The 57,671-nt window shown below is 56.1% G+C and carries 47 protein-coding genes (2 of these 47 cut by a window edge); 27 read left to right on the top strand and 20 right to left on the bottom strand.

Features of this window, described 5'->3' with window-relative positions:
* The 3 genes from msrQ to ACJTMZ_RS16100 all read right to left on the bottom strand — a co-directional run.
* Positions 1–521 carry the 5' portion of a protein-methionine-sulfoxide reductase heme-binding subunit MsrQ gene (gene msrQ / locus ACJTMZ_RS16110; protein WP_003860393.1) on the bottom strand. 79 nt of this gene lie to the left of the window's left edge, so only the first 521 of its 600 coding nucleotides appear in the window; the start codon lies at positions 519–521; its stop codon lies beyond the left edge, outside the window.
* Entirely contained in the window at positions 522–1,523 is a 1,002-nt protein-coding gene (gene msrP, locus ACJTMZ_RS16105; protein ID WP_015572016.1) for a protein-methionine-sulfoxide reductase catalytic subunit MsrP, read from the bottom strand. It abuts the gene before it with no gap.
* 77 nt (positions 1,524–1,600) lie between these two features.
* A complete protein-coding gene (locus tag ACJTMZ_RS16100) occupies positions 1,601–2,575 on the bottom strand; it encodes an acryloyl-CoA reductase (RefSeq protein ID WP_252010983.1) in 975 nt (324 codons plus the stop codon).
* A gap of 184 nt (positions 2,576–2,759) precedes the next feature.
* Between ACJTMZ_RS16100 and csrD the strand changes: the two genes are divergently transcribed.
* The 8 genes from csrD (at position 2,760) to tldD (ending at position 15,033) form a co-directional block, all read left to right on the top strand.
* Positions 2,760–4,700: an RNase E specificity factor CsrD gene (csrD, locus tag ACJTMZ_RS16095; protein ID WP_032669091.1), complete on the top strand. Its 1,941-nt coding sequence runs from the start codon at positions 2,760–2,762 to the stop codon at positions 4,698–4,700.
* A gap of 282 nt (positions 4,701–4,982) precedes the next feature.
* On the top strand, positions 4,983–6,026 hold the full coding sequence (gene mreB / locus ACJTMZ_RS16090) for a rod shape-determining protein MreB (RefSeq protein WP_000913396.1): 1,044 nt from the start codon (positions 4,983–4,985) through the stop codon (positions 6,024–6,026).
* A gap of 62 nt (positions 6,027–6,088) precedes the next feature.
* A complete protein-coding gene (mreC, locus tag ACJTMZ_RS16085; RefSeq protein ID WP_003860400.1) occupies positions 6,089–7,105 on the top strand; it encodes a rod shape-determining protein MreC in 1,017 nt (338 codons plus the stop codon).
* Positions 7,105–7,593 carry a rod shape-determining protein MreD gene (gene mreD, locus ACJTMZ_RS16080; RefSeq protein WP_003860402.1) on the top strand — a complete coding sequence of 163 codons (489 nt, stop codon included), beginning with the start codon at positions 7,105–7,107 and terminating at the stop codon, positions 7,591–7,593. Before mreC ends, mreD begins: the two co-directional genes overlap by 1 nt.
* A gap of 9 nt (positions 7,594–7,602) precedes the next feature.
* Complete coding sequence (locus ACJTMZ_RS16075; protein ID WP_003860403.1) at positions 7,603–8,196, top strand: nucleoside triphosphate pyrophosphatase; 594 nt, start codon at positions 7,603–7,605, stop codon at positions 8,194–8,196.
* Positions 8,186–9,655: a ribonuclease G gene (gene rng / locus ACJTMZ_RS16070; RefSeq protein WP_003860405.1), complete on the top strand. Its 1,470-nt coding sequence runs from the start codon at positions 8,186–8,188 to the stop codon at positions 9,653–9,655. The genes ACJTMZ_RS16075 and rng overlap by 11 nt, the downstream gene beginning before the upstream one ends.
* Positions 9,656–9,697: 42 nt before the next feature.
* A complete protein-coding gene (gene yhdP / locus ACJTMZ_RS16065) occupies positions 9,698–13,504 on the top strand; it encodes an AsmA2 domain-containing protein YhdP (protein ID WP_252010982.1) in 3,807 nt (1,268 codons plus the stop codon).
* 83 nt (positions 13,505–13,587) lie between these two features.
* The gene (tldD, locus tag ACJTMZ_RS16060) at positions 13,588–15,033 is read left to right on the top strand and encodes a metalloprotease TldD (protein ID WP_017382710.1); all 1,446 of its coding nucleotides are present in this window, start codon (positions 13,588–13,590) and stop codon (positions 15,031–15,033) included.
* 45 nt (positions 15,034–15,078) lie between these two features.
* On the opposite strand, the gene ACJTMZ_RS16055 is transcribed toward tldD, so the two are convergent.
* Together ACJTMZ_RS16055 and aaeR are read right to left on the bottom strand one after the other, a co-directional pair.
* Positions 15,079–15,693: a YagU family protein gene (locus ACJTMZ_RS16055; protein WP_047741474.1), complete on the bottom strand. Its 615-nt coding sequence runs from the start codon at positions 15,691–15,693 to the stop codon at positions 15,079–15,081.
* Between the two features lie 219 nt (positions 15,694–15,912).
* Positions 15,913–16,839, bottom strand: coding sequence for an HTH-type transcriptional activator AaeR (gene aaeR, locus ACJTMZ_RS16050; protein WP_017382712.1), 927 nt, complete (start codon positions 16,837–16,839; stop codon positions 15,913–15,915).
* A 179-nt stretch (positions 16,840–17,018) separates the two neighbouring features.
* Between aaeR and aaeX the strand changes: the two genes are divergently transcribed.
* The 5 genes from aaeX (at position 17,019) to ACJTMZ_RS16025 (ending at position 21,994) form a co-directional block, all read left to right on the top strand.
* Positions 17,019–17,222 (top strand): p-hydroxybenzoic acid efflux pump operon protein AaeX, encoded by a 204-nt coding sequence (aaeX, locus tag ACJTMZ_RS16045; protein ID WP_033487763.1) that lies wholly within the window; start codon positions 17,019–17,021, stop codon positions 17,220–17,222.
* Positions 17,223–17,229: 7 nt separating this feature from the next.
* Positions 17,230–18,162, top strand: coding sequence for a p-hydroxybenzoic acid efflux pump subunit AaeA (gene aaeA / locus ACJTMZ_RS16040; protein ID WP_017382713.1), 933 nt, complete (start codon positions 17,230–17,232; stop codon positions 18,160–18,162).
* A gap of 5 nt (positions 18,163–18,167) precedes the next feature.
* Positions 18,168–20,135 carry a p-hydroxybenzoic acid efflux pump subunit AaeB gene (gene aaeB, locus ACJTMZ_RS16035; protein WP_003860418.1) on the top strand — a complete coding sequence of 656 codons (1,968 nt, stop codon included), beginning with the start codon at positions 18,168–18,170 and terminating at the stop codon, positions 20,133–20,135.
* Between the two features lie 86 nt (positions 20,136–20,221).
* Entirely contained in the window at positions 20,222–21,676 is a 1,455-nt protein-coding gene (locus ACJTMZ_RS16030) for an NAD-dependent succinate-semialdehyde dehydrogenase (protein WP_408626944.1), read from the top strand.
* Positions 21,677–21,721: 45 nt separating this feature from the next.
* Complete coding sequence (locus ACJTMZ_RS16025) at positions 21,722–21,994, top strand: barstar family protein (protein WP_003860424.1); 273 nt, start codon at positions 21,722–21,724, stop codon at positions 21,992–21,994.
* A gap of 59 nt (positions 21,995–22,053) precedes the next feature.
* Here ACJTMZ_RS16025 and yhcN read toward each other — a convergent pair whose 3' ends face one another.
* Both yhcN and argR read right to left on the bottom strand, forming a co-directional pair.
* Positions 22,054–22,317 (bottom strand): peroxide/acid stress response protein YhcN, encoded by a 264-nt coding sequence (gene yhcN, locus ACJTMZ_RS16020; protein WP_006812160.1) that lies wholly within the window; start codon positions 22,315–22,317, stop codon positions 22,054–22,056.
* Between the two features lie 378 nt (positions 22,318–22,695).
* Positions 22,696–23,166 carry a transcriptional regulator ArgR gene (argR, locus tag ACJTMZ_RS16015; RefSeq protein ID WP_003860428.1) on the bottom strand — a complete coding sequence of 157 codons (471 nt, stop codon included), beginning with the start codon at positions 23,164–23,166 and terminating at the stop codon, positions 22,696–22,698.
* A 397-nt stretch (positions 23,167–23,563) separates the two neighbouring features.
* On the opposite strand from argR, the gene mdh reads away from it, so the two are divergent.
* Positions 23,564–24,502: a malate dehydrogenase gene (mdh, locus tag ACJTMZ_RS16010; protein WP_003860429.1), complete on the top strand. Its 939-nt coding sequence runs from the start codon at positions 23,564–23,566 to the stop codon at positions 24,500–24,502.
* A gap of 50 nt (positions 24,503–24,552) precedes the next feature.
* Here the strand turns inward: mdh and degS are convergent, their stop codons facing one another.
* The 3 genes from degS to zapG all read right to left on the bottom strand — a co-directional run bounded on the left by degS (position 24,553) and on the right by zapG (position 27,649).
* Positions 24,553–25,620: an outer membrane-stress sensor serine endopeptidase DegS gene (degS, locus tag ACJTMZ_RS16005; protein ID WP_003860430.1), complete on the bottom strand. Its 1,068-nt coding sequence runs from the start codon at positions 25,618–25,620 to the stop codon at positions 24,553–24,555.
* Positions 25,621–25,712: 92 nt separating this feature from the next.
* Positions 25,713–27,080 (bottom strand): serine endoprotease DegQ, encoded by a 1,368-nt coding sequence (gene degQ, locus ACJTMZ_RS16000; protein WP_015572006.1) that lies wholly within the window; start codon positions 27,078–27,080, stop codon positions 25,713–25,715.
* A gap of 170 nt (positions 27,081–27,250) precedes the next feature.
* Complete coding sequence (zapG, locus tag ACJTMZ_RS15995) at positions 27,251–27,649, bottom strand: Z-ring associated protein ZapG (RefSeq protein WP_003860432.1); 399 nt, start codon at positions 27,647–27,649, stop codon at positions 27,251–27,253.
* 189 nt (positions 27,650–27,838) lie between these two features.
* On the opposite strand from zapG, the gene zapE reads away from it, so the two are divergent.
* The 10 genes from zapE to nanQ all read left to right on the top strand — a co-directional run bounded on the left by zapE (position 27,839) and on the right by nanQ (position 36,423).
* Positions 27,839–28,963, top strand: a complete 1,125-nt coding sequence (zapE, locus tag ACJTMZ_RS15990; protein WP_015572004.1) for a cell division protein ZapE — start codon at positions 27,839–27,841, stop codon at positions 28,961–28,963.
* 292 nt (positions 28,964–29,255) lie between these two features.
* Complete coding sequence (rplM, locus tag ACJTMZ_RS15985; RefSeq protein ID WP_003860434.1) at positions 29,256–29,684, top strand: 50S ribosomal protein L13; 429 nt, start codon at positions 29,256–29,258, stop codon at positions 29,682–29,684.
* Between the two features lie 15 nt (positions 29,685–29,699).
* Positions 29,700–30,092, top strand: a complete 393-nt coding sequence (gene rpsI / locus ACJTMZ_RS15980) for a 30S ribosomal protein S9 (RefSeq protein WP_003860436.1) — start codon at positions 29,700–29,702, stop codon at positions 30,090–30,092.
* A 307-nt stretch (positions 30,093–30,399) separates the two neighbouring features.
* Entirely contained in the window at positions 30,400–31,038 is a 639-nt protein-coding gene (gene sspA, locus ACJTMZ_RS15975; RefSeq protein WP_003860438.1) for a stringent starvation protein SspA, read from the top strand.
* A 5-nt stretch (positions 31,039–31,043) separates the two neighbouring features.
* Positions 31,044–31,541: a ClpXP protease specificity-enhancing factor gene (sspB, locus tag ACJTMZ_RS15970; RefSeq protein ID WP_026080566.1), complete on the top strand. Its 498-nt coding sequence runs from the start codon at positions 31,044–31,046 to the stop codon at positions 31,539–31,541.
* A 102-nt stretch (positions 31,542–31,643) separates the two neighbouring features.
* Positions 31,644–32,426, top strand: coding sequence for a transcriptional regulator NanR (gene nanR / locus ACJTMZ_RS15965; protein WP_017382717.1), 783 nt, complete (start codon positions 31,644–31,646; stop codon positions 32,424–32,426).
* Between the two features lie 122 nt (positions 32,427–32,548).
* The gene (gene nanA, locus ACJTMZ_RS15960; protein WP_017693901.1) at positions 32,549–33,442 is read left to right on the top strand and encodes an N-acetylneuraminate lyase; all 894 of its coding nucleotides are present in this window, start codon (positions 32,549–32,551) and stop codon (positions 33,440–33,442) included.
* Positions 33,443–33,504: 62 nt separating this feature from the next.
* Positions 33,505–34,995, top strand: coding sequence for an MFS transporter (locus tag ACJTMZ_RS15955; RefSeq protein ID WP_015572000.1), 1,491 nt, complete (start codon positions 33,505–33,507; stop codon positions 34,993–34,995).
* Positions 34,996–35,083: 88 nt separating this feature from the next.
* On the top strand, positions 35,084–35,956 hold the full coding sequence (gene nanK / locus ACJTMZ_RS15950; protein ID WP_047062767.1) for an N-acetylmannosamine kinase: 873 nt from the start codon (positions 35,084–35,086) through the stop codon (positions 35,954–35,956).
* Positions 35,956–36,423 (top strand): N-acetylneuraminate anomerase, encoded by a 468-nt coding sequence (nanQ, locus tag ACJTMZ_RS15945; protein ID WP_023295505.1) that lies wholly within the window; start codon positions 35,956–35,958, stop codon positions 36,421–36,423. The genes nanK and nanQ overlap by 1 nt, the downstream gene beginning before the upstream one ends.
* Before the next feature lie 89 nt (positions 36,424–36,512).
* Here nanQ and ACJTMZ_RS15940 read toward each other — a convergent pair whose 3' ends face one another.
* The 4 genes from ACJTMZ_RS15940 to gltB form a co-directional block, all read right to left on the bottom strand.
* Positions 36,513–37,805 (bottom strand): cytosine deaminase, encoded by a 1,293-nt coding sequence (locus tag ACJTMZ_RS15940; RefSeq protein WP_015571997.1) that lies wholly within the window; start codon positions 37,803–37,805, stop codon positions 36,513–36,515.
* A complete protein-coding gene (gene codB / locus ACJTMZ_RS15935; RefSeq protein ID WP_047733894.1) occupies positions 37,795–39,045 on the bottom strand; it encodes a cytosine permease in 1,251 nt (416 codons plus the stop codon). The genes ACJTMZ_RS15940 and codB overlap by 11 nt, the downstream gene beginning before the upstream one ends.
* Positions 39,046–39,232: 187 nt before the next feature.
* The gene (gene gltD / locus ACJTMZ_RS15930) at positions 39,233–40,651 is read right to left on the bottom strand and encodes a glutamate synthase subunit GltD (protein ID WP_017382721.1); all 1,419 of its coding nucleotides are present in this window, start codon (positions 40,649–40,651) and stop codon (positions 39,233–39,235) included.
* Positions 40,652–40,660: 9 nt separating this feature from the next.
* A complete protein-coding gene (gltB, locus tag ACJTMZ_RS15925; RefSeq protein ID WP_141414483.1) occupies positions 40,661–45,121 on the bottom strand; it encodes a glutamate synthase large subunit in 4,461 nt (1,486 codons plus the stop codon).
* Between the two features lie 687 nt (positions 45,122–45,808).
* Between gltB and ACJTMZ_RS15920 the strand changes: the two genes are divergently transcribed.
* A complete protein-coding gene (locus ACJTMZ_RS15920) occupies positions 45,809–46,750 on the top strand; it encodes a TIGR01212 family radical SAM protein (RefSeq protein ID WP_109937898.1) in 942 nt (313 codons plus the stop codon).
* Here ACJTMZ_RS15920 and ACJTMZ_RS15915 read toward each other — a convergent pair.
* The gene (locus ACJTMZ_RS15915; protein WP_023304496.1) at positions 46,730–48,232 is read right to left on the bottom strand and encodes a helicase HerA-like C-terminal domain-containing protein; all 1,503 of its coding nucleotides are present in this window, start codon (positions 48,230–48,232) and stop codon (positions 46,730–46,732) included. The genes ACJTMZ_RS15920 and ACJTMZ_RS15915 overlap by 21 nt on opposite strands.
* Positions 48,233–48,369: 137 nt before the next feature.
* On the opposite strand from ACJTMZ_RS15915, the gene ACJTMZ_RS15910 reads away from it, so the two are divergent.
* Positions 48,370–50,016, top strand: coding sequence for a dihydroxyacetone kinase subunit DhaK (locus ACJTMZ_RS15910; RefSeq protein ID WP_032655246.1), 1,647 nt, complete (start codon positions 48,370–48,372; stop codon positions 50,014–50,016).
* A gap of 92 nt (positions 50,017–50,108) precedes the next feature.
* Here the strand turns inward: ACJTMZ_RS15910 and ACJTMZ_RS15905 are convergent, their stop codons facing one another.
* From ACJTMZ_RS15905 to pepA, 5 genes are all read right to left on the bottom strand, one after another.
* Positions 50,109–51,128: an NAD(P)-dependent alcohol dehydrogenase gene (locus ACJTMZ_RS15905; protein WP_015571992.1), complete on the bottom strand. Its 1,020-nt coding sequence runs from the start codon at positions 51,126–51,128 to the stop codon at positions 50,109–50,111.
* A gap of 83 nt (positions 51,129–51,211) precedes the next feature.
* On the bottom strand, positions 51,212–51,715 hold the full coding sequence (locus ACJTMZ_RS15900; protein ID WP_003861887.1) for a GNAT family N-acetyltransferase: 504 nt from the start codon (positions 51,713–51,715) through the stop codon (positions 51,212–51,214).
* Between the two features lie 123 nt (positions 51,716–51,838).
* Positions 51,839–54,694 carry a valine--tRNA ligase gene (locus tag ACJTMZ_RS15895; protein ID WP_047365699.1) on the bottom strand — a complete coding sequence of 952 codons (2,856 nt, stop codon included), beginning with the start codon at positions 54,692–54,694 and terminating at the stop codon, positions 51,839–51,841.
* On the bottom strand, positions 54,694–55,137 hold the full coding sequence (gene holC, locus ACJTMZ_RS15890) for a DNA polymerase III subunit chi (RefSeq protein WP_003861884.1): 444 nt from the start codon (positions 55,135–55,137) through the stop codon (positions 54,694–54,696). The genes ACJTMZ_RS15895 and holC overlap by 1 nt, the downstream gene beginning before the upstream one ends.
* A gap of 118 nt (positions 55,138–55,255) precedes the next feature.
* Positions 55,256–56,767, bottom strand: a complete 1,512-nt coding sequence (pepA, locus tag ACJTMZ_RS15885) for a leucyl aminopeptidase (RefSeq protein WP_003861882.1) — start codon at positions 56,765–56,767, stop codon at positions 55,256–55,258.
* Between the two features lie 265 nt (positions 56,768–57,032).
* On the opposite strand from pepA, the gene lptF reads away from it, so the two are divergent.
* Positions 57,033–57,671, top strand: the 5' portion of a protein-coding gene (gene lptF, locus ACJTMZ_RS15880) for an LPS export ABC transporter permease LptF (RefSeq protein ID WP_003861881.1). 462 nt of this gene lie beyond the right edge of the window; the window shows 639 of its 1,101 coding nt (coding positions 1–639); it begins with the start codon at positions 57,033–57,035; its stop codon lies beyond the right edge, outside the window.

Below are 57,671 nucleotides of genomic sequence, written 5' to 3'. Positions count from 1 at the left end.
GGGGATAAAATCTTCACCGACCACAGGTAATGAATCGGGGCGAGGATCGCGACAAGATAGACGAAGTTGTGCAGCAGTTGCCAGCGTCGACCCAGTTTTCGCTGCGCATACTGCGTGGATGTCAGCGTCAGCGCCAGTAAAACCAGCCAGCTTACGATACCCAGCGTCAGATAGGGACGCGTCACCAGTTCGCTGCCAAGGAGTGCCAGGTTGTTAATGCCCAGTTCCAGCAGGGCGTAGCTGGTGAGATGCAGCGTCGCCCAGGCAAAGCACCATAGCCCTAAAAGCCGACGGGTGCGTATCAATAATGGCTGTTTAGCGTAGCGCGCCAGCGGTGAGACGAGCAAGGTCGCCAGCAAAAATTTCAGAGCCATCCGACCCGTAAAATGCTGAATATCTTTCGCCGGATCGGCACTGAACTGTCCCTGGCTGGCTGCCCAGAAGAGCCAGATAAAGGGGAGCAATCCTGCTAAATGCAGGAGTACCTTCAGCCAGGTTATCTGCTTTGCCGTTAAACGCACTTAGAAGTTCTCCCGTAAATTCAGCCCACGGTAGAGGGATGCCACCTCATCCGCATAGCCGTTAAACAGCAGCGTTGGCTGGCGTTTAACATCCAGCGCGCCGCCGGAGCCGATAAAACGTTCCGTTGCCTGCGACCAGCGCGGATGGTCAACGTGCGGGTTAACGTTGGCAAAAAAACCATACTCGTCAGGCGCTGCCAGGTTCCAGGTGGTGGGGGGGCGTTCACGGGTGAGCTTAATGCTGACGATCGATTTGATGCCCTTGAAACCGTATTTCCACGGTACGGTCAGGCGAATGGGCGCCCCGTTTTGCGGCGGCAGCGCTTTGCCGTAAACCCCAACGGTAAGCAGCGTAAGCGGATGCATGGCTTCGTCGAGACGTAAACCTTCAACGTAGGGATACTCCAGCCCGCCGCCGATAAACCGATCCTTCTGGCCTGGCATCTCGTCCGGGGCGTAGCGCGTCTGGAAGGAAACATACTTCGCGTTGCTGGTGGGCTCAACCAGCGCCAGCAGTTTATGCAAAGGGAAACCTACCCACGGCACCACCATCGACCAGGCTTCTACACAGCGCATACGGTAAATGCGTTCTTCAAGTGGGAAGCGGGTGGTGAGGTCATGATGATCCAGCGTCAGCGGTTTTGCCACCTCGCCATCTATCTTCAGCGTCCAGGGATCGGTTTTCATGCTCCCGGCGTTGGCGGCAGGATCGGCCTTATCGAGACCAAACTCATAGAAGTTGTTATAGCCGGTGACTTTATCTTCCGGCGTCAGCGCCAGTTTATTCTGCCACTGCGCCGGTTTGGTGAAGTTAAGCGGTGCGCCGGAGGGGGCTTTCGGGCGATCGTTGCCCTTAAACCAGTCGAGCAGATCGGCATGGGCCGCAGGGGTGAGCGTCAGGGCGGTGGCGCTGATGCCAAGCATTTTCAGGATCTGGCGGCGCTGTAGCATAAAGACAGATTCAGACGTTACGTCGGCTTCCGTCAGTTTTCGGGTTTTCATGGCATCCTCCGTCAGGCGTTTTTCTAAGCATGACGGAGGAGGAGGGTTAGCGCGAATATGTCACGAAAATTTGAAGATTAGGCGATTTTAACCAGCGCACGACCGTGGAACTGGTTGTCCATGATTTTATTGGCGAACTCTGGCGCCTGGCTCAGGGTAATCTCAGTGGCGCTCTGGTCAAAGAATGAGGCTGGCAGATCCTGCACCAGACGTTCCCAGGCCTCAGCTCGCCGCTCGGCTGGGGTCATGACCGAATCGACACCCTGAAGACGCACGTTACGCAGAATAAATGGCATCACCGTCGTCGGCAGGGCAAAACCGCCCGCCAGACCACAGGCCGCCACGCAGCCGCCGTAATTCATTTGCGCCAGCACCTTCGCCAGCACTTTGTCGCCGACGGTATCTACTGCGCCAGCCCAGACCTGTTTTTCCAGCGGGCGGGTTTCGGCAAATTCGTCGCGGCTCAGAATGCGGCTTGCGCCCAATTGACGTAGATAATCATGCGTACTTTCGCGGCCTGAGACGGCAGCGACCTGATACCCCAACTTGTGCAGCAGCGTGACGGCCGTGCTGCCCACGCCGCCGCTGGCGCCGGTGACGACAATTTCGCCAGAGTCAGGGCGGATCCCGGCCTCTTCCAGCGCCATCACGCACAGCACGGCGGTGAAACCTGCCGTGCCGATGATCATCGCCTTACGACCGTCTAGGCCTTTCGGCATCGGGACCAGCCAGTCACCTTTTACGCGCGCCTGCGCTGCCAGTCCGCCCCAGTGGTTTTCACCTACGCCCCAGCCGGTGAGCAGCACCTGCTGTCCGGCGTGAAAACGTGGATCTTCACTGGTATGTACGCGGCCTGCAAAGTCGATTCCTGGCACCATCGGGAAATTTCGGATGATTTTACCTTTTCCCGTAATGGCCAGCGCATCCTTATAGTTCAGGCTGGACCAGTCGATATCTACGGTCACGTCGCCCTCCGGCAGGCGGCTCTCCTCGATGGCTTGCACTGAGGCAACGGTTTTGCCGTCCTGCTGTTCTAAGATCAAAGCCTGCATACTGGGTCCTCACTAGGTTTGATGATGGGAAAATATGTTCTGATGACTATACTCGCTCAATGAAACGCAGTGCCGATTTAACGCAATAAATTGCCAGATACGCCAGGTTTGGTAGTATGCCGCATTTGAAATGCAAGTTAGTGCTCACTTGCACCCCCCTTCAACCCACGGAGTAATCTCAAGGATGCGATTAACGACGAAGTTCTCAGCTTTTATCACCTTGCTGACGGGGCTGACCATATTTGTCACGCTAATCGGCTGCTCGCTGAGCTTTTACAATGCCATCCAGGATAAGCTGGTTAACCGGGTTGAATCGGTTGCATCGGTTATCGACACTCGCCTGATTGCAACCTCCTTCCCGGCGCTTTCGCGTGAGCTGGATGAGTTAATGGTGCCTGTGGATATCGTGCAGATCGACATTAAACAGGGGAAGCAGACCGTTTTCAGCCATACCCGCCAGGGCAGCTATCGTCCTGCCGGCACGGTAGATCAGTATCGGGACGTCACGGTTAATTCACTTAAACATCCGGGTATGACAATTCATCTAATGTACCAGGATCCGATGAGCAACTATTTACGCTCGCTTATGACCACCGCGCCCTTAACCATCGCCGTTGCCTTTATCGTACTGCTGATTTTCCTCGCCGTTCGCTGGCAGCGTCGTCAACTTTCCGGCCAGGAGCTGCTGGAAACACGCTCCGTGCGGATACTGAATGGCGAACGGGGTCCACAGGTGCGGGGATCGGTTTATGAATGGCCATCACGCACCAGTAGCGCCCTGGACGTGTTGCTCTCCGAAATCCAGTTTGCCAGCGATCAGCGTAGCCGTATGGACACGTTGATTCGCTCTTACGCCGCGCAGGATAACAAAACGGGCCTCAACAACCGTCTCTTCTTTGATAATCAGCTGGCTACGCTTCTTGATGACCCCGAAAAGGTGGGTACGCATGGCGTGGTAATGATGATTCGCCTGCCCGACTTCGATCTGCTCCGTGATACCTGGGGTCAGCGCGTGGCGGAAGAGAACCTCTTTACGCTGATTAACCTGCTGTCCACCTTTATTATGCGCTACCCCGGCGCGTTACTGGCACGCTACCACCGCAGCGATTTTGCCGTCTTGCTGCCGCATCGCACCTTAAAGGAGTCCGAGAGTATCGCCAGCCAGCTGCTGAAAGCCGTCGATGCGCTGCCCCAGAGCAAAATGCTCGACAGAGACGATATGGTGCATATGGGCATCTGTGCCTGGCGCGGCGGTCAGTCGACGGAGCAGGTGATGGAACATGCGGAAGCGGCCACGCGTAACGCCGTATTGCAGGGGGCGAACGGCTGGGCAGTCTATGATGATACGCTGCCGGAGAAAGGGCGCGGCAACGTGCGCTGGCGAACCCTGATTGAACAGATGCTGAGCCGGGGCGGACCGCGCATCTATCAAAAACCGGCGGTCATGAAGAATGGTCATGTTCATCATCGTGAGCTGATGTGCCGTATTTTTGATGGCACTGAAGAGGTTATCTCCGCGGAATATCTGCCCATGGTGTTGCAATTCGGATTGTCCGAAGAGTATGACCGTCAGCAAATCACCCGTCTCATTCCGTTTTTATCGTACTGGCCTGAAGAAAATCTGGCTTTACAGGTGACCGTCGAATCGCTGATCCGTCCGCGTTTCCAGCGCTGGTTACGTGACACGTTAATGCAATGCGAAAAATCGCAACGCAAACGCATTATTTTTGAACTTGCAGAGGCAGATGTAGGTCAACACATCAGCCGGTTGCGCCCGGTAGTGCGTTTAATCAATGCGCTTGGGGCTCGCGTGGCGGTAACCCAGGCGGGTTTGACGCTGGTGAGCACCCGCTGGATCAAAGAGCTGGATGTTGAATTATTGAAGCTGCATCCGGGTCTGGTAAGGAATATTGAAAAACGCACGGAAAACCAGCTGCTGGTACAAAGCCTGGTGGAAGCGTGCAAAGGAACGCAAACGCAAGTATTTGCCACAGGCGTACGTTCACGTAGTGAATGGCAGATGTTGACAGAGCGCGGCGTGACGGGCGGTCAGGGGGATTTTTTTGCCGCCTCTCAGCCGCTTGACACCAATGTGAAAAAATATTTGCAAAGATACTCTGTTTGACCTGCCGTTTACTTTGTTTTCACGTAGAATATCGCGCCTGTAGCTTTGAGTAAGACGAGCATAAAAGCCAGTGAACGACCTTTAGTGGGTTACAAGTGAAAGTGAGGGACGCTGCTGTTTACTCAGCCCTGAGGGATTCAGGGGATGAATTTGTAACAAAGGAAACGTGCTGCACTAATTTTCACCGTAGCAGACGATTTTTGCGCCTTGTCGCTGCTGCGTGTGGTTGGTAAAGTAAGCGGATTTTGTTTTCCGCCCCAGCTTTCAGGATTATCCCTTAGTATGTTGAAAAAATTTCGTGGCATGTTTTCCAATGACCTGTCCATTGACCTGGGTACCGCGAATACCCTTATTTATGTAAAAGGACAAGGCATCGTATTGAATGAGCCTTCCGTTGTGGCCATTCGTCAGGATCGTGCCGGCTCGCCAAAAAGCGTGGCCGCAGTAGGTCATGATGCGAAGCAGATGCTGGGCCGTACGCCGGGCAACATCGCCGCGATCCGCCCTATGAAAGACGGCGTTATTGCTGACTTCTTCGTGACCGAAAAAATGCTTCAGCACTTCATCAAGCAGGTTCACAGCAACAGCTTCATGCGCCCAAGCCCGCGCGTGCTGGTGTGTGTGCCGGTTGGCGCAACCCAGGTTGAACGCCGTGCGATCCGTGAATCCGCTCAGGGTGCCGGTGCGCGTGAAGTGTTCCTGATTGAAGAACCGATGGCTGCGGCAATTGGTGCGGGTCTGCCGGTTTCTGAGGCTACCGGTTCTATGGTGGTGGATATCGGTGGCGGTACCACTGAAGTGGCCGTTATCTCCCTGAACGGTGTGGTGTACTCCTCTTCCGTGCGTATCGGCGGCGACCGTTTCGACGAAGCCATCATCAATTACGTTCGCCGTAACTACGGCTCTCTGATCGGTGAAGCAACCGCAGAGCGCATCAAGCATGAAATCGGTTCTGCCTATCCGGGTGATGAAGTACGCGAGATCGAAGTTCGCGGTCGTAACCTGGCTGAAGGCGTGCCACGCGGATTCACCCTGAACTCCAACGAAATCCTGGAAGCGTTGCAGGAGCCGCTGACCGGCATCGTGAGCGCGGTGATGGTTGCGCTGGAACAGTGCCCGCCAGAGCTGGCTTCCGATATCTCCGAGCGCGGTATGGTTCTGACCGGTGGTGGTGCGCTGCTGCGTAACCTCGACCGCCTGTTAATGGAAGAGACAGGTATTCCTGTCGTAGTTGCAGAAGATCCACTGACTTGCGTCGCCCGTGGTGGTGGCAAGGCGCTGGAAATGATCGACATGCACGGCGGCGACTTGTTTAGCGAAGAGTAGTCGGGTGTGAGAGGGTAGCAATTCGCTACCCTTTCTCTCTGACGCGAGAATACGCATAGCCTATGAAGCCAATTTTTAGCCGTGGCCCGTCGCTACAGTTTCGCCTGATCCTGGCGGTTCTGGTTGCGCTCGGGGTCATTATTGCCGATAGCCGCCTCGGTACGTTCAGCCAGATCCGAACGTACATGGATACCGCCGTCAGTCCTTTCTACTTTATTTCAAATGGTCCCCGTGAACTGCTCGACTCCGTGTCGCAAACGCTCTCATCGCGTGACCAGCTCGAACTCGAAAACCGTGCGTTACGCCAGGAACTGCTGCTGAAAAATAGCGAGCTGCTGATGCTGGGGCAATATAAGCAGGAAAACGCCCGTCTGCGCGAACTGCTTGGCTCGCCGCTGCGCCAGGATGAACAGAAAATGGTCACCCAGGTGATCTCCACCGTAAACGATCCGTACAGCGATCAGGTGGTGATTGATAAAGGCAGCGTGAACGGCGTATACGAAGGTCAGCCTGTCATCAGCGATAAGGGCGTCGTGGGCCAGGTTGTGGCGGTTGCCAAACTGACCAGCCGCGTGTTGCTGATTTGCGATGCCACCCATGCACTGCCGATTCAGGTGCTGCGTAACGATATTCGCGTGATTGCCGCCGGTAATGGCTGCACGGACGATCTGCAACTGGAACACCTGCCTGCCAACACGGATATCCGCGTGGGCGACGTGCTGGTGACGTCCGGTCTGGGCGGTCGTTTCCCTGAGGGCTACCCGGTTGCGGTTGTCTCTTCCGTGAAGCTCGACACTCAGCGTGCCTACACCGTGATTCAGGCGCGTCCAACGGCCGGCTTGCAGCGTTTGCGCTACCTGTTGCTGCTGTGGGGCGCCGATCGTAACGGCGCTAACCCGATGACACCGGAAGATGTGCATCGCGTGGCCAACGAACGCCTGATGCAGATGATGCCGCAGGTGCTGCCTGCGCCGGATGCGATGGGACCACCTGCACCCGTACCGGCTCCGGCGACGGGGTTAACGCAGCCGCTGCCGGATGCGCCCCCACCGCCGCAAGTCTCGGGTGGAGGGCAGTAGTGGCCAGTTATCGTAGCCAGGGGCGCTGGGTAATCTGGCTCTCATTCCTCGTTGCACTGTTGCTGCAAATTATGCCCTGGCCGGACGACATTCTTGTTTTCCGGCCAAACTGGGTATTGCTCATTTTGCTCTACTGGATCCTTGCCCTGCCGCACCGCGTAAATGTCGGCACAGGTTTTGTGATGGGTGCCATACTGGATCTTATCAGTGGCTCTACGCTTGGCGTCCGCGCCTTATCCATGAGCATTATTGCGTATCTCGTCGCACTCAAATTCCAGCTCTTTCGTAACCTTGCGCTCTGGCAACAGGCGCTGGTAGTGATGTTGTTGTCGCTCGCTGCGGATATCGTTGTTTTCTGGGCAGAGTTTTTAGTGATCAACGTCTCTTTCCGACCGGAAGTGTTCTGGAGTAGTGTAGTAAACGGTGTGCTCTGGCCGTGGCTGTTCCTGCTGATGCGTAAAATTCGCCAGCAGTTTGCCGTGCAATAAAAGGTTTCTATGACGTCTTTGTATCTTGCCTCCGGTTCTCCGCGTCGCCAGGAACTGCTCGCGCAGTTGGGTGTCTCCTTCGAACGCATCGTTACCGGTATCGAAGAAAAACGTGCTGAGGGTGAAAGCGCTCAGCAGTATGTCTCTCGTCTGGCGCGTGAAAAAGCGCAGGCGGGCGTGGCATGCGTGCCGCGTGACTTACCGGTGCTGGGTGCGGATACCATCGTTATTCTCAATGGTGAGGTGCTTGAGAAACCCCGCGACGCAGACCATGCGGCGCGGATGCTGCGTAATATGTCCGGACAAACCCATCAGGTGATGACGGCGGTAGCGCTGGCAGATAGCCAGTACGTTCTGGATTGCCTTGTGGTAACGGAAGTGACGTTCAGAGTCCTCACCGACGAGGAGATCGCCGGCTATATCGCCAGCGGTGAACCTATGGATAAAGCAGGTGCATACGGTATTCAAGGGTTGGGTGGCTGTTTTGTCAGGAAGATAAATGGCAGCTATCACGCCGTAGTCGGCTTACCGCTGGTGGAAACGTATGAGTTGCTGAGCAATTTTAACTCACTGCGTGAGGGAAGGGATAATTATGACGGCTGAATTGTTGGTAAACGTAACGCCATCGGAAACCCGTGTGGCCTACATTGATGGTGGCATTCTCCAGGAAATTCATATTGAGCGTGAAGCGCGACGCGGAATCGTAGGCAATATCTACAAAGGTCGTGTCAGTCGTGTCCTGCCGGGTATGCAGGCGGCTTTTGTAGATATTGGGCTCGATAAGGCGGCGTTTTTACATGCCTCCGATATCATGCCGCACACCGAATGTGTGGCAGGCGAAGAGCAAAAGCAGTTTGCCGTGCGCGACATCTCTGAGCTGGTGCGTCAGGGCCAGGATCTGATGGTACAGGTGGTAAAAGATCCGCTTGGCACCAAAGGCGCGCGTCTGACCACCGACATCACCCTGCCTTCACGCTATCTGGTCTTTATGCCGGGGGCGTCGCACGTCGGCGTGTCACAGCGTATTGAGAGCGAAAGCGAGCGTGAGCGCCTGAAAAAGGTGGTCAGCGCCTACTGCGACGAGCAGGGCGGGTTTATTATCCGTACCGCGGCGGAAGGGATCAGCGAAGAAGATCTGGCCTCGGATGCGGCCTACCTGAAGCGCGTCTGGACCAAAGTGATGGAGCGTAAAAAACGCAACCAGACCCGCTACCGGCTGTACGGTGAGCTGGCGCTCGCTCAGCGCGTATTACGTGATTTCGCCGACGCCCAGCTTGACCGCATCCGCGTGGACTCCCGTCTGACGTATGAAGCCTTACTGGAGTTCACCGCCGAGTACATCCCGGAAATGCCGGGGCTGCTGGAGCATTACACCGGACGCCAGCCGATATTTGACCTCTATGACGTTGAAAACGAAATCCAGCGTGCGCTGGAGCGTAAGGTTGAGCTGAAATCGGGTGGCTATCTGATCATCGATCAAACCGAAGCGATGACCACCGTCGACATCAACACCGGCGCGTTTGTCGGCCATCGCAACCTCGATGACACCATCTTCAACACCAACATAGAAGCGACGCAGGCCATCGCGCGTCAGCTTCGTCTGCGTAATCTGGGCGGCATTATCATCATCGACTTTATCGATATGAACAATGAAGATCACCGCCGTCGCGTGCTGCACTCACTGGAGCAGGCGCTGAGTAAGGACCGCGTGAAAACCAGCATCAATGGCTTCTCGCAGCTCGGTCTGGTGGAAATGACCCGGAAACGGACCCGCGAAAGCGTGGAACATGTCCTGTGTAATGAGTGTCCAACCTGCCATGGACGCGGAACGGTAAAGACGGTGGAGACGGTCTGCTACGAGATCATGCGTGAGATTGTCCGTGTCCATCATGCCTACGACTCAGACCGTTTTCTGGTCTATGCTTCCCCTGCGGTGGCGGAGGCCCTGAAAGGGGAAGAGTCGCACGCGCTGGCAGAAGTGGAAATCTTTGTCGGCAAACAGGTAAAAGTGCAAATTGAGCCGCTCTATAACCAGGAGCAGTTTGACGTCGTCATGATGTAAACGCAGTTCGCTGCGAGATTTAAGGCTGACAAGGAGAGACGCGTGAGGCGATTGCCGGGGATTTTACTGCTTACAGGGGCAACGCTGGTCGTGATTGTCGCGTTGCTCGTGAGCGGGCTGCGTCTCGCCTTGCCGCATCTGGACAGCTGGCGTCCGCAGATCCTGGCAAAAATCGAATCCGCCACCGGCCTGCCGGTGGACGTGAGTCATATCGAGGCAAGCTGGCAGAACTTTGGCCCGACGCTAGATGCCCGGGATATCAGCGCCGGCCTGAAAGATGGCGGCCACCTCAAAATCAAACGCGTCACCCTGGCGCTGGATATCTGGCAAAGCCTGCTGCATCTGCGCTGGCAGTTTCGCGATCTCACCTTCTGGCAACTTCAGCTGATGACTAACACGCCGCTGCGAAGCGGCGACAGCGATCGGGGGCTGGAAACCAGCCGTATCAGCGATCTGTTCCTGCGGCAGTTCGATCATTTTGATCTGCGCGACAGCGAAGTGAGCTTTATTACTCTTTCCGGCCAGCGCGCTGAGCTGGCGATCCCACAGCTGACCTGGTTAAACGGGAAAGATCGCCACCGCGCCGAGGGGCAGGTGAATCTCTCCAGCCTGAACGGGCAGCACGGCGTTATGCAGGTGCGGATGGATCTGCGTGACGACAATGGCTTGCTGAACAACGGCAGGGTGTGGCTACAGGCGGACGACGTGGACGTGAAGCCGTGGCTCGGTGAGTGGCTACAGCAGAACATGCAGCTGGAGACCGCGCGCTTCAGCCTGGAAGGCTGGATGACCCTGACGAACGGGACGTTCGCCAGCGGCGATATCTGGCTTAAGCAGGGGGGCGCGAGCTGGAAAGGGGAAAACCATCAGCATCAACTTTCCGTCGATAACCTCACCGCACACGTGACGCAGGATAAAGGCGGCTGGCAGTTCGCTATACCGGATACGCGCATCTCCATGGATAACAAACCCTGGCCGCGCGGCGCGCTGACGCTGGCGTGGATGCCGGAGCAGGACGTCGGCGGGATAAACGGTAAACGCAGCGACGAGCTGCGTATCCGCGCCAGTAACCTGGATCTGACGGCGATCGAAGGGCTGCGTTCAATGGCCGCAAAACTCTCCCCGGAGCTGGGCGAAATCTGGCTGGCGACGCAGCCGAGCGGGCAGATAAACCGGCTGGCGCTGGATATTCCGCTCCAGGCTACGGAAAAGACGCGTTTTCAGGCGGCATGGAAAAATCTCGCATGGAAACAGTGGAAACTGCTGCCGGGTGCCGAGCACTTCAGCGGTAAACTGGAAGGAAGCGTGGAAAACGGCAGGCTGACGGCAGAAATGCAGGACGCGAAAATGCCGTACGAAACGGTCTTCCGTGCGCCACTGGAGATCGAAAAGGGAAATGCCACCCTCAACTGGCTGAAGAATGACAAAGGTTTTCAGCTCGATGGCCGCGATATCGATGTGAAAGCCAAAGCGGTACATGCCCGCGGTAATTTCCGTTATCTACAGCCTGAAGGCGATGAGCCGTGGTTGGGTATTCTGGCGGGCATCAGCACGGATGACGGTTCGCAGGCGTGGCGCTACTTCCCGGAAAACCTGATGGGGAAAGCGTTGGTGGACTATCTCAGCGGCGCTATTCAGGGCGGCCAGGCGGATAACGCCACGCTGGTCTACGGCGGCAACCCGCACCTGTTCCCGTATAAGCACAACGAAGGCCAGTTCCAGGTTCTGGTGCCTCTACGCAACGCCACCTATGCCTTCCAGCCGGACTGGCCGGCGCTGAAGAATCTGGATATTGAACTCAACTTCCTGAATGACGGCCTGTGGATGAAGACGGACAGCGTTGCGCTGGGCGGCGTAACGGCAAGCAACCTGACGGCAAACATCCCGGATTACTCCAAAGAGAAACTGCTGATTGATGCGGATATTAAGGGGCCAGGTAAAGCGGTTGGCCCGTACTTTGAAGATACGCCGCTGAATGACTCCCTGGCAGCCACCCTTCAGCAGTTGCAGTTAGATGGCGATGTGAATGCTCGCTTACATCTGGATATCCCGCTGGACGGTGAAATGACCACCGCCAAAGGCGACGTTAGCCTTAATAACAACAGCCTCTATATCAAGCCGCTGGACAGCACGCTGAAAAACCTCAGCGGTCAGTTCAGCTTTGTTAACGGCACGCTGAAAAGTGAGCCGCTGAAAGCGACCTGGTTCAATCAACCCGTCAATATCGATTTCTCCACCACCGAGGGCGATAAAGCCTACCAGGTGGCGGTCAATATGGACGCGAACTGGCAGCCGTCACGCATGGATGTTCTGCCGAAGCCGATTGAGAATGCGGTGGACGGCGCGGTGTCATGGAATGGCAAGGTCGCCATCGACCTGCCTTATCATGCCGGTGCGCGCTATAACGTCGACATTACGGGCGATCTGAAAAACCTCAGCAGCCAACTTCCCACGCCGCTGAATAAGAAAAGCGGTGAAGCATTGCCCGTCAATGTTAAGGTTGCGGGCAACCTTAACAGCTTCGATTTAACCGGAAACGCTGGTGGAACAAACCACTTCAACAGCCGCTGGCTGCTTAACCGCAAGCTGACGCTGGACAGAGCGATCTGGACGACGGACAGCCGTACCACGCCGCCGCTGCCGGAGCAGGCGGGCGTTGAACTGAATCTCCCGCCGATGGATGGCGCAGAGTGGCTGGCACTGTTCCAGAAAGGTGTCGGGCAAAACGTCGACCAAACGGCGCAGTTCCCGCAGTCCATTACCTTGCGCACGCCTGCGCTGACGCTGGGCGGGCAGCAGTGGAACAACCTGAGTATTGTCTCCCGGCCGACGGTAAACGGCTCAAAGGTCGAGGCGCAGGGGCGTGAGATCAACGGTTCGTTGACCATGCGCGATCACGCGCCATGGCAGGCGGCTATCCGTTATCTCTATTACAATCCGACCTTTACGGCGTCTAAAGCAGAGTCGACAAGCACTTCTCCTGTCAGTGGCAGTGGGAGGTCGCGCGTGGATTTCAGCGGCTGGCCCGATCTCCAGTTGCGCTGTGCGGAGTGCTGGCTGTGGGGGCAAAAATATGGCCGTATCGACGGTGATTTTGCTATTCAGGGCAATACGCTGAGCCTCTCTGGTGGGCTGGTGGATACCGGCTTTGGCCGCATGACTGCCGCTGGCGAATGGGTGAACAAACCGGGTGAACAGCGCACCTCGCTGAAAGGCGATATTAAAGGCAACAAGCTGGACGCCGCAGCTAACTTCTTCGGCATTAGCACGCCGCTTCGCGGATCGTCCTTCGATGTGAATTACGATCTGCACTGGCGCGCAGCGCCATGGACACCCGATGAAGCTTCGCTTAACGGCATCCTGAAAACCCACTTCGGTAAGGGGGAGATTGCCGATGTGAGCACGGGGCGCGCCGGGCAGATCCTGCGTCTGCTGAGTTTTGACGCGCTGCTGCGCAAGCTGCGCTTCGACTTTAGCGACACCTTCAGCGAAGGTTTCTACTACGATTCCATTCGCAGCACGGCGTGGATCAAAGACGGCGTTCTGCACACCGACGACACGCTGGTGGACGGCCTGGAAGCGGATATCGCGATGAAAGGGTCAGTGGATCTCGTGCGCCGCGAGCTGGATATGGAAGCCGTGGTGGCGCCGGAGATTTCCGCAAGCGTGGGCGTTGCGGCAGCCTTTGTGGTCAATCCTATTGTCGGGGCGGCGGTGTTTGCGGCCAGTAAAGTGCTGGGGCCGCTCTGGAGCAAAGTCTCGATTCTGCGCTATCGCATTACCGGGCCGGTTGATAAACCACAGATTAATGAGGTGCTGCGCCAGCCGCGCAAAGAAGCACAGCAATGATTTGACGTGGGCAGGTAATTGCCTCACTCTCAATAAATACGATCTTTATACCGCCACGGGCGGCAACGAACGAGTAGCAATAGATGAGTCTGAACCTGGTAAGTGAACATTTGCTCGCAGCGAACGGCCTGAGCCATCAGGACCTGTTCTCCATTCTTGGTCAACTGACCGAACGCCGCCTCGACTACGGCGATCTCTATTTCCAGTCGAGCTATCACGAATCCTGGGTTTTAGAAGACAGCATCATTAAAGATGGCTCTTATAACATTGACCAGGGCGTCGGCGTGCGCGCCGTCAGCGGCGAAAAAACCGGTTTTGCCTATGCAGACCAGATAAGCCTGGCCGCGCTGGAGCAGAGCGCGCAGGCGGCGCGAACCATTGTGCGCGATACGGGCGACGGACGGGTGAAAACGCTGGGTGAAGTGCAGCACGCTGCGCTCTATACCAGCATCGACCCGCTGCAAAGCATGAGCCGCGAGGAGAAGCTGGACATCCTGCGTCGCGTGGACAAAGTGGCTCGCGCGGCGGATAAACGCGTGCAGGAAGTCTCTGCCAGCCTGACCGGGGTTTATGAACTGATCCTGGTGGCAGCGACGGACGGTACCCTGGCGGCGGATGTTCGCCCGCTGGTGCGTCTCTCTATCAGCGTGCAGGTTGAAGACGACGGTAAGCGCGAGCGCGGCTCCAGCGGTGGCGGTGGTCGTTTTGGTTATGACTGGTTCCTGGGTGATGTCGACGGCGAAGCCCGTGCGGATGCATGGGCAAAAGAAGCCGTGCGCATGGCGCTGGTCAACCTGTCTGCCGTGGCTGCACCAGCCGGTACGTTGCCGGTGGTACTGGGCGCAGGCTGGCCGGGCGTGCTGCTGCACGAAGCGGTCGGTCACGGCCTGGAAGGTGATTTCAACCGTCGCGGGACGTCCGTATTCAGCGGTCAGATGGGGCAGCTTGTCTCCTCAGAGCTGTGTACCGTGGTGGATGATGGCACCATGCTCGACCGTCGCGGCTCGATTTCTATCGACGATGAAGGTACGCCGGGTCAGTACAACGTGCTGATCGAAAACGGCGTACTGAAAGGCTACATGCAGGACAAGCTTAACGCGCGCCTGATGGGCGTTGCGCCGACGGGTAACGGCCGTCGTGAATCCTACGCACATCTGCCGATGCCCCGCATGACCAATACTTACATGCTGCCGGGCCAGTCCACGCCGCAGGAGATTATCGAATCCGTTGATTACGGTATCTTCGCGCCAAACTTTGGCGGCGGTCAGGTGGATATCACCTCCGGCAAATTTGTCTTCTCTACCTCAGAGGCGTATCTGATTGAGAAGGGCAAAGTGACCAAAGCGGTGAAGGGCGCAACCCTGATTGGCTCCGGCATTGAGGCCATGCAGCAGATTTCCATGGTCGGTAACGACCTGAAACTGGATAACGGCGTGGGCGTTTGCGGCAAAGAGGGCCAGAGCCTGCCTGTGGGCGTCGGTCAGCCTACGCTGAAAGTGGATAATCTGACGGTGGGCGGCACGGCCTGATCTTAGGATGCTTAAAAAAGGCGCTACAGATGTAGCGCCTTTTTTTTAACGTAAGTTACCCAGCGGTATCTCTGGATCAGGCTCGTGAGTAATGCGGTTACGCAAGTCACGACGAATGATTTCGATCGACCAGAACCAGACCAGATGCCCCACGATCTCTGACACGTGTTCATACCACGGCAACTCAAGCAGCGGTGGCGTCAGACCCATCAGCGGGAAGGAGATCATATGCACAAAAAGCTGGGCTAACGCACCCGCCAGCAAACCCTGCCAGAGTTTAATTTTCGGAAAGACTTCCGCAACAACGCAATACCCCACAGCGAAGACGATTGAGAAAATAATATGGGTCACACCGACCCAGTTAAATATATGTCCGGCAAATGTATAAACGGCTGCGTTAGGATCAGTAACGCCCAGCCAGTCGCGTAAAAATACATAGGGAGGGTTTAAAAAATTGCGGGAGCAGTCAATCTGGCTTGCGGCTCTTATTAATTGCTCAGGTCCGCATGCGCCGGTGAATAAATCGGTGGGACTGCGTGGCGGAAGTGGCACTTCGGCTCCCCATTTGACAAAAGCGGAGACGATCCCTGCAATTAAACCGATGAACGCGGCGAGTCCATAGCGCCTGCGTGAAGGCGGTGTTTGTTCGAATATATTCATCTCTTTTCCTTGTTTAACGTCATCCTGCGAAATACATTTTATTATTCATATTGGTAACAAATATATAACAGTCTGATGTTCAGACTGCTTATAAGGTAAATGGCGGGTGGCGGGAGTGTCAATTAGCCATTCCTGAGAGGAGGGCGGAAATATTCCTGGATGAATGTGAGTGCCATCCGGGGAATATTCATGCCAGATATGATTATAGCGATTACTTTATTACTCCTTTCTTCTGCCGCGCATCCCCTGAAACAGCTCCGCCACTTCGACAAAATACTCGGTCAGATAGTTAATACACACCTGTACTTTGAGAGGCAGTTTGTCCTTCTCGGTATACAGAGCGTAGACCGGACGTGGATCGGACTGGTAACGCGGGAAGAGGATCTCCAGTACGCCGCTGTTGATCTCATTGATCACCCACATCAGCGGTACGTAGGCGATCCCGGCTCCGGCCACCAGCCAGCGTGAGATGGTCATCGGATCGTTGGTCACGAAGCGGCCTTCAGGCAGCAGTTTAGTGGAAAGCCCTTCCGGCGCGATCAGTTCAAATTCGTTATCTGGCCGAACGCTGTATTCCAGCCACGAGTGGTTGCTCAGGTCGGCAGGTTTTTCCGGCACGCCATACTGTGCCAGATAGCTTTTCGACGCGCAGACCACCATCGGCATGCTGCCCAGTCGACGCGAGAACAGGCTCGAGTCCTGCAACGCGCCAACGCGGATCACCACGTCTAACCCATCGGCAATCAGGTCCGGTGCCGGAATGCCCGTTACCAGATTAACGGTTAAACCGGGATACTCTTTCAGCATTTCCGCCGTCATGGCAGCGAGAACATTTTGTGCCATAGTTGAAGAACAACCGATACGCAGCGTGCCGATAGGCGTGTTGTTAAAGGCATAGAGCTGCTCGTGAACATCCTGCACCTCATGCAGCATTCGACGGCAGCCCTGATAGTAAATTTTACCCGCTTCCGTCAGCCCGATGCTGCGGGTGCTGCGGTTGAGCAGCTTCACCTGGAGCTCATCTTCCAGTTTTGACACTGTCTGGCTAATGGATGAGACGCTCATTTGTAGCTGACGTGCTGCGGCGGTAAAAGAGCCTTGCTCAACCACTTTCGCAAAGACGGACATGCGTTTTAGACGTTCCATTATTCACTCTGGCTTAAAAGTGATTTAGATCACATATGATAGATAACAGCATAACAGTTACGTTAATATATTATTAATTACATAACGGCTGCGCCACTCTCGCCCGGCAATTCTTGCTCTCCTGCGGCGGCGCGAGCTTAAAAATCCAGTAACCTGCACTCTCTTTAATCAAGGTCAACATGAGTCTGTTTCCCGTTATCGTGGTGTTCGGTTTGTCGTTCCCACCGATATTTTTCGAGCTTCTTTTATCACTGGCGATCTTCTGGCTGGTGCGCAAGGTGCTGATCCCTACCGGGATTTATGATTTCGTCTGGCATCCTGCATTGTTCAATACCGCGCTGTATTGCTGCCTGTTCTATTTAATATCGCGCATGTTTGTCTGAGGTTGATGTGAAAACGCTAACAAGAAAAATCTCCCGCACTGCCATCACTATGGCGCTGGTCATCCTGGCGTTCATCGCTATTTTTCGCGCCTGGGTTTATTACACCGAATCCCCGTGGACGCGCGATGCGCGTTTCAGCGCGGAGGTGGTCGCGATAGCGCCCGATGTCGCCGGTCTCATTACGGCGGTCAACGTCCACGATAACCAACTGGTGAAAAAAGATCAGGTGCTGTTCACCATCGACCAACCGCGCTATCAAAAAGCGCTGGAAGAAGCGGAAGCCGACGTGGCGTATTACAACGCGCTGGCCGCTGAAAAACGCCGTGAAGCAGGTCGCCGTAACAAGCTGGGCATCCAGGCTATGTCCCGGGAAGAGATTGACCAGTCTAATAACGTGCTGCAAACCGTGCTGCATCAGCTGGCAAAAGCGCAGGCGACGCGCGATCTGGCGAAGCTCGATCTGGAACGTACCGTTATCCGCGCCCCGTCCGATGGCTGGGTGACCAACCTCAACGTCTATGCGGGTGAGTTTATCACGCGCGGCTCAACTGCCGTGGCGCTGGTGAAACAGAACTCCTTCTACGTCCTCGCCTATATGGAAGAGACCAAGCTGGAAGGCGTGCGTCCGGGCTATCGCGCCGAAATCACGCCGCTCGGCAGCAACCGGGTCCTGAAGGGAACCGTGGACAGCGTGGCCGCGGGGGTGACCAACTCCAGCAGTACCAATGATACAAAAGGGATGGCGACCGTCGATTCTAACCTCGAGTGGGTTCGCCTGGCGCAGCGCGTACCGGTACGCATTCGTCTGGATGAGCAGCAGAGCAACCTCTGGCCCGCAGGCACCACCGCGACGGTGGTGATCACGGGTGAAAAAGACCGTGATGCCAGCCAGGATTCTATCTTCCGTCAAATCGCCCATCGCCTGCGCGAGTTTGGTTGATCGCTATGGGCATTTTTTCCATCGCCAGCCAGCACATCCGCTTCGCCGTGAAGCTGGCATGCGCCATTGTGCTGGCGCTGTTTGTTGGCTTCCATTTCCAGCTTGAAACGCCGCGCTGGGCCGTTCTGACCGCCGCGATCGTCGCCGCCGGTCCAGCCTTCGCGGCGGGTGGCGAACCTTACTCCGGGGCAATTCGCTATCGCGGGATGCTGCGTATTATCGGCACCTTTATCGGCTGTATCGCCGCTCTGACCATTATCATCCTGATGATCCGTACGCCGCTGCTGATGCTGATTGTGTGCTGTATCTGGGCGGGTTTTTGCACCTGGGTCTCTTCGCTGGTGAAGGTGGAGAACTCGTACGCCTGGGGTCTGGCGGGGTATACCGCGCTGATTATTATCATCACCATTCAGAGTGAACCGCTGCTTGCTCCGCAGTTCGCCGTCGAACGTTGTAGCGAGATTGTCATTGGTATCGTCTGCGCGATTGTCGCAGATCTGCTCTTCTCTCCGCGATCCATCAAGCAGGAAGTCGATCGTGAGCTGGACGCGCTGATTGTTGCTCAGTACCAGCTTATGCAGCTGTGCATTAAGCACGGCGACAGCGAAGAGGTCGACAAGGCCTGGAGCGCGCTGGTGCGCCGCACGCAGGCGCTGGAAGGGATGCGCAGTAATCTCAACATGGAGTCTTCCCGCTGGGAGCGGGCCAATCGTCGTCTGAAAGCGATCAATACCGTCTCGTTAACGCTGATCACCCAGGCGTGTGAAACCTACCTGATTCAGAACACCCGCCCCGAAGTGGTAACGGATACTTTCCGCGAACTGTTTGATGAGCCCGTGGAGACGGTGCAGGACGTGCATCGACAGCTTAAACGCATGCGTCGTGTGATTGCCTGGACAGGAGAACGGGATACGCCAGTCACCATTTATACCTGGGTTGGCGCCGCAACGCGCTACCTGCTCCTGAAACGCGGCGTGATTAGCAACACCAAAATCAGTGCGGCGGAAGAAGAGGTATTGCAGGGCGAAGTGGTGATCAAACCGGAGTCCGCCGAGCGCCACCATGCGATGGTTAATTTCTGGCGTACCACCCTGGCCTGTATACTCGGCACGCTGTTCTGGCTGTGGACCGGCTGGACGTCCGGCAGCGGCGCGATGGTGATGATTGCCGTCGTCACCGCGCTGGCGATGCGTCTGCCCAACCCGCGCATGGTCGCGATCGATTTTCTGTACGGCACCATTGCGGCGTTACCCATTGGTGCGCTCTACTTCCTGGTGATTATTCCCTCGACGCAGCAAAGCATGCTTTTGCTCTGCATCAGCCTGGCGGTGATGGCGTTCTTTATCGGGATTGAGGTACAAAAACGCCGTCTGGGATCGTTGGGTGCGCTGGCGAGCACGATTAACATCATCGTGCTGGATAACCCGATGACCTTCCATTTCAGCCAGTTCCTGGATAGCGCATTAGGTCAGCTGGTGGGCTGTTTCCTGGCGATGATGGTGATCCTGCTGGTGCGGGATAACTCTCAGGCGCGGACAGGGCGTGTGCTGCTGAATCAGTTTGTGTCGGCCGCCGTATCGTCATTGACTACCAACACCGCGCGGCGTAAGGAGAACCACCTGCCGGCGCTCTATCAGCAGCTGTTCCTGTTGTTGAATAAATTCCCGGGCGATGTCGCCCGCTTCCGCCTGGCGTTAACCATGATTATCGCGCACCAGCGTCTGCGGAACGCGCCAGTGCCGATCAACGATGATTTGTCCGCTTTCCACCGCCAGCTACGGCGAACGGCGGACCATGTGATATCGGCATCGAGTGATGACAAACGTCGCCGCTACTTTAAGCAACTGCTGGAGGAACTGGATATCTACCAGGAGAAACTGCGGATCTGGGAAGCGCCGCCGCAGGTTACCGAGCCGGTAGAGCGGCTGGTGTTTATGCTGCACCGCTACCAGAATGCGCTGACAGACAGCTAACGAAGAGAAAACCGACGCCAAAAGCGTCGGTTTTTTTGTGGCTATACTTATTCTTGCAGGTTCAAACATTCAGGAAGGGAGGACACATGACAACCCAGGCTCTTCAGGACAGTATTCTTTTTCAGACCGGGTATCTGGTTAACGGTATCTGGAAAACACTCGACACCACGTTTGATGTGCTAAACCCGGCCACGGGCGAGGTGGTCGCGAAAGTGGCGAAAGCAGGGAAAGCCGAAACCGAAGAGGCCATTGCGGCCGCGACGAAGGCCTTTCCCGCATGGCGCGCAAAAACGGCAAAAGAGCGCTCCACGATCCTCTATCGCTGGTATGAACTGATTATCGAGAATAAAAGCTGGCTCGGGCGACTGATGACTACCGAGCAGGGCAAGCCGCTGAAAGAGGCTGAAGGTGAGGTGGACTACGCTGCCAGCTTCATTCAGTGGTTTGCCGAGCAGGCCAAGCGCGCCAACGGTGAAATCATTCCTCCGGTTAAACCCGGCTCCCGTATTCTGGCCACTCGTGAACCTGTCGGGGTGGTTGCTGCTATCACGCCATGGAATTTCCCGATGGCCATGCTCACCCGTAAGCTCGGCCCGGCGTTGGCAGCAGGATGTACCGGCGTCATCAAGCCTGCAAACAACACGCCGCTGAGCGCCTTTGCGCTGCTGACGCTGGCGAAGCAGGCCGGTGTGCCGGATGGTGTGCTGAATGCGGTCGCGGGGAGCACCTCAGAAATTAGTGACGCCATTATGGCCAGCCATGACGTGCGCAAAATCTCGTTTACCGGATCAACCGCCGTCGGGAAAACACTGGTTCGCAATTCCGCAGAGACCATGAAAAAGGTATCGATGGAGCTGGGTGGTAATGCGCCATATATCGTTTTCGAGGACGCGGATATTGAGGCCGCCGTCAAAGGTGCCATTGCCAATAAGTTCCGTAACGCCGGGCAGGTCTGCGTCAGCGTAAACCGTTTCTATATTCAGGAGACGGTCTATGACAAGTTTGTCAATCAACTTGCCGATGCGGTGAAGGCGCTGAAGGTGGGTAACGGTCTGGACGAGGGCGTCGTTGTCGGCCCGCTGATTGAGCCTTCGGCTGTCGAAAAAGTCCGTGAGCACGTCGAAGATGCGGTAGCGAAGGGGGCCACGGTGCTGGCTGGGGGTAAACCGCACGAACTTGGCGGCAACTTCTGGATGCCAACCGTACTCGGTGACTGCCATGAAGGCATGAAGCTGGCAGAAGAGGAGACCTTTGGTCCCATTGCCGCTTGCTTCCGCTTCACGTCGGAAGACGAAGTGGTTATGCGCGCTAACAATACGCCTTACGGGCTGGCAGCCTACTTTTATACCCAGAATCTTTCGCGCGTGTTCCGCGTCTCGCAGGTCATTGAGAGCGGCATGATCGGAATTAACGAATGTGCTGTCTCGACCGAGCTGGGTCCGTTTGGGGGCGTAAAAGAGTCCGGGCTGGGCCGTGAGGGGTCCGTGCTGGGGCTGGAGGAGTTTCTGGAAGTCAAAACCCTGCATATCGGGGGATTATAATAGACAGGGCGGCATTTGCCGCCCGCCTGTACCGGGTGGCTGGCAATGAAAATTTATACCTTTGATTTTGACGAAATTGAGAGTCAGGAAGACTTCTATCGCGAGTTTATTCGGGCGTTCGACCTGGAGCGGGGCAGCGTAAGCAATCTTGATATGCTGTGGGATGTGGTTACCGGCGATCGTCTGCCGTTACCGCTGGAAATCGAATTTACCCATCTGCCTGAAAAACTACGCAGACGCTTTGGTGCATTGATTTTATTGTTTGATGAAGCGGAGGAGGAGCTGGAAGGGCAACTGCGTTTCAACGTGCGCCAGTGATAAAAAAGCCCCTGACCGGGAGGTCAGGGGCAAGTCGTATGATGAGATACGACGAGGGTTTATTTGTACAGTTCTGCGGTAGCGTGCCAGTGGTCGCCACTGCGCGCTTCGATGATGCGATAGGATGACGCACCCTGTTCTTCCGCTTTTTTGTTCAGCATTTCGTGCATGTCCATCGGAGACGTACCGATGGCGCCAACAGAAACAGTCCCGATAGCCTGACGGGATTGTGCCTGTTCAGCATTAATGGTGTCGGCTGCAAACGCACCGAATGACAGGACTGACAGTACGCTCAGGGCAGCTACAGTGGTTTTAATTTTCATGATTATTTACCTCGTCAATTATTTTACTGGGGTCTTTGTTCTGTGACCCTCATCACAAAATCAAGTATACACTAATCACGCAAAAAATTAATACCAGACTAATGGTTTCGTCTGTTATTACGAGTTAAAAAATTCATTTTTTATAACGAGAATGCATAAAAAAGGGCAGCACAATGCGAGGTTTGTGGTTTTTTCTTGAATAAATCAAAGGGATAGGACAATTTGATTTTTAGTGCGATTTTGCGGCAGACCATTCACTGAATGAATGTTAACAGGCGGTAAAAAGCACTATTTGCAAAAGTAGCAGGCAGAGAAAAGCAGGGTAAAACGCGGTAAAAGCAGAATGATCCCCGCAGCCAGGCGCTACGGGGCAGACAATTACAGCTCCTGTTCGAACAGGACCAGAATCGCTTCGTAGAGGTCTTTCACCGAGAAACCATTTGCCGGGGTGGTAAAAATGGTGTCATCGCCGGCGATGGTCCCGAGGATCCCCTCTGCTTTACCCAGCGAGTCCAGCAGGCGGGCAATCAGCTGGGCTGCGCCCGGGCTGGTGTGGATCACGACCACGGCATCGTTATAGTCGATGTCCAGAACCAGGTTTTTCAGCGGGCTGGAGGTCGTTGGCACGCCAAGTTCAGCAGGCAGGCAATAAACCATTTCCATTTTGGCGTTGCGCGTACGCACCGCACCAAACTTGGTTAACATGCGAGAGACCTTCGACTGGTTGATGTTGTCGAAGCCTTGTTCCTGCAACGCCTGAACAATTTCTCCCTGAGAACTGAATTTCTCTTCTTTTAGTAGCGCTTTAAACGCCTTTACTAATTCTTCTTGCTTAGACGAGCTTCGCATAAGTCACCCGGAATATGACGATAGAAACAACATTATTATGCATGTGGATGAATTTTTATGCAAATTATCTACCTGGCACCAGGCTGAAATAATGTTATGAAAGGGAGAGATTTTATCAGATTTCGTTATCGGAAAACATGCCTGGGTCACGCCGCGCAAATAAGCTTAAAAGTAAATTAAATGTTATCAAAATGATGTTGTTTTGGTGGCGTGGCAGGGTGTATTGTAACCCCCTCTTAATTCGTTGTTGCCTGCATCCCGATAGTATTCAGGTGAAGGCGAAAGACGTGCGACCTCAAATTCTTTAGCGATGAAAATTGTAATTAATGACGTGCTGAATTATGGTCGCCGCAACGGAGTTACAGATACTTAAGTTAACCATAATAAGGAGTTTAGGATGAAAGTCGCAGTCCTCGGCGCTGCTGGTGGTATCGGCCAGGCGCTTGCCCTACTACTGAAAACCCAACTGCCTTCAGGCTCAGAACTCTCCCTGTACGATATTGCTCCGGTAACCCCAGGTGTGGCGGTTGACCTGAGCCACATCCCGACAGCTGTGAAAATCAAAGGCTTCTCCGGTGAAGATGCGCGTCCTGCGTTGCAGGGTGCCGACGTGGTGCTGATCTCCGCGGGTGTTGCGCGTAAACCGGGTATGGATCGTTCAGACCTGTTCAACGTCAACGCGGGCATCGTGAAAAACCTGGTTCAGCAGATTGCTGAAACCTGCCCGAAAGCGTGCATCGGGATCATCACCAACCCGGTGAACACCACCGTTGCTATCGCAGCAGAAGTGCTGAAGAAAGCGGGCGTTTACGACAAGAACAAACTGTTCGGCGTAACTACGCTGGATATCATCCGCTCCAATACCTTCGTGGCTGAGCTGAAAGGCAAGCAGCCAACGGAAGTGGAAGTGCCGGTTATCGGCGGTCACTCTGGCGTGACCATCCTGCCTCTGCTGTCGCAGATCCCGGGCGTGAGCTTCACCGAGCAGGAAGTGGCTGATCTGACCAAACGTATTCAGAACGCAGGCACCGAAGTGGTGGAAGCGAAGGCGGGTGGCGGTTCTGCAACCCTGTCTATGGGCCAGGCGGCGGCACGTTTCGGCCTGTCTCTGGTTCGCGCGTTGCAGGGCGAAAAAGGCGTTGTTGAATGCGCCTATGTTGAAGGCGACGGTGAACACGCGCGCTTCTTCTCTCAGCCGCTGCTGCTGGGTAAAAACGGTGTTGAAGAGCGTAAGTCTATCGGCACGCTGAGCGCGTTTGAGCAAAACGCGATGGAAGGCATGCTGGATACGCTGAAGAAAGACATCACGCTGGGCGAAGAGTTCGTTAACAAGTGATCCTGTCCCGGTAAAAAAACGGAGCGTTAAGCTCCGTTTTTTTTTGCCCGTCAGTTAGTGGCCGGGTATTCCTGGATGGTGACCTGAATCGTCAGCTTCTTGTCATTACGCATGACTTCAACAGGGATAATGGAGCCCGGGCGAATCTCAGCCACCTGGTCCATGGTTTCCAGCGCAGAGACCGCTGGCGTACCGTTGACGGAAAGGATAACGTCGTTCACCTGGATACCTGCGTTGGCCGCCGGGCCGCCAGGCGCCACTTCGTTGACCACAATCCCCTGGATCTGATCGATACCACCGCCCTGCGTATGCATCGGCGCGATTTCACGCCCGCCAATACCGATGTAGCCACGGATCACGCGGCCATCACGGATCAGCTTGTCCATGATCTTGGTCGCCAGTTGGAACGGAATAGCAAAGCCAATCCCTTCCGGCGTTTCGCCGTCGTTGCTCTTGTCGAATGAGAGGGTGTTAATGCCCATCAGTTCGCCGAGAGAGTTCACCAGCGCACCGCCGGAGTTACCGTGGTTGATCGAGGCATCGGTTTGCAGGAAGTTCTGTCGCCCTGACGGGTTCAGGCCGATTCGACCGGTCGCGCTGATGATCCCCTGAGTGATGGTCTGGCCCAGGTTGTACGGGTTACCGATCGCCAGCACCACATCGCCGATGTGCGGCGTGCGTTTGCGATTAATCGGGATAGTCGGCAGACCGCCCGTGGCGTTGATCTTCAGCACCGCCAGGTCGGTAAGGCTGTCCGACCCCACCAGCAGGGCTTCAAACACGCGGCCATCCTGTAAGGCGACGATAATCTGGTCGGCATCGTTAATGACGTGTTTATTGGTGATGATGTAGCCCCGGTCATCCATGATCACACCGGAACCGAGCGTGCGGATCTCCAGCTGGTTATGAGCGGAACTGTTAAGCCCGCGGTTATAGACGTTAACCACGGCGGGGGCGGCACGGCGTACCGCCTGATTGTACGTCGCAGGCGTTTCATCCGTGCTGTCGAACTGAGGAGCCGACAGTTTGTTGAACTGGCGTAAAGATGGCATAGCCACCAGCAGCAGACCGGCAACGATCAAACCAATGACAATTGAACGAAAGAGCTTTAAAAGCATGATGCGTGTGTCGTTAAAAAAGGAACGGTTTGCAGCATAACATGAGTTATCCGGACATCACACGCAGCGGCGATGTCCGGAGTCGCAAATGGTTAACGCAGTAAAATGTAGAGGGTGTCGTTGCCTCGGATAATTTGCAGGGCAATGACCGCCGGTTTACTCTCCAGCACCTTACGCATTTCGGCAATAGACTGCACGCGAGTGCGGTTCACGCCCACGATCACGTCGTCCTGATGTAAACCTGCCTGCGCGGCCGGGCTGCTCTTCTCAACGGTAGTGACGGTAATGCCTTTCGTGCCGTTTTTAAGCTGACCGTCGCTCAGCGTAGCGCCCTGTAGAGCAGGGGAGATCTGTTCTGCGCTGGCGGAAGAGGAGGTGCTCTTGTCCAGCGTCACTTCCACGGTCAGCGGTTTGCCCTCACGGATCAGGCCCAGCTTCACTTTAGCGCCCGGCTCCGTGGTGGCAATACGTGATCGTAATTCAGCGAAGCTGCTCAGCGGTTTATCGTTCAGGCTGACAATAATGTCGCCGGATTTCACGCCCGCTTTCGCAGAGCCTGAGTTGGGAAGCACTTCGCTGACAAACGCCCCGCGCTGGACGTTGAGCTTAAAGGCTTTGGCGATATCGGCGCTCATCTCCATGCCTTTGATGCCCAGCAGACCGCGCTTAACCTCGCCAAACTGAATCAGCTGTTGAGACAGGGTTTTCGCCATGTTACTCGGAATGGCAAAACCAATCCCGATGCTACCGCCGCCTGGCGCGAGGATAGCGGTGTTGATGCCGATCAGCTCACCGTTCAGATTAAGCAGCGCACCGCCGGAGTTGCCCCGGTTGATGGAGGCATCGGTCTGGATGAAGTTTTCCAGCCCTTCGAGATTCAGGCCGCTGCGCCCCAGGGCGGAGACAATTCCGGAGGTGGCGGTCTGGCCTAAACCGAACGGGTTACCGACCGCGACGGCAAAATCACCGACGCGCAGCTTATCGGAATCTGCAATGGCGATCTGGGTCAGGTTGCTGGGGTTTTGCACCTGTAGCAGGGCGATATCACTCTGATCGTCACCGCCGATCAGTTTGGCGTCAAACTCCCGACCATCGTTCAGCTGAACGCTGATTTTATCGGCCTGGCTGATCACGTGGTTATTGGTCAGGATATAGCCCTTAGCCGCGTCGATAATCACCCCTGAGCCCAGGCCTTCAAACGGCTGAGCCTGCTGATCCGGCGCGTCTTCGCCAAAATATTTCTTCAGCTCTTCAGGAATACGCTGGCTTTGGCGTGCCGTCCCTTCCACCTGAACGCTGACTACCGCAGGCAGGACTTTTTCAAGCATCGGCGCAAGGCTGGGAATGGCTTCTTGTCCAGGCACCTGCGAAGGCAGTGCCGCACTGGCGGGGAAGGACGCCGAGAGAGATAACCCGACACTTAACGCTAAGGCGCTCAACAGCTGGTTTTTTTTCTTCATTGATGCTGACTCTCGTATCCTGGAATGAAAAAGAACGGCCCCAAAAACATCTTGATGTTATTGAATTTTCAACCGCTGAACAATGAGGTGTTTGACTAAATAATAGCTGGGGACGGGAAGAAAGGACGGGCGCATAAGGTGCGCCCGTAAAATTTATTCAGGTTGTGCGATTAATCGCGTTTTACGCCACCGCGCAGCAGGCCGGACGCGCCGTCTGAATAGTCGCGTGGCATCTGAACCGGAGCCTGATCGTTACCGGCTTCAGAATCAGCCAGACGATTGCGGAAGGGGTTGGTCTCCGCGGTCATTTCCGGCAGCAGGCTGCTGGAGCTTTTTGCCATGTGCTGGTAGAGCTGGCGATAATCTGTCGCCATGTTGTCCAGCAGCTCAGCGCTACGGGCAAAGTGGCTGACCAGCTCTTCGCGATATTCTTCCAGTTCAGCTTTGTTCTTTTCCAGTTCGTATTGCAGTGACTGCTGCTGACGCAATTTGCGGTTACCGAAACGCATGGCCACAGCACCAATGATGATGCCGACGACTAAACCGATTAGCGCATATTCCCAGGTCATGAACTTCTCCCGTTGTCTTGTTGTTCCGTAGGGTGTTGGCTCGGCTCCTGCCTGTGCCTGATTATGCCACTATAACCGCTATTTCCGCAGAAGTGGAATCCTGACGTATCATCGCGTAGTGTAGAACGGCCTTTTTTTCATCAGCCACGCGCGCTGGTGAGGTTTAACTAAAGGAATAACAACAACATCATGCAAAACCTGTCCCCTTCATCGCGTTACCAACTGGCCCTGAGCGAGGGCACACACCAGCCGGATGATGTCCAGCGTGAAGCGGTTAACCGCCTGGACACGATTTATCAGGAACTTCTGGCGAAACCCGCCGATGCGGTGCAGAGCAGTGGGCTGAAGGCGGCATTCGGCCGTTTACTGGGCAAAAAAGAGCCCACGGTAAACGCACCGGTTCGTGGCTTATATATGTGGGGCGGCGTTGGGCGGGGTAAGACCTGGCTGATGGACATGTTCTACCAGAGCCTGCCCGGCACGCGTAAGCAGCGCCTGCACTTTCACCGTTTTATGCTGCGGGTCCATGAAGAGCTGACGGCGCTCCAGGGCGAAACCGACCCGCTGGACATTGTGGCCGATCGCTTTAAGGCGGAAACGGACGTGCTCTGCTTCGACGAGTTCTTTGTTTCCGATATTACGGATGCCATGCTGTTGGGGGGCCTCATGAAAGCGCTGTTTGCGCGTGGGATCACTCTGGTGGCGACCTCCAATATCCCGCCGGATGAGCTTTATCGCAATGGTCTCCAGCGGGCTCGTTTCCTGCCGGCCATTGATGCTATCAAACAGCACTGCGACATCATGAACGTCGATGCCGGCGTCGATTATCGACTGCGCACATTAACGCAGGCACACCTGTGGCTTTCGCCGTTGAACGCCGACACAGCCCGCGAGATGGATAAACTGTGGCTGGCGCTGGCGGGAGCGCCGCGGGGTAACGCGCCAGCGCTGGAGATTAATCATCGTCCGTTGCCGACGCTTGGCGTAGAAAACCAGACGCTGGCCGTCTCGTTTGCAACGCTCTGCGTGGACGCCCGCAGCCAGCATGACTACATTGCACTTTCGCGTCTGTTCCATACCGTTATGTTGTGGGATGTGCCCGTTATGACCCCACTCATGGAGAGCGAAGCGCGCCGCTTCATCGCGCTGGTAGATGAGTTTTACGAGCGCCACGTTAAGCTGGTGGTCAGCGCCGAGGTGCCTTTATATGAGGTTTATCAGGGCGAGCGCCTGAAGTTTGAGTTCCAGCGCTGCCTGTCGCGCCTGCAAGAGATGCAGAGCGAAGAGTACCTCAAGCGTGAGCATATGCCGTAATAAATGCTCCCCTCTCCCCGTGGGAGAGGGGCTGGGGGTGAGGGCACCAGACCGCACAATACCTGACCCCGAAAAACCCATTCCAAATCACATTTAAGGGTCGATCTTTGACCTCAACTTCTCTATAATCTTGCGACCCCACGTTACGAGAAGGTTTTTTTCCCGAAACTTTCTATGTGTCGGCATGTGCTATTCGAAGGGGTAGGTTTGCCGGACTTTGTCGTGTGAACCTCAACTGACTAAACGTTTGGGTGTTCACCAACGTGTAACTTATTATTTGGGTAAGCTTTTAATGAAAACTTTTACAGCTAAACCAGAAACCGTACAGCGCGACTGGTATGTTGTTGACGCGACCGGTAAAACTCTGGGCCGTCTGGCTACTGAACTGGCTCGTCGCCTGCGCGGTAAGCATAAAGCGGAATACACTCCGCACGTTGATACCGGTGATTACATCATCGTTCTGAACGCTGACAAAGTTGCTGTTACCGGCAACAAGCGTACTGACAAAATGTACTACCACCACACCGGCCACATCGGTGGTATCAAAGAAGCGACCTTTGAAGAGATGATTGCCCGCCGTCCTGAGCGTGTGATTGAAATCGCGGTTAAAGGCATGCTGCCAAAAGGCCCGCTGGGTCGTGCTATGTTCCGTAAACTGAAAGTTTACGCAGGCAACGAGCACAACCACGCGGCACAGCAACCGCAAGTTCTTGACATCTAATCGGGATTATAGGCAATGGCTGAAAATCAATACTACGGCACTGGTCGCCGCAAAAGTTCCGCAGCTCGCGTTTTCATCAAACCGGGCAGTGGTAAAATCGTAATCAACCAGCGTTCTCTGGAACAATACTTCGGTCGCGAAACTGCCCGCATGGTAGTTCGCCAGCCGCTGGAACTGGTTGATATGGTAGAAAAACTGGATCTGTACATCACCGTTAAAGGTGGTGGTATCTCCGGTCAGGCAGGTGCGATCCGTCACGGTATCACCCGCGCGCTGATGGAGTACGACGAATCCCTGCGTTCTGAACTGCGTAAAGCTGGCTTCGTTACTCGTGACGCTCGTCAGGTTGAACGTAAGAAAGTGGGTCTGCGTAAAGCACGTCGTCGTCCACAGTTCTCCAAACGTTAATCCATTCTGCTTACGCAGAACGATTGGCGAAAAACCCGCTTCGGCGGGTTTTTTTATGGATAATGCGCAGGTTATCCACAGTAACATTTCATATATCTTCTCTTTTTCCACATTTCCGGAATCCCCTCACCACAAAGCCATCAAAATCTGGTAAACTATCATCCAATTTTCTGCCCAAATATCGGTGAATACTCGATTTTTGTTCGATTCTTGAACAATGTGTCTTCTCTGGGATGGGCGATACATCATCTGGCTGGCCCCGTTGGGCTGGTAGCAGTAAAAATTCTGAATATACCTGGAGGTTTTCATGGCTGTCGCTGCCAACAAACGTTCGGTAATGACGCTGTTTTCTGGTCCTACTGACATTTATAGCCATCAGGTTCGTATCGTGCTGGCCGAGAAGGGTGTCAGTTTTGAGATCGAGCATGTGGAAAAGGATAACCCGCCTCAGGATCTGATCGATCTCAACCCGAGCCAAAGCGTACCGACGCTGGTGGATCGCGAGCTGACCCTGTGGGAATCCCGTATCATTATGGAATACCTGGATGAGCGTTTCCCGCATCCGCCGCTGATGCCTGTTTATCCTGTTGCGCGTGGTGAAAGCCGCCTGTACATGCAGCGTATCGAGAAAGACTGGTACTCGCTGATGAACGTTATCGTCAACGGTTCCTCTTCTGAAGCGGATGCTGCACGTAAACAGCTGCGTGAAGAGCTGCTGGCGATTGCGCCAGTCTTTGGTCAGAAGCCTTTCTTCCTGAGCGATGAGTTCAGCCTGGTGGATTGCTACCTGGCTCCGTTGCTGTGGCGTCTGCCAACCCTGGGCGTAGAGTTCAGCGGCCCTGGCGCGAAAGAGCTGAAAGGCTATATGACTCGCGTCTTTGAGCGCGACTCTTTCCTGGCATCTTTAACTGAACCGGAACGTGAAATGCGTCTCGGCCGAGGCTAATGACTGTGGAAATGTCACAACTTTCACCACGCCGTCCGTATCTGCTGCGCGCCTTCTATGAATGGCTGCTGGATAACCAGCTCACGCCGCACTTGGTTGTGGATGTGACGTTGCCGGGCGTGCTGGTTCCAATGGAATACGCGCGCGACGGACAGATTGTACTGAATATTGCGCCACGCGCAGTGGGTAACCTGGAGCTGGCGAACGACGAAGTGCGCTTTAATGCGCGCTTCGGCGGCGTGCCGCGTCAGGTTTCCGTGCCGCTGGCAGCTGTGCTGGCTATCTACGCCCGTGAAAACGGTGCGGGCACCATGTTTGAGCCGGAAGCGGCTTATGATGAAGAGGTTGCCAGCCTGAATGATGATGAGGCATCCGATGAACGCGAAAGCGACACGGTAATGTCTGTCATCGATGGCGATAAACCCGATCATAATGACGACACCGATCCGGATGACGAGCCACCACCACGCGGTGGTCGTCCCGCACTGCGCGTTGTGAAATAAACAAACAGGCCCGACGGGCCTGTTTTGCTTTCGGTCCCTTTTCGCCCCCTCTAATTTCCTGTGTTATGATGAACTGTTTTCCTTCAATGGCACCGGACTGCAATGAAACCGACTGATCTTAAAGCTGAAAACTCTGATGAAACCATTGGTCGCAGCCTGCGCCGTCGGCCGCTGGCGCGCAAAAAACTGTCTGATATGGTGGAAGAAGAGCTGGAGCAGATGATCCGTCGGAAGGAATTTGCCCAGGGAGAGCAGTTACCCTCCGAGCGCGAACTGATGGAGTTCTTCAACGTGGGTCGCCCCTCGGTGCGCGAAGCGCTGGCGGCGCTAAAGCGTAAAGGGCTGGTGCAGATTAACAACGGTGAACGTGCCCGCGTAACCATGCCGTCTGCCGATACCATCATCAGTGAATTGTCGGGAATGGCGAAAGACTTTCTGACCCAGCCCGGCGGTATTGCCCATTTCGAGCAGCTTCGCCTGTTCTTTGAATCCAGCCTTGTTCGTTATGCCGCAGAATACGCCACTGACGATCAGATTGCGCAGCTCACAAAAGCCCTGGAGATCAACAGCCAGTCCCTGGATGACAACACGCTATTTATTCGTTCCGATGTCGATTTTCACCGCGTGCTGGCGGAGATCCCCGGCAATCCGATCTTCAATGCGATCCACGTTGCGCTGCTTGACTGGTTAATTGCGGCGCGTCCTAAAGTGCCGGACGCAGAGCTTTATCAGCATAATGAAGTCAGCTATCGCCAGCATATCGCAATTGTGGATGCGATCCGCCGCCGCGATCCCGATGAAGCGGATCGGGCGTTGCAAACTCACCTTAACAGCGTCTCCGCCACCTGGCACGCTTTCGGCCAGCATTCAAAAGCCAAAAAATAACGATCCTTTAGTGAAGCAGATCGCAATATAAGCGTTCTGTATTCTACTGCTGCTTAATTGATCTGGTATAACAGGTATAAAGGTATGTCGTTATAATAAACACACGATCGATTGAGGTAACTATGGCAACGCAATTACGCGGCGTAATGGCCGCACTCCTGACCCCGTTTAACTCTGAGCAGATGCTGGATAAAGAAAGCCTGCGCCGTCTGGTGCGGTTCAATATTGAACAGGGTATCGATGGGCTGTACGTCGGCGGTTCAACGGGAGAGGCCTTTGTACAGAGCCTTTCGGAACGAGAGCAGGTGATGGAGATTGTGGCGGAAGAGGCGAAGGGGAAAATCACGCTCATCGCCCATGTTGGCTGCGTCAGCACGGCGGAAAGCCAGCAGTTAGCCATGGCCGCCGCCCGCGTCGGTTTTGACGCTGTGTCCGCCGTCACACCGTTTTACTATCCCTTTAGCTTTGAAGAACATTGCGATCATTACCGTGCAATTATTGACTCCGCGGAGGGGTTGCCGATGGTGGTTTATAACATCCCTGCGCTAAGCGGCGTTAAGTTAACGCTGGATCAGATCAACACGCTGGTAACGCTGCCTGGCGTCGGCGCGCTGAAGCAAACCTCCGGCGATCTCTTCCAGATGGAGCAGATCCGTCGTGAACATCCGGATCTGGTGCTCTACAACGGTTATGACGAGATCTTCGCCTCCGGCCTGCTGGCCGGCGCGGACGGGGGGATCGGCAGCACCTACAACATTATGGGCTGGCGCTACCAGGCGATCGCTAAAGCGGTTCGTGAAGGGGATAACGCCACCGCACAGCGCCTGCAAAGCGAATGCAACACGGTGATCGATCTGCTGATTAAAGCCGGGGTGTTCCGTGGTCTGAAAACGGTTCTGCACTATATGGACGTGGTATCCGTGCCGCTGTGCCGTAAGCCGTTTGCCCCTGTGGATGAAAAATTCGTGCCAGCGCTGAAAGCGCTGGCGGAGCAGCTAATGGCGGAAAAACGCTAACACATCGCCGGGGGCGCAGCCGCCATCCGGCAAAACGACAGAGAAATCGTCGGGAGAGTGAAATGAGTAAGTCTACCCAAAGCATCCCGTGGTACCGCCATCTTACCCGTCCTCAGTGGCGCGCCTTCTCCGCCGCCTGGCTGGGATATCTGCTTGATGGCTTCGATTTTGTATTGATAGCCTTAGTCCTGACAGAAATAAAAAGCGAGTTTGCCCTGACGACAGTGGAAGCGGCGAGCCTGATTTCGGCGGCCTTTATATCGCGCTGGTTCGGCGGCCTGCTGCTGGGCGCCATGGGCGACCGCTATGGCCGCAAGCTGGCGATGATCACCAGCATCGTGCTCTTTTCCTGCGGTACGCTGGCCTGCGGTTTTGCGCCGGGTTACGTCACCCTGTTTATCGCCCGCATGGTGATAGGCATGGGGATGGCGGGGGAATATGGCTCCAGCGCAACCTATGTGATTGAAAGCTGGCCAAAGCACCTGCGCAACAAGGCGAGTGGTTTTCTAATTTCCGGTTTCTCCGTCGGCGCCGTGGTTGCGGCCCAGGTCTACAGCCTTGTCGTGCCCGTCTGGGGCTGGCGGGCGCTGTTCTTTATCGGCATTCTACCCATCGTCTTTGCCCTGTGGCTGCGGAAAAATATTCCGGAAGCTGAGGACTGGAAAGCGAAGCACGAAGGCAAAGCCCCGGTGCGCACCATGGTTGATATTCTGTATCGCGGCAAATACCGCGTCATCAATATGGCGATGACGCTGTTTGCCGGTACGGCGCTGTGGTTCTGTTTTGCAGGCGAACTCAACAACGCGGGGCTGGTCGTTATTCTCGGCCTGCTGTGCGCCATCGTCTTTATCAGCTTTATGGTGCAAAGCAGCGGTAAACGCTGGCCGACGGGCGTCACGTTGATGGTTGTCGTGCTCTTCGCCTTTCTCTACTCCTGGCCGATTCAGGCGCTATTACCCACTTATCTGAAAACCGACCTGGCCTATGATCCCTCAACGGTGGCGAAGGTGCTGTTCTTTAGCGGCTTCGGCGCGGCAGTAGGCTGCTGCGTGGGCGGTTTTCTCGGTGACTGGCTTGGCACCCGCAAGGCCTATGTCTGTAGCCTGTTGGCCTCACAGCTCCTGATTGTCCCCGTCTTTGCGATCGGCGGCGCCAATGTCTGGGTGTTGGGCTTGTTACTCTTTTTCCAGCAGATGCTGGGGCAGGGGATCTCCGGGATCTTACCCAAACTCATCGGTGGCTATTTCGATACCGACCAGCGTGCGGCGGGTCTGGGCTTTACCTACAACGTTGGCGCGTTGGGCGGCGCGATTGCCCCGGTGATTGGCGCGCTGCTGTCGCAGGATATGGCGCTGGGCACGGCCCTGGGATCGCTCTCTTTTGGCCTGACGTTTGTGGTGATCTTGCTTATTGGTCTGGATATGCCCTCCCGCGTTCAGCGCTGGATCAGGCCAGAAGCCCTGCGTACGCATGACGCTATTGACGGTAAACCTTTCAGCGGAGCCGTCCCGTTTGGCGGCGATAAAAGCGCTTTAGCGAAAAGCAAAAGTTAATCCGCTTGCCCGGACCTGTACCGGGCACATTCGTAAGGGATGAAGTATGTCACAACGGGATAAAAACATTTCCGAGCGGGGCGGTGCTATGACGACACTGGCGATAGACATAGGTGGAACTAAACTTGCCGCCGCCCTGGTGGATGACGGTTTACAGATCCACGCGCGACGCGAATGCCCTACGCCCGCCAGTAAGACGCCTGACGCGCTGCGTGAGGCGCTGGCTGAGCTGGTCAAGCCGTTACAGACCCAGGCAACGCGTGCGGCCATTGCCTCAACCGGAATCATTCAGGACGGCAATCTGCTGGCGATTAACCCGCAAAATCTCGGAGGATTGCACCATTTTCCGCTGGTGCAGACGCTCGAAGACATTGCTGGTTTGCCGACCCTGGCGATCAATGATGCTCAGGCTGCGGCATGGGCGGAATATCACGTTAGTGCGAAGGAAATTAAAGACATGGTATTCCTGACTGTTTCAACGGGCGTGGGGGGCGGCGTAGTCAGTAACGGGAAACTCGTGACCGGAAGCGGCGGACTGGCAGGGCATCTTGGGCATACGCTCGCCGATCCAAACGGCCCGCAATGCGGCTGTGGTCGCGTGGGGTGCGTGGAAGCCATCGCGTCTGGTCGCGGTATTGCCGCCGCAGCCAGGGGAGAGCTTGCAGGATGCGATGCAAAAACGATTTTTGCGCGCGCGGCAGAGGGAAATAAACAGGCGGCGGAACTGGTCCAACGTTCTGCACAGGTACTGGCGCGGCTTATTGCCGACACGAAAGCGGTGATGGGCTGCCAGCGCGTGGTGATTGGCGGCAGCATCGGGCTGGCAGGAGGGTATCTGGCGCGGGTCCGCGCGTATCTTGAGGAGCATCCTTCTGTTTATCACGTTGAATTAACCGCCGCGCACTATCGACACGATGCGGGCTTGCTGGGCGCGGCGCTGTTAGCTCAGGGAGAAAGATGATGTTTTTTGGTGAGATTCGGACGCTTCCCTCCACGGGGTTGCATCCCGTTCTTCTGGAGGCGCTAACCCTCGCGCTGGCTGCCCGTCCGCTGGAAAAAGCGGCAGGACGTTATGAGCTTCGCGGTGAGGATATCTTCATGAACGTGATGACGTTTGCCACGCAGTTTCCAGACCAGAAGAAAGCGGAACTGCATGAGCAATATATTGATATCCAGGTGTTATTGACGGGAGAAGAGCGCATCCTCTTTGGCGTGACGGGCTCGGCACGCCAGCGTGAAGATTTTCATCCTGAAGAAGATTATCAGTTGTGCAGTGAGATTGCAGGTGAACAGTGTGTCACCCTCCGGCCGGGGATGTGCGCCGTATTTATGCCGGGAGAGCCACATAAGCCAGGATGCGCAATCCTTGAGCCAGGCGAGATAAAGAAAGTCGTGGTGAAGGTACGCGCCCGCTTGCTGGATACGTAGTTTATAGGCCTGATGGCGCTTCGCTTATCAGGCCTGCGGGCATAACGTAATTTGCAGGCCGGATAAGGCGCAGCCGCCATCCGGCAATGTTATTCGATATTCTGGCGCTTAAACGTCACCGCTTCCGGCTGCGTCAGGTGCAAGGTTGTCTGGCTGGGCACCGTCTCGGCAATCACCTTGCCGTGGCGAACAGAGTATCGTGCCGGCGTCTGGCGACGAACTGCATCAAACCCATTCTCTGCCGGGAGAATCACCAGGTTTGCTGTATTCCCAACGCGCACGCCATAGTCCTGCAAATCGAGCGTTTTCGCGCTGTGGGTAGTGATCAGGTTAAGCCCATCATTTATTTGCCCGTAACCCATCAGTTGGCAAACGTGCAGCCCCATATGCAGAACCTGAAGCATATTCGCGGTTCCCAGCGGATACCACGGATCGAAAACGTCGTCATGACCAAAGCAGACGTTGATCTCCGCTTCCAGCATTTCTTTGACGCGTGTGATGCCTCGGCGTTTGGGATAGGTATCGAAACGGCCCTGCAAATGCGTGTTAACCAGCGGGTTTGCCACGAAGTTAATGCCTGACATTTTTAACAGGCGGAACAGTCGGGACGTATACGCGCCATTATAGGAGTGCATCGCCGTGGTATGGCTGGCGGTCACGCGTGAACCCATTCCGTCACGATGTGCCAGTGCGGCAACGGTTTCAACGAAGCGCGATTGTTCATCATCAATTTCATCACAGTGGACATCGATCAGTCGGTCGTACTTTCTGGCCAGGGAAAACGTTTTATGCAGCGACTCAACGCCATATTCACGCGTAAATTCAAAGTGGGGGATTGCGCCGATGACATCCGCCCCTAAACGCACGGCTTCCTCAAGCAGTTCTTCACCGTTCGGATAAGAAAGAATGCCTTCCTGCGGGAATGCCACAATTTGCATATCGACCCACGGGGCGACTTCCTGCTTCACCTCCAGCATGGCTTTCAGTGCCGTAAGGGTGGGGTCCGAGACGTCAACGTGTGTACGTACGTACTGAATGCCGTTGGCGATTTGCCACTTCAGGGTCTGCATCGCGCGAGTTTTAACGTCTTCGTGGGTAAGCATCGCCTTGCGTTCGGCCCAGCGCTCGATTCCCTCGAAAAGCGTGCCGGACTGGTTCCAGTTCGGTTCACCCGCCGTTTGCGTTGTATCCAGATGGATATGCGGCTCGATGAAAGGAGGGATAACCAGCCCGCATTCGGCGTCCAGCACCTGACCGACTGGCGCAGAGGCGGTTTCCTGAGGATCGATACGGCTGAAGCGTCCATCCTCAATCGTGATTTGCCATAAACCCTCTTGCCCCTGCAAACGGGCCTGACGGATAGTGAGGGAATTATTCTGCATGGGAAACCTCCGAAGGATTAGCAAGGGTACGTTTGGCGAATGGGTTTAACACCAAATAGCTGAAGACGCCACCCAATACTGCGTTAACGGGGACAATTCCCGGAATGTAGTGCCCGGCAGCAACACCCAGGGCGGCCGAGAAAATGGCAATCCAGTTAACGGACACAAATTTTGCGTGGTCGAAGCTGGCATAGCGGCGGCGATTAATCAGGTAGTCGGCGATAATCACCCCGCCAATCGGCGGAATCGCTGCCGACAAAAAGGTCAGCCAGCCAACGAAGTTGTTGTATAGCCACAGCGCGCACAGCGTACCGATAATGCCATTAACCACCGACAGCGTACGGCTGGAAAGGCCAGTAATATTGGCGAAACCCAAACCAGAGGCGTACAGCGCGTTGTCATTGGTGGTCCAGATATTCAGGCCAAGAACGACAATGGCCGGCAGCAGCAGTCCCTGGGCGATCATCACGTCAGAAATATCGGCCTGTCCTACGGCGGCAGCGCCTGCCGCACCGAAGATAAACATCAGCGAATTGCCAAGGAAAAATGCCACCATCGCCACCAGAACGGCACCTTTGGCATTGCGGCCAAAGCGGACGAAGTCGGCGGTCAGCGTGCCTGCGCTGATAAACGAGCCTACGACCAGCGCCAGCGCGCTGGAAAAGTTGAGCGGCGTCTGCGGCACAATGGATTTGAGGTGGTCCAATCCTCCCACGCCGTCCACCGCCAGCCAGACGGAGTAGCTACCCAGGATGACGATAGCGGGTACGGCGATGATGGATAAAATCGTCAGTGCCGAGATGCCAAAAAAAATGGTTAACGTCATCAACAGGCCGGAAACCGCTATCAGGATGTTCACGTCGATGCCCGTGGCTTTACTCACCGGGATGGCAAACATCGCTACGCCGACGCCAAACCATCCTACCTGCGTACCGCCTAAAAGCATGGAGGGAAGCCAGGAACCTTTTATACCGAACGAGTAACGCGCAAGAAGATGGGTTGAGAGGCCGGTTTTTGCGCCAATGTAGCCAAGAAAAGCAGTGTAAATACCGAGGAGGAGATTGCCGAAGAGAACTGCGAGGAAGAAATCATTATAGGAAAGACCGGTACCGAGCGTGCCTCCGGTCCACATGCTGGCGGAAAAAAACGTTAGCCCTAACATCACAAAAGTGAGTGGAACCACGCCTTTCCGCGCCGCCAGAGGGACGGGGCCCTGGCTATAATTGTTATCTTGCGACACAACGCCTCCTTGAATTTTGGCCAAAAAATCCGCCGCATAATATACATTTTTTTCATGAAAGCAAACGTTTACGTCGGGATTTACGCTGCTTTTTTGCTTAAAAAGGCACCATTAACTTAAGGGTAGGCTACTGAAAACAGGCTCCCCAGCGTTCCGCTTTATGCTTCTGCCGGGGAGTCAGAGGGGCTTACACTTCCAGGAAGTTCATGATCCCGTCAGCCGCTTTACGGCCTTCAGCAATCGCCGTGACCACCAGGTCAGAGCCGCGAACGATGTCGCCACCGGCGAAGATTTTCGGGTTGCTGGTCTGGAACGCGTTATCGCTGCCTTCTGGCGCAATGATGCGGCCTTGAGAGTCCAGCTCTACGCTGTGCTTCGCCAGCCACTCCATGCTGTGAGGACGAAAACCAAACGCCATCACCACGGCGTCAGCCGGGATCACGTGTTCAGAACCGGCCACGATCTCCGCGCGACGACGGCCTTTCGCATCTGGCGCACCCATCTCCGTGCGCGCCATCTTCACTCCGCTCACTTTACCGTTGGCATTCACTTCAATACCCAGAGGCTGAATGTTGAACTGGAACTCGACGCCCTCTTCACGTGCGTTTTTCACTTCGCGCTTAGAGCCCGGCATGTTCTCTTCGTCACGACGGTAGGCACAGATGACATGCGCCGCATTCTGGCGAATGGAGGTACGCACGCAGTCCATCGCGGTATCACCGCCGCCCAGCACCACCACGCGTTTGCCTTCCATGCTGACGAACGGCTCATCGGCGGTCTCGCCGTAGCCCATTAGCTGTTTGGTATTCGCAATCAGGAACGGCAGCGCGTCGTACACGCCTGGCGCATCTTCGTTCTCCAGACCACCGCGCATGGACTGATAAGTGCCTACGCCCAGGAACACGGCGTCGTAATCTTTCAGCAGGTCGTCGAGCTGCACGTCGCGGCCCACTTCGGTGTTGAGTTTGAACTCAATGCCCATGCCGGTGAAGATTTCGCGGCGGCGGGTCATCACCTCTTTCTCCAGCTTGAAGGCCGGGATACCGAAGGTCAGCAGGCCGCCAATCTCCGGGTGGCGATCAAAGACCACCGCCTTCACGCCGTTACGGGTCAGCACGTCCGCACAGGCCAGGCCTGCCGGGCCCGCGCCGATAATCGCTACGCGCTTGTCGGTTTGACGCACACCGGTCATATCCGGGCGCCAGCCCATCTCGAACGCTTTATCGTTGATATAGCGTTCGATGTTGCCGATGGTTACCGCGCCAAACTCGTCGTTCAGCGTACAGGAGCCTTCACACAGACGATCCTGAGGGCACACGCGGCCGCACACTTCCGGCAGGGTGTTGGTCTGATGAGACAGCTCGGCGGCTTCAAAAATACGCCCTTCGTTGGCCAGCTTCAGCCAGTTCGGGATGTAGTTATGGACCGGACACTTCCATTCGCAGTAAGGGTTACCGCAGGACAGGCAGCGGTCTGCCTGTGCTTTGGCCTGGCCTTCTGAAAACGGCTCATAGATTTCAACAAATTCAATTTTACGGATCTTCAGCGGTTTCTTTGGCGGATCAACACGCTGAAGGTCGATAAACTGGTAAACGTTCTGGCTCATCTGAATTCCTTACTGCGCCTGCACGCGCAGCTCTGCTGCGCTACGACTACGGTGACCCAACAGGGCTTTAACATCGCTGGACTTCGGCTTCACCAGCGCGAATTTCGCAGAGAACGCCGGCCAGTTGGCCAGGATCTCTTCGCCGCGCGAAGAACCGGTATGCTGCACGTGTTCGGTAATTAAACCGCGCAGGTGTTCTTCGTGGATGGCCAGCGTATCAACGTCCAGCACTTCCACCAGCTCCGGGTTCACACGTTTGCGGAACTCACCGTCTTCATCCAGGACGTAGGCAAAACCGCCCGTCATGCCCGCGCCAAAGTTCACGCCGGTTTTACCCAGGACGCACACAATTCCGCCCGTCATGTATTCACAGCCGTTATCGCCGATGCCTTCCACCACGGTGATGGCGCCGGAGTTACGCACCGCAAAACGTTCGCCCGCACGGCCCGCGGCAAACAGACGACCGCCGGTTGCGCCGTACAGACAGGTATTGCCGATGATGCTCGCTTCATGGCTGCGGAAGGCTGAACCAACCGGAGGACGCACCGCCAGCAGACCGCCCGCCATGCCTTTTCCAACGTAGTCGTTGGCATCGCCGGTCAGGTATAACTCAACTCCGCCTGCGTTCCACACGCCGAAGCTCTGACCCGCGGTACCGCTGAAGTGCGCGGTAATCGGATCCGACGCCAGACCCTGGTCACCGTGCGTTTGCGCGATGTAACCGGAGAGGGACGCACCCACGGAACGGTCGGTGTTGCGGATATCAAACCAGAACGTTTTGCTCTGCTTCTCATCCACATACGGCTTCGCCTGTTGCAGCAGCTGTGCGTTCAGCACGCCGTTGTCGAACGGCGGGTTGTTCTCGGTACAGTAAACCGCTTTGCCAGGATGCGGCTGAGCGGTTTCCAGCAGCTTAGACAGCTCCAGCTTCTGCTGCTTGGCCGTGAAGCCCTCAAGCTCTTTCAGCAGGTCGGTACGGCCAATCAGGTCTACCAGACGCTTCACGCCCAGCTGCGCCATCAGCTCGCGGGTTTCACGGGCGATGAAGTCAAAGTAGTTGGTCACTTTGAACGGCAGGCCGTGGTAGTGATTTTTACGCAGCTTTTCGTCCTGGGTAGCAACGCCCGTTGCACAGTTGTTCAGGTGGCAAATACGCAGGTATTTACAGCCGAGCGCAACCATTGGGCCGGTACCAAAGCCGAAGCTTTCCGCTCCCAGAATCGCCGCTTTGATGATGTCGAGGCCGGTTTTCAGTCCGCCGTCCACCTGCAAACGGATCTTGTGACGCAGGCCGTTAGCGACCAGCGCCTGCTGGGTTTCCACCAGGCCGAGCTCCCACGGACAACCCGCGTATTTCACGGAGGAGAGCGGGCTTGCGCCGGTGCCGCCGTCGTAACCGGCGATGGTGATCAGATCCGCATAAGCTTTTGCCACACCGGTGGCAATGGTGCCAACGCCCGGTTCGGAAACCAGCTTCACGGAGATCATCGCTTTCGGGTTGACCTGTTTCAGGTCGAAAATCAGCTGCGCCAGATCCTCGATAGAGTAGATATCGTGGTGCGGCGGCGGGGAGATCAGCGTCACGCCCGGCACTGAATAGCGAAGCTTAGCGATGTATGGGGTGACTTTATCACCCGGCAGCTGACCGCCTTCACCCGGTTTCGCACCCTGCGCGACTTTAATCTGAATCACGTCGGCGTTAACCAGGTACGCAGGCGTTACGCCAAAGCGACCAGACGCCACCTGCTTAATACGGGACACTTTATTGGTGCCGTAGCGGGCCGGATCTTCACCGCCTTCCCCGGAGTTGGAGTTGCCGCCGATGCTGTTCATGGCTTCCGCCAGCGCTTCGTGCGCTTCCGGGCTCAGCGCGCCGATAGACATCGCCGCGGTGTCGAAACGTTTGAACAGCTCAGACGCGGGTTCAACCTCGTCAATGCTGACCGCTTCATCACCTGGATTGAGGGCAATGAGATCGCGCAGCGTCGCTGCCGGACGGTTGTTCACCAGCTCTGCATACTGCTGATAATCGCTGTACTCGCCGCTCTGCACCGCCTGTTGCAGAGTGCGCACCACGTCCGGGTTATAAGCGTGATACTCACCCCCGTGGACATATTTCAGCAGGCCGCCCTGTTCCAGAGGCTTACGTGCCAGCCAGGCGCGTTTCGACAGGTTCACCAGATCCTGCTGGAAGTCAGCAAAACCGGCGCCGCCGATACGGCTGACCACGCCCTGGAAGCAGAGGTTGGCGACGTCGTCATGCAGGCCGACCGCTTCAAACAGCTTCGAGCAGCGGTAAGAGGCGATGGTCGAGATGCCCATTTTGGACATGATCTTGTACAGACCTTTGTTGATGCCGTTACGGTAGTTCAGCATCACAGCACGGTAGTCTTTGTCGATCGCGCGGGTATCCACCAGGCGGGCCAGCGTTTCGTAGGCCAGATACGGGTAGATTGCCGTGGCGCCAAAGCCTAACAGCACCGCAAAGTGGTGCGGGTCGCGCGCGCTCGCGGTTTCAACGATGATGTTGGCGTCGCAGCGCAGGCTCTTGTCCACCAGACGCGTCTGGATAGCCCCCACCGCCATGGGTGCAGGCACCGGCAGACGGTTTTTCGCGATGTTGCGGTCAGACAGCACCAGCAGAACGGTGCCGTTACGCACCATCTGCTCGGCTTTAACGCACAGCGCGTTCACCGTCTCTTCGAGGCTCGTTTCGGTCACGTCGAAGGTGATATCGAGCGTGTCGGCGCGATAGTGCTCCTCGGTCATGGTGGTGAGCTGTTTGAAATCGGAGTACAGCAGGATCGGTGATTTAAAGGTCAGACGGTGCGCCTGGCCTTCAGCTTCACAGAAGACGTTCATCTCACGGCCGATGCTGGTGGCCAGCGACATGACGTGGGCTTCGCGCAGCGGATCGATTGGCGGGTTAGTGACCTGCGCAAACTGCTGACGGAAGTAGTCATAAATAATGCGTGGCTGGCTGGAGAGCACGGCAAAAGGGGTATCGTCACCCATTGAGCCGACCGCTTCCTGGCCGTTTTCACCGAGCACGCGGATAACCGAGTCCAGCTCTTCCGCGCTGTAGTTAAACTGCTTCTGGAAGCTCGCGAGGGTGTCATCGTCCAGCTCGCGGCTGCCCACTTCTTCGTCCGACAGATCTTCAAACGGCACCAGACGACGCACGTTTTTCTCCATCCACTCTTTGTACGGATGGCGGCTCTTCAGATCGTTGTCGGTTTCGGCGGAATGCAGAATACGCCCACCGCGGGTGTCGATCACCATCAGCTCGCCCGGTCCGACGCGGCCTTTCTCGACCACTTCGTCTGGCTGGTAATCCCAGATCCCGACTTCAGAGGCACAGGTGATGAGCTTGTCTTTGGTAATAACGTAGCGCGCCGGACGCAGACCATTACGGTCCAGGTTACAGGCGGCAAAACGACCGTCGGACATAACGATGCCCGCCGGGCCGTCCCACGGCTCCATGTGCATGGAGTTAAAGTCGAAGAACGCGCGCAGCTCAGGGTCCATATCCGGGTTGTTCTGCCAGGCCGGTGGCACGAGCAGACGCATGGCGCGCACGATGTCCATCCCGCCCGCCAGCAGCAGTTCCAGCATGTTATCCATGGAGCTGGAGTCCGAGCCGGTTTCGTTCACGAACGGCGCGGCATCGTGCAGGTCCGGGATCAGCGGCGTCTGGAATTTATAGGTACGGGCGCGGGCCCACTGGCGGTTGCCGGTGATGGTGTTGATCTCGCCGTTATGCGCCAGGTAGCGGAACGGCTGCGCCAGCGGCCAGCGTGGAACGGTGTTGGTGGAGAAGCGCTGGTGGAACAGGCAAATGGCCGATTCCAGACGCAGGTCCGCCAGGTCCAGGTAGAAGCGCGGCAGGTCAGCCGGCATACACAGACCTTTATAGATGTTCACAAGGTTAGAGAGGCTACAGACGTAGAACTCTTTATCATCCTGAAGACGTTTTTCAATGCGGCGGCGGGCGATAAACAGACGGCGTTCCATATCACGCGGACGCCAGCCCGCAGGCGCGTTGACAAAAATCTGTTCAATACGAGGCAGCGAGGAGAGGGCGATTTCACCGAGCACCCCTTCGTTGGTTGGCACATCGCGCCAGCCGACAATCGACAGGGTTTCACGCTGAAGTTCTTCTTCAACGATGCGGCGCGACGCGGCAGCTTTTTCAGGATCCTGATTCAGGAACAGCATACCGACAGCGTAGTTTTTGGCTAAACGCCAGCCGCGCTCTTCCGCTACGATACGGAAGAAACGATCCGGTTTTTGCAGCAGCAGGCCGCAACCGTCGCCGGTTTTACCATCGGCAAGGATGGCGCCACGGTGCTGCATACGGGCCAGTGCGTGAATAGCAGTACGCACTACCTTGTGGCTAGGTTCGCCTTCTATGTGGGCGATCAGGCCGAAACCACAGTTATCCTTCTCAAGGGATTTATCGTACAACATATCAGTGAACCTCCCCAGGCTCGTCGGGCTTCCCACTGAACTTTACCGTGGCGCACAGGCGCAGAAAGAGCATGGCGACGGGGTTAGCGTTTCATACGCGGACCTCGCATTCGCCCTCTTTTTCATCCTTTCGCGCAGGTAAACAAGTTTGAGGACTTGCTTCAGAGGGAATCTCAATTACTGCATAAATATGATGAGCAGGCCGCTCATCCAGAAAGCTTCCAGCGGATTTCCAACTTATCGGGAATTGGTACACAGGTCAAATGGCAATCTTATTTATACAAAAATGTGCTAAAGCGTAGTTATCTTTTTGTTTTTAATATGTATTTAACTATTTTTACAACCACTTAAAGCACCGGGGAGGTGCAGGGGAGTGTGATCTGACTCACTATATGAAAGCGGTATTATCGATGCAGCGTGCTGAAATGCAGATTTATAGCAGAATATTAATCTGGTGTTGCATTCAAACCCGCATAAAATCACTGTTTTTCAGTCCTGGCGCTATAAATGAAAAAAACCATCAGAACATAAGGAAAAGTAATTACGTACAGGGTGAATGAAATCTCGGTAATCGTGATTATTTATTCAAGCAGATAAAGGCCGTCCAGGGCGATTGATCCAGGTCATCGCCGACAGAGGCTAAAAATGGCAGGCTTGTCCCCTTTCTTCGGGACGGTCTATCAGATTATGCAGTTACAGAAATTAGTCAATATGTTTGGTGGGGATCTTTTGCAGCGCTATGGGCAAAAAGTTCACAAACTGACGCTGCACGGCGGCTTTAGCTGTCCGAATCGCGATGGCACTATCGGGCGTGGTGGCTGCACTTTCTGTAACGTGGCCTCGTTTGCTGACGAGGCCCAGCAGCATAAATCTATCGCTGAACAGCTCGCCCATCAGGCGAGTCTGGTGAATCGCGCGAAGCAGTATCTGGCCTATTTCCAGGCCTACACCAGCACGTGGGCTGAGGTGCAGGTGCTGCGCTCGATGTATCAGCAGGCGGTTGCTCAAGCGAACATTGTCGGGCTGTGCGTGGGGACGCGTCCGGACTGCGTGCCGGAGGCCGTGCTGGATTTACTTAGTGAGTACAAAGAGAAGGGCTACGAGATCTGGCTGGAGCTGGGCTTGCAGACCGCGCATGACAAAACCCTGCACCGTATCAATCGCGGGCATGATTTCGCCTGCTACCAGCGCACCACGCGTCTCGCCCGTGAGCGTGGATTAAAAGTCTGCTCGCATCTGATTGTCGGCTTGCCAGGAGAAGGGCAGCAGCACGGGCTGGAAACGCTGGAAAAAGTCGTCGAGACCGGCGTGGATGGCATTAAGCTGCATCCGCTGCATATCGTGAAGGGCAGCATAATGGCGAAAGCCTGGGAAGCGGGGCGGTTAAGTGGTATCGAACTCGACGACTATACGGTGACGGCGGGGGAGATGATTCGCCACACGCCTCCGGAGATTGTTTACCACCGCATCTCGGCCAGTGCCCGCCGCCCAACGCTTCTGGCACCGCTCTGGTGTGAGAACCGCTGGACGGGGATGCTGGAAATCGACCGCTATCTACAGGAGAACGGCGTACAGGGGTCGGCGCTTGGCTGCCCGTGGGTTCCCCCGCTACCGGCGACGGCCGCCTAGCAGACTTCCCAGCATGCCGCGTACTATCTGGTTGGTAATCTGACGCGTCGCGCTTTTTGCCATGGTCTGAACCACGCCATCGCGTTTGCCGCCGCGTGGCCCGGTGCTGCCGAACAGAATATCTTTCAGCCCGCCGAGAATGCCGTCGTCCACGGCAACAGATTGCCCTTTTGCGGCAGGGGCATCCTGCGATTCGGCAGTCGCCTGCACCCCTTTTTGCAGCATTTCGAATGCAGATTCGCGATCTACTTCGTCTTCGTACTTTCCGTACACCGGGGAGTGATTAATCAGGGCGTTGCGTTCATCGTCCGTTACCGGCCCCATGCGCGAGCAGGGCGCAATCACCATCGCACGCTCGACAACTGTCGGGCTGCCTTTTGCATCAAGGAACGAAATCAGCGCTTCACCGGTACCCAGCGCCTGAATGGCGGTTTCGGTATCAAAGGCCGGATTGGCGCGCATGGTTTGCGCCGCGGCTTTCACCGCTTTCTGATCTTTCGGCGTAAAGGCGCGCAGGGCGTGCTGCACGCGGTTACCCAACTGCCCCAGTACGTTGTCCGGAATATCCGACGGGTTTTGCGACACAAACCAGACCCCGACGCCTTTGGAGCGGATCAGGCGGATAACCTGTTCAATTTTATCCAGCAGCACCTGCGGCGCGTCGTTAAACAACAGGTGCGCTTCGTCAAAGAAGAACACCAGTTTGGGTTTTTCCAGATCGCCTGCTTCCGGCAGTTGTTCGTACAGTTCAGAGAGCATCCACAGCAGGCTGGCGGCGTAAAGCTTCGGCATCTGGTAGAGCTTCTCTGCGCTCAGAATGTTGATGATGCCTTTGCCGCTGCTGTCGGTACGCATCCAGTCTTTGATATCCAGCATTGGCTCGCCGAAGAAGTGTTCGGCACCCTGTTGCTCCAGCGTCAGGAGCCCACGCTGAATGGCGCCCACCGAGGCGCTGCTGATATTGCCGTACTGGTTCTGGAAGGATTTGGCGTTATCGCCAATGTACTGGGTGATGGCGCGCAGATCTTTGAAGTCGAGCAGCAGTAGCCCCTGATCGTCGGCGATACGGAAGATAATGTTCAGTACCCCGGACTGCACGTCGTTGAGGTTAAGCAGACGGGCCAGCAGCAGCGGGCCGAGGTCGGAGACGGTGGCGCGCACCGGATGGCCTTTTTCGCCGAAGATATCCCAGGCCACCACCGGATTACCGTGCGGCGTCCAGTCCGTGATGCCGATATTTTTCAGGCGCTCGAGGAGTTTTTCTGACGCTGCACCTTCCTGAGCCACCCCGGTTAAATCGCCCTTCACGTCAGCCATAAAAACCGGCACGCCAGTCTCTGACAACGACTCAGCCAGCTTTTGCAGGGTGACGGTTTTTCCCGTCCCGGTCGCGCCGGTGATCAGGCCATGACGGTTCGCCATCGCGGGCAGTAAAAACAGCTCTTTTTCCAGCGTCCTGGCGATTAACAATGGTGTACTCATGATGCACGTCCTCTCGTAGTCCTGGGTGGAGTATAGGCAACCTGACGGCAAAATGTCTGCGTAAATTCCTCACTTTGCGGCGCATTATCCAGTGCGGACTATGCTTTTGCATACGGTAAACAAAATTTTGGGAAACTATGTCCAGATTCTTTTTTAACGACCGCAAACAGCTTGTCAACGATGCCATTGAAGGCATACTTCTCTCCGCGCCGCACGGTAATCTCGTCAAACTGGATATCGATCCGGCCATCCGCGTGGTGGCTCGCGGCGACTGGGATAAAAGCCGCGTGGCGGTGATCTCCGGTGGCGGCTCCGGCCATGAACCGGCACATGCCGGGTTCGTCGGTAAAGGCATGCTTACCGCAGCGGTGTGTGGCGATCTGTTCGCTTCCCCAAGCGTGGATGCGGTCCTCAATGCCATTGTGGCGGTGACGGGCGATCGTGGCTGCCTGCTGATTGTGAAAAACTACACCGGCGACCGGCTTAACTTTGGCCTGGCGGCGGAAAAAGCCAAACGCTACGGCCTGAAGGTCGAGATGGTTATCGTGGCGGATGATATCGCCCTACCGGATAACAAGCAGCCGCGTGGTATCGCGGGAACGGCGCTGGTGCATAAGATTGCGGGATATGCGGCAGAACAGGGGAAATCGCTGAACGACGTGCGGGATATTGCGCAACAGGCCTGCGATAACCTCTGGAGCCTGGGGGTTGCGATGCAAACCTGTAACCTGCCGGGTAGCGATGATGAAGAAGGGCGCATCAGGCAAGGCCACGTGGAGCTGGGGCTGGGGATTCACGGCGAGCCGGGGGCATCGGTGGTGGATACGCAGAACAGCAGGGCGATTATCGATACGCTGGTGACGCCGCTAAAAGCCCAGGCGGGTGACGGGCGCTTTGCGGTGCTGATCAACAACCTCGGCGGCGTGTCAGCGCTGGAGATGGCTCTGCTCACCAAAGAGCTGGCGCATTCGGCGTTGAAAGAGAACATTGCGTATCTGATTGGCCCGGCGCCGCTGGTGAGTGCGCTGGATATGAAAGGCTTTTCGCTAACGCTGTTAAAGCTCAACGATTTCTTCGAGAAGGCGATTCACGCCGAGGTCGAGACGCTGGGCTGGCAGAAGCCCGTCGCGTTCGCGCCCCTGCGTACCGTCCCCCATAGCGCCCTTCATGATCGCGTGGAATATACCCCGTCGGACAATCCGCAGGTGAGCGAGGCCGTCGCCTCGGTAACGAAAACATTGATCCAGCTGGAAAATCGCCTTAACGCGCTGGATGCCAAAGTAGGCGATGGCGATACGGGCTCCACCTTTGCGCAAGGGGCGCGGGATATTGCGCAGCGACTTGAGGAGAACAACCTGCCCCTTAACGACGTGCCGACATTCCTCCTGCTGGTTGGCGAGCGGCTGGCAACGGTGATGGGCGGATCGAGTGGGGTGTTGATGTCAATCTTCTTCACTGCGGCAGGACAAAAGCTTCACGATGGACAGCCGCTACCTGAAGCATTGCTGAGCGGACTGGCGCAGATGAAGCAGTATGGCGGTGCAGATCTCGGCGATCGTACGCTGATCGATGCCCTGCAACCGGCGCTGGAGGCGTTACAGAAAGGCAATATTCAGGCGGCAGCGCAGGCCGCGCAGCAAGGGGCTGAAGCAACGGCGAAAATGGCGAAAGCCGGCGCGGGGCGTTCGTCGTACGTGAATAAAGAGAATCTGGACGGGGTGATGGATCCGGGGGCGGTCGCGGTGGCGGAAGTGTTTAAGACCATGGTAGATGCAAAACGGTAACAACCGTTACCGTTTTTAGTGTTTGCGCCCTCTCCCTGTGGGAGAGGGTTGGGGTGAGGGCATCAGGCCGCACATTCCCCGGCAATCTCACATCAGAAATCCGCTTTCAACACCACGCGGTAGCGGGCTTTGCCGTCGCGCACGTGCTGGATCGCTTCGTTGATTTTTGACATCGGATACAGTTCGGTGGTCGGTGCCACTTTTGTGCGTCCGGCAAACTTCATCAGCTTGCGTAACTCATATGGTGTGCCGGTAGCAGAGCCGGATATGCTGCGATCGCCGCCGATCAGGGTAAACGCCGGAACCGGCAGCGGCTTCATCACCGCACCCACGGTGTGGAAGTTACCGCCGTAGGCCAGGGCTTCAAAGTACGGCTGCCAGTCGAGATCGACGTTGACGGTGTTGATGATCAGGTCAAACTGGCCTGCCAGAGCGGTGAGCGCCTGGGGATCGCGACTGTTCACCACTTTATCCGCACCCATGGCCAGCACTTCCTGCTCTTTCGCCGGGTTAGAGCTGAACGCCGTCACTTCACAGCCCATCGCGTGCAGCAGCTTGATGGCGATATGGCCCAGACCGCCAATCCCGATCACGCCCACGCGGCTGGTGGCGGTGACGTGATGCATCAGCAGCGGTTTAAAGACGGTGATACCGCCACACAGCAGCGGACCGGCGGATTCGATATCAATGCTGTCCGGCAGCGGGATAACCCATTGCCAGTCGGCGCGCAGCTTATCGGCGAAACCGCCCTTGTTCAGGATGGTCGGCGTAGCGCCCTCAAGGCAGTTGATCTGATTGCCGCTGATACAGGCGTCGCAGTGGCCGCAGCTGCGTGCCGTCCAGCCGATACCCACGCGCTGGCCCACTTTCAGCCCTTTGTCCTGCGCGGCGCTGCCGAGCGCCACGACGCGGCCAATGACTTCGTGCCCGGCCACCAGCGGATAGCTGGAGAAGCCCCATTCATTGTCGATCATCGAGAGATCTGAGTGGCAGATCCCGCAGTAATCAACCTGTACTTCGACGTCTTCCGCTTTTAGTTCGCCCGCATCGTACTCGTACAGCTCAAGTTCTGCACCCGCCTGCGGTGCGGCGTAGCTTTTTATCTTCGACATCGCATTTCCCCTGTTTTGGTGTGAACTGTGAGTGTAGAGCATTCAGTTTACAGACGCTTAACAGAAGACGGCAGGAACAAAACTTACAGACTTTTCAGCATCCTGACTTCGCAGTCCACGTGGCCCGTGCAGCCCAGTGGCGCATCGATATGCTCAAAGCCGAGATGTTCATACAGGCCAATGGCCTCTTTAAGGAAAGCGGTGGTTTCAAGGTAGCAACGTTTAAAGCCCTGTGAGCGTGCATGTTCCAGGGCAACCAGCGCCAGCTTTTTCGCCAGGCCTTGTCCGCGTATCGTTGGCAGGAAATACATTTTCTGGAGTTCACAGATATCCGGCTCGCTGCAAAGCAGTGGGGCAATGCCGCCGCCGCCCACGACCTGGCCGTCCTGCTCGATGACCCAGTAGGCATGGCCCGGCTGGCTGTACAGCTGAAAAAGTTCGTCCAGATTTGGGTCGGCCACGGTGTAGCCTTTGTCGGCGGTCAGGCCATATTCGGCAGAAACCGTGCGGATAACGGCGGCGATAGCCGGGTTGTCCTGCTCAGTGATCCGACGCATTGTCGTCGCGACGGGGGTAATCACGCTCATAGCATTACTCATGACAAAAATTGACACACAACTGCTGTTAATAGCACCGCAGAAAGGGGAGTGCAAGCGAGGAGTTTTCAGGAAGGATACCCCTTACGCCCTGAAGCGTAAGGGGTAAAAGCATTACAGCGCCGCGATAACCGCCTGCTGCTCGATCAGTTTGGTCTTCGCATCGGCGAAGGCAACCAGACGCTCACGCTCTTTGGCGATGACCGCTTCCGGCGCGCGGGCCACAAAGCCCTCGTTCGCCAGTTTGCTTTCGATTTTGCCAATTTCCACGTCGACTTTCGCCACTTCTTTCGCCAGACGCGCCAGCTCCGCATCTTTGTCGATCAGGCCCGCCATCGGGATCAGCAGCTCCGCGCCGTCGATGATTTTGGTCACGGAAACCGGACCTTTGTCATCGGCAGGCAGCACGGTGATGCTTTCCAGACGCGCCATGGTTTTCAGGAAGGTGTTGTTCTCGGTGACGCGACGAACGGCAGCTTCGCTGCAACCGCGCAGCAGCAGCTCCAGTGGTTTACCCGGAGCGATGTTCATTTCCGCGCGGATGTTACGTACCGCAACGATCGCCTGCTTCAGCCACTCGGTATCCGCAGACGCGGCTTCATCCACTTTCGCGGCGTCGAATGCCGGGAACGGCTGGAGCATGATGGTATCGGCATTAATACCGGCAATCACCTTCACGCGCTGCCAGATGGTTTCGGTGATGAACGGAATGATCGGGTGCGCAAGGCGCAGCAGACCTTCCAGAACGGTAATCAGCGTATTACGCGTGCCGCGCAGTTCCGCTTCAGAACCGCCGTTCATGACCGGCTTCGCCAGCTCCAGGTACCAGTCGCAGAACTGGTTCCAGGTGAATTCGTACAGGATGCCTGCCGCGATGTCGAAGCGGTAGCTGTCCAGCGCGTCGCGGAATGCTTTCACCGTCTGGTTAAATTCCGCGAGGATCCAGCGGTCTGCCAGAGACAGGGTCATTTCGCCGCCGTTAAAGCCGCAATCCTGATCTTCGGTGTTCATCAGCACGAAGCGGCTGGCGTTCCACAGCTTGTTACAGAAGTTACGGTAACCTTCCAGACGCTTCATATCCCAGTTGATGTCACGACCGGTGGAGGCCAGCGCCGCCAGGGTGAAGCGCAGGGCGTCGGTACCGTGAGATTCGATCCCGTTCGGGAACTGCTTCTCGGTACGCTTGCGGATTTTCTCCGCCAGCTGCGGCTGCATCATGTTGCCGGTACGTTTTTCCAGCAGCTCTTCCAGAGAGATACCGTCCACCATATCCAGCGGGTCGATAACGTTACCCTTGGATTTGGACATCTTCTGGCCTTCGTCGTCGCGGATCAGGCCGGTCATGTAGACGGTATGGAACGGAACCTGCGGCTTGCCGTCTTCGTCTTTGATGAAGTGCATGGTCATCATGATCATGCGGGCAATCCAGAAGAAGATAATGTCGAAGCCGGATACCATCACGCTGGTTGGATGGAACTGACGCAGCGCGTCGGTGTTTTCCGGCCAGCCGAGGGTAGAGAAGGTCCACAGTGCGGAGGAGAACCAGGTATCCAGCACGTCTTCGTCCTGGCGCAGGGCAACGTCAGCGCCCAGGTTGTTTTCCTGACGCACTTCCTCTTCGGTGCGGCCAACGTAGACATTGCCTTCGTTGTCGTACCACGCCGGGATACGGTGACCCCACCACAGCTGACGGGAAATACACCAGTCCTGAATATCGCGCATCCAGGAGAAGTACATGTTTTCGTACTGCTTCGGCACGAACTGAATGCTGCCGTTCTCAACCGCTTCCACAGCCGGTTTCGCCAGCACGTCGGCACGCACGTACCACTGGTCGGTCAGCATTGGCTCGATAACCACGCCGCCACGGTCGCCGTACGGCACGGTCAGATCGTGAGGTTTAATCTCTTCCAGCAGGCCGAGTGCGTCAACGGCGGCTACGATGGCTTTACGCGCGGCAAAGCGCTCCAGCTTCTGGAACTCAGCCGGGATGTCGCTGGAATAAACGTCGGATTCGTTGCCTTTGGTGTCATACACTTCTGCGCTTTCGCGGATATCGCCGTCGAAGGTCAGAATGTTGATCATCGGAAGTTGATGACGACGACCGACTTCATAGTCGTTGAAGTCATGCGCCGGGGTGATTTTCACGCAGCCGGTGCCTTTTTCCATGTCGGCGTGTTCGTCGCCCACAATCGGAATACGGCGGTTCACCAGCGGCAGCACCACGAATTTGCCGATCAGATCTTTATAACGCGGATCTTCCGGGTTAACGGCCACGCCGGTATCGCCCAGCAGGGATTCCGGACGGGTGGTCGCCACCACCAGGTAATCTTTACCGTCGGCGGTTTTTGCGCCGTCGGCCAGCGGATAGCGGATGTGCCACATGGAGCCTTTAGACTCGCGGTTTTCCACTTCCAGGTCAGAGATGGCGGTGCGCAGTTTCGGGTCCCAGTTGACCAGGCGCTTGCCACGATAAATCAGGTCTTCTTTGTACAGGCGCACAAAGACTTCTTTCACGGCGTTGGACAGGCCTTCATCCATGGTGAAGCGCTCGCGCTCCCAGTCTACGGAGTTGCCGAGACGGCGCATCTGACGGGTAATGGTGCCGCCGGATTCTGCCTTCCACTGCCAGATTTTGTCGATGAACGCGTCGCGACCGTAGTCGTGGCGGGTTTTACCCTCTTCAGCGGCAATTTTACGCTCAACCACCATCTGGGTCGCGATACCCGCGTGGTCAGTCCCCGCCTGCCACAGGGTATTTTTGCCCTGCATGCGCTGGTAGCGGATCATGGTATCCATGATGGTCTGCTGGAAAGCATGCCCCATATGCAAACTGCCGGTGACGTTCGGCGGCGGGATCATGATGCAGAAGGACTCTTTGCTTTCGTCGCCGTTAGGCTTGAAATAGCCCTGCTGTTCCCAGTGCTCGTAAAGCGGCTGTTCGATATCGCGTGGGTTATATGTCTTTTCCATTATTTCCAGGTTGCCGTATTCAGGTTAAAACCGGCCAGGCGGTACGCTTTGTAGCGTTCGCGCGCCAGTTGTTTCAAAGATTCTTCGTAAGGGACAAAGTCTACCACTTCTGTGAAAGCGGTGGCAAAATCTGCAAAGTCTGTCCGCAGGCTAATGAGAATGTCGCGCGCGCTGCTGTTGCGTTTTTGCGGCCAGGCAATCTCCACCGGTGCCCCGCCGCGTGGACCTTCGCCCGACAGGTTATGCGGAACAAAACTCTCCGGCGGGCGCGCCCATAGCGCTTCATCCAGGCGAATCGCCTGCTGCTCATCTTCACAGGCAATCAGGACGCGTTTACCTGCGCGCCAACGTTCTGCGGCAATTTCACACACCAGCTGTTCAACGGCGCTGAGGCCATCCTGATGGGTGTCATTGTCCAGAAGGTAGAACGTTGCATTCTTCATATATGGGGCTTCTTGTCGTGGATTTAAATGCAAAGCCGGGTGGCGCTTCGCTTACCCGGCCTACGGTTGAGTGATGCTGTAGGCCGGGTAAGGCGAAGCCGCCACCCGGCGTTTTTCATCACTCGTCGCCGTTAAAACCCGCACGATTGAGCAGGAACTGCGACAGCAGCGCCACCGGACGTCCGGTCGCGCCTTTGGCTTTACCGGAGCGCCATGCGGTCCCCGCGATGTCCAGGTGCGCCCAGTTGTACTTGCGGGTAAAGCGCGCCAGGAAGCAGCCCGCGGTAATAGCTCCGCCAGGACGACCGCCGATGTTCGCCATGTCTGCGAAGTTAGACTCCAGCTGTTCCTGGAACTCGTCCCCCAGCGGCAGACGCCACGCGCGGTCGCCGGCCTGCTCGGACGCGCCGATCAGCTCATGCGCCAGCGGGTTGTGGTTCGACATCAGGCCGGTGATGTGATGGCCCAGCGCGATCACGCAGGCGCCGGTCAGGGTAGCCACGTCGATAACCGCTTCAGGTTCGAAACGCTCAACGTAGGTCAGCACGTCACACAGCACCAGACGGCCTTCGGCGTCGGTGTTCAGCACCTCAACGGTCTGGCCGGACATGGTGGTCAGCACATCACCCGGACGATAAGCGCGGCCGCCAGGCATGTTTTCGCAGCCCGCCAGCACGCCGATCACGTTGATGGGCAACTGAAGTTCCGCGACCATGCGCATGACGCCGTAAACCGCCGCCGCGCCGCACATGTCGTACTTCATCTCATCCATGCCTTCTGAAGGCTTGATGGAGATACCGCCGGAGTCGAAGGTCAGCCCTTTACCGACGAGCACGATGGGTCGCGCATCTTCTGACGGATTGCCCTTGTACTCAATGACCGACATCAGGGATTCGTTCTGGGAGCCGTTACCGACCGCCAGATAAGAGTGCATCCCCAGCTCTTTCATCTGCTGTTCGCCGATAACGCGGGTGATGACGTTCTTGCTGTACGCGTCAGCCAGCTGGCGCGCCTGAGATGCCAGGTACGCGGCGTTACAGATGTTTGGCGGCATATTGCCAAGATCTTTTGCCGCTTTAATACCGGCGGCAATGGCCAGACCGTGCTGAATGGCGCGCTCGCCGCTGGTCAGCTCGCGACGGGTTGGCACGTTAAAGACCATTTTACGCAGCGGCCGACGCGGCTCGCTTTTGGTGGTTTTCAGCTGATCAAAGCTGTAGAGGCTCTCTTTTGCGGTTTCGACGGCCTGGCGCACTTTCCAGTACGTGTTGCGGCCCTTAACGTGCAGCTCCGTCAGGAAGCAGACGGCTTCCATCGAACCAGTATCATTCAGTGTATTAATGGTTTTCTGAATAACCTGCTTGTACTGGCGCTCATCAAGCTCACGTTCTTTACCACAGCCAATCAGCAGAATACGCTCGGACAGGACGTTCGGAACATGGTGCAGCAACAAGGTCTGCCCTGGTTTGCCTTCCAGTTCGCCACGGCGCAGCAGGGCGCTGATATAACCGTCGCTGATTTTATCGAGTTGCTCGGCGATCGGGGAGAGTCGGCGTGGTTCAAAGACGCCCACAACGATGCAGGCACTCCGCTGTTTCTCCGGGCTACCGCTTTTTACACTGAACTCCATGCACTACGCTCCTGAATCTTAAAGACAACGGCGGCGGCTACGGATAGAATTGAAACCTTTCGTAACTCATGTCCGCCGTTGTGGTGACTTCGTGTTAATCTTACGTTACTACGGTTTCGACACGTCAATAAATGTCATGAAGCGCGAATCCGCCGGGTTTTTTAATCTTAGCGATGATTTCGACGACTCAAGAGAATAAATGACGTTTAAGCCATGAAACAAGCTAAATTCCTGCATAAGACGAGTTTTAACGGGCGTATTTAAAGTGATAATCATAAGATATCTGGTTCGGGAGACGCTGAAGAGCCAACTGGCGATCCTCTTTATCCTCCTTCTGATCTTTTTCTGTCAGAAGCTGGTCAGGATCCTCGGCGCGGCGGTTGATGGCGAAATCCCAACGAATCTGGTGCTTTCCCTGCTCGGGCTTGGCGTGCCGGAAATGGCGCAGCTTATCCTGCCGTTAAGCCTGTTCCTTGGTCTGCTGATGACCCTGGGTAAGCTCTATACCGAAAGTGAAATCACCGTGATGCATGCCTGCGGCCTCAGTAAAGCCGTACTGGTAAAAGCAGCCATGGTGCTGGCGCTGTTTACGGGCATTGTTGCCGCGGTTAACGTCATGTGGGCGGGGCCGACCTCCTCTCGTCATCAGGATGAGGTGCTGGCGGAAGCAAAAGCTAACCCGGGGCTGGCGGCGCTGGCGCAGGGGCAGTTCCAGCAGGCGACCGACGGTAACTCCGTGCTGTTTATCGAAAGCGTCGATGGCAACCGCTTCAATGACGTGTTTCTTGCTCAACTGCGCCCGAAAGGTAACGCCCGGCCTTCTGTGGTGGTGGCGGACTCCGGTCAGCTGTCTCAGCGTAAAGACGGCTCTCAGGTTGTCACGCTGAACAAAGGAACGCGTTTC

The organism is Enterobacter sp. DN, assembly GCF_046054285.1.
Lineage (GTDB): Bacteria > Pseudomonadota > Gammaproteobacteria > Enterobacterales > Enterobacteriaceae > Enterobacter > Enterobacter hormaechei_C.
This window is presented reverse-complemented; position numbering and strand designations above follow the sequence as displayed.

Bases quoted from the DNA above. Each gene is read 5' to 3' on its own strand.
- ACJTMZ_RS15920 (WP_109937898.1), top strand. From the start codon at position 45,809: ATGCAGTTACAGAAATTAGTCAATATGTTTGGTGGGGATCTTTTGCAG.
- gltD (WP_017382721.1), bottom strand. From the start codon at position 40,651: ATGAGCCAGAACGTTTACCAGTTTATCGACCTTCAGCGTGTTGATCCG.
- ACJTMZ_RS16025 (WP_003860424.1), top strand. From the start codon at position 21,722: ATGAAAATTTATACCTTTGATTTTGACGAAATTGAGAGTCAGGAAGAC.
- ACJTMZ_RS16030 (WP_408626944.1), top strand. From the start codon at position 20,222: ATGACAACCCAGGCTCTTCAGGACAGTATTCTTTTTCAGACCGGGTAT.
- mreB (WP_000913396.1), top strand. From the start codon at position 4,983: ATGTTGAAAAAATTTCGTGGCATGTTTTCCAATGACCTGTCCATTGAC.
- gltB (WP_141414483.1), bottom strand. From the start codon at position 45,121: ATGTTGTACGATAAATCCCTTGAGAAGGATAACTGTGGTTTCGGCCTG.
- yhcN (WP_006812160.1), bottom strand. From the start codon at position 22,317: ATGAAAATTAAAACCACTGTAGCTGCCCTGAGCGTACTGTCAGTCCTG.
- degS (WP_003860430.1), bottom strand. From the start codon at position 25,620: ATGCTTTTAAAGCTCTTTCGTTCAATTGTCATTGGTTTGATCGTTGCC.
- pepA (WP_003861882.1), bottom strand. From the start codon at position 56,767: ATGGAGTTCAGTGTAAAAAGCGGTAGCCCGGAGAAACAGCGGAGTGCC.
- msrP (WP_015572016.1), bottom strand. From the start codon at position 1,523: ATGAAAACCCGAAAACTGACGGAAGCCGACGTAACGTCTGAATCTGTC.
- ACJTMZ_RS15915 (WP_023304496.1), bottom strand. From the start codon at position 48,232: ATGAGTACACCATTGTTAATCGCCAGGACGCTGGAAAAAGAGCTGTTT.
- sspA (WP_003860438.1), top strand. From the start codon at position 30,400: ATGGCTGTCGCTGCCAACAAACGTTCGGTAATGACGCTGTTTTCTGGT.
- ACJTMZ_RS15905 (WP_015571992.1), bottom strand. From the start codon at position 51,128: ATGTCGAAGATAAAAAGCTACGCCGCACCGCAGGCGGGTGCAGAACTT.
- zapE (WP_015572004.1), top strand. From the start codon at position 27,839: ATGCAAAACCTGTCCCCTTCATCGCGTTACCAACTGGCCCTGAGCGAG.
- mdh (WP_003860429.1), top strand. From the start codon at position 23,564: ATGAAAGTCGCAGTCCTCGGCGCTGCTGGTGGTATCGGCCAGGCGCTT.
- aaeR (WP_017382712.1), bottom strand. From the start codon at position 16,839: ATGGAACGTCTAAAACGCATGTCCGTCTTTGCGAAAGTGGTTGAGCAA.
- rng (WP_003860405.1), top strand. From the start codon at position 8,186: ATGACGGCTGAATTGTTGGTAAACGTAACGCCATCGGAAACCCGTGTG.
- ACJTMZ_RS15910 (WP_032655246.1), top strand. From the start codon at position 48,370: ATGTCCAGATTCTTTTTTAACGACCGCAAACAGCTTGTCAACGATGCC.
- tldD (WP_017382710.1), top strand. From the start codon at position 13,588: ATGAGTCTGAACCTGGTAAGTGAACATTTGCTCGCAGCGAACGGCCTG.
- zapG (WP_003860432.1), bottom strand. From the start codon at position 27,649: ATGACCTGGGAATATGCGCTAATCGGTTTAGTCGTCGGCATCATCATT.
- nanQ (WP_023295505.1), top strand. From the start codon at position 35,956: ATGTTTTTTGGTGAGATTCGGACGCTTCCCTCCACGGGGTTGCATCCC.
- ACJTMZ_RS15895 (WP_047365699.1), bottom strand. From the start codon at position 54,694: ATGGAAAAGACATATAACCCACGCGATATCGAACAGCCGCTTTACGAG.
- ACJTMZ_RS15955 (WP_015572000.1), top strand. From the start codon at position 33,505: ATGAGTAAGTCTACCCAAAGCATCCCGTGGTACCGCCATCTTACCCGT.
- ACJTMZ_RS16055 (WP_047741474.1), bottom strand. From the start codon at position 15,693: ATGAATATATTCGAACAAACACCGCCTTCACGCAGGCGCTATGGACTC.
- aaeB (WP_003860418.1), top strand. From the start codon at position 18,168: ATGGGCATTTTTTCCATCGCCAGCCAGCACATCCGCTTCGCCGTGAAG.
- ACJTMZ_RS15900 (WP_003861887.1), bottom strand. From the start codon at position 51,715: ATGAGCGTGATTACCCCCGTCGCGACGACAATGCGTCGGATCACTGAG.
- mreC (WP_003860400.1), top strand. From the start codon at position 6,089: ATGAAGCCAATTTTTAGCCGTGGCCCGTCGCTACAGTTTCGCCTGATC.
- degQ (WP_015572006.1), bottom strand. From the start codon at position 27,080: ATGAAGAAAAAAAACCAGCTGTTGAGCGCCTTAGCGTTAAGTGTCGGG.
- nanK (WP_047062767.1), top strand. From the start codon at position 35,084: ATGACGACACTGGCGATAGACATAGGTGGAACTAAACTTGCCGCCGCC.
- ACJTMZ_RS16100 (WP_252010983.1), bottom strand. From the start codon at position 2,575: ATGCAGGCTTTGATCTTAGAACAGCAGGACGGCAAAACCGTTGCCTCA.
- ACJTMZ_RS15940 (WP_015571997.1), bottom strand. From the start codon at position 37,805: ATGCAGAATAATTCCCTCACTATCCGTCAGGCCCGTTTGCAGGGGCAA.
- nanR (WP_017382717.1), top strand. From the start codon at position 31,644: ATGAAACCGACTGATCTTAAAGCTGAAAACTCTGATGAAACCATTGGT.
- csrD (WP_032669091.1), top strand. From the start codon at position 2,760: ATGCGATTAACGACGAAGTTCTCAGCTTTTATCACCTTGCTGACGGGG.
- holC (WP_003861884.1), bottom strand. From the start codon at position 55,137: ATGAAGAATGCAACGTTCTACCTTCTGGACAATGACACCCATCAGGAT.
- argR (WP_003860428.1), bottom strand. From the start codon at position 23,166: ATGCGAAGCTCGTCTAAGCAAGAAGAATTAGTAAAGGCGTTTAAAGCG.
- rpsI (WP_003860436.1), top strand. From the start codon at position 29,700: ATGGCTGAAAATCAATACTACGGCACTGGTCGCCGCAAAAGTTCCGCA.
- rplM (WP_003860434.1), top strand. From the start codon at position 29,256: ATGAAAACTTTTACAGCTAAACCAGAAACCGTACAGCGCGACTGGTAT.
- aaeX (WP_033487763.1), top strand. From the start codon at position 17,019: ATGAGTCTGTTTCCCGTTATCGTGGTGTTCGGTTTGTCGTTCCCACCG.
- nanA (WP_017693901.1), top strand. From the start codon at position 32,549: ATGGCAACGCAATTACGCGGCGTAATGGCCGCACTCCTGACCCCGTTT.
- ACJTMZ_RS16075 (WP_003860403.1), top strand. From the start codon at position 7,603: ATGACGTCTTTGTATCTTGCCTCCGGTTCTCCGCGTCGCCAGGAACTG.